This window comes from Virgibacillus natechei, from assembly GCF_026013645.1.
Taxonomy (GTDB): domain Bacteria; phylum Bacillota; class Bacilli; order Bacillales; family Amphibacillaceae; genus Virgibacillus_L; species Virgibacillus_L natechei.
Map to the genome: position 1 here is coordinate 2076172 of NZ_CP110224.1, position 57671 is coordinate 2133842.

Genomic DNA, 57671 nt, shown 5'->3' on the forward strand with positions numbered 1-57671 from the left:
CAAAAGCAATTTTCTATTATAGAATAAATAATAGAGTTACTTAGTTACATAATAAACAAATGTAATTCCTATATCAATGATGACAGTTTAGGAATAATAAGGGAGGATTAAATAAATGCATATTGTATTGGCAATTTTATTCTTAATGGTTGCTTTACTATCTGTTGTATCAATAATTCGTCAACTTAAATACAAAAATATGTTTGCGTTAGGATTTTCAGTAATTACAACCGTGGCATTTGGTTTTTTCTCAATTGCGACGATCATTTCAGAAATTTCAGGTTCATAAAAATCCCATCATTAGGAAAAAGCTAACTTAATTATAAGTTAGCTTTTTAATATTCTTTTAGAAAGAAAGCTGCTTCAACAATAAAGAACCAGCTTTCTTTCTATTTAGCAGGTAAAACTGTCTTACCTTGCAGTTGGGTGAGTTCACCACATTTTAATTAATCTTCATTGAAATCCATAAACCGGAATAGGTCACCATAAATTAAGTCATCTGAATAGCCTAATTCCTTTTCAACTAGTTGACCAATTTCGGTACAAGCATTTGCAGGTTCGGATTCCGCAGTTGAATTCTCTGTTTCTGTTTCTGTCTCTGTTTGTGCTTGTTCATCTTCATCCACTTCAATTGGTTCGCCTGTCTCCCGGTCATAACAAACTCCACTTGTTGAGACATAATCATCACTAATGAAGTCACCGTTTCTTAATGCAATATAACCTTTTCTATCCTCTGCAAAAACATCATTACCAAAGTGAAAATTATTTTCAGATTCAACACCTAATAAATTCAATAAAGTTGGTTTAACATCAATTTGTCCTGTTACCTCAGACCTTACTTCGCCTTCCCCATGACCAGGAATATGAACGAAGAATGGTACTCGTTGTAATTGTACCTGATCAAATGGTGTAATTTCATCTTTATCTAAATACTGGGCCATTGCTCTGTTATGGTTCGCACTAATACCGATATGGTCCCCCATTATAACAATCATAGAATCCTCATATAGATCTGCTTCTTTCAAGTGATCAAAGAATTCTTCAATCGCCTCATCTGTATACCTCGCTGTTGGGAAGTATTGATTCAGCGTGTTTGAATTAGAATCATATGGTTCAATTGTGCTCTCTTCCTCACTCAAATCAAATGGAAAGTGATGCGTTAACGTAATGAAATTTGAATAAAATGGTTCTTCTTGAGATTGTAAATATTTCATCGATTGCTCAAAGAATGGCTTATCAAGCAATCCCCAACCTTCAGCGTTTTCTTCCGTAACTTCATAAGACTCTTCATCATAAAAATGGTCTAACTCTAAACTATTATATAATTCATCCCTGTTCCAGAAACTCTTATTATTCGCATGGAATACAGAGGAATAATACCCTTCTTCTCCTAAAATTTCTGGAAGAGCTTGAAATTCATTTCCACCATGTGTAAAAGCAACAGCTCCTCGTGATAAAGGATAAAGTGAATTTGCTACCAAAAACTCTGAATCAGAGGTGTTCCCCTGACCAGTTTGTTCATAGAAATTTTCAAAATAATAGGTGTCTTCATCTTTGGTTAAACTATTCATAAATGGAGTTGTTTCCTGTCCATTAACTTCCTCGTTAATAAGAAAACTTTGAATAGACTCAGCAGTTATAAAAATAACGTTTTTATCCTCGGCTACACCTTCCAACTCCGACCCTTCGCTAATTTGTACATGTTCGTCAATATAACTCTCTATTTCAGGTAACTCATTTCCGTCAGCGAACACACGTTGCGTTTCTGTTGTTGTCTGCATGACAATATCATAGACGTGGAAGTTAAACAGCCCAATGTTTTTCACTAGATATTCCCGGTCAAAACCACGTGTGAAAAGTTGTGGTCTTTCCATTTCAGCTAAGAAGAAATTACCAGCAAGCAATACAAAGGACATTGCCAAGGCAAATACTTTACTGCTTCTTTTATATGCAACAGCCATTACATCTTGTTTCTTTTTACTTAAATACCAAATCAAGATAACATCAGCGAAAAGTAAAACATCAAATGGTGAGATCAATGTTAAAATGCTTGATCCTAAATCAGCCATGTTACTTCCCTGAAATAGTTGTGGTATTGTAATGAAATCATTAAATGAACGATAGAATACTAGATTGGCAAACACAATAAAAGTTAAGATGAGTGCCATATATCGTATGAATTTCATTTGACGAGACTGCTTTTTAAACCATACACTTATGGCTAATAGTAGAAAAACAGACACAAATGGATTAATAAATAATATTAACTCCTGCATCGGATTTTCTAATTCTATGCTGAAGACAAATCGATACACAATATATATTTTAGCTCCAATTAAAAGTGTTGCAAGTATATACAATGGTAATTGTTTTAAATTCATACTCTTCCCTCCCGAACCCTTTCCTTTTCAACAGCTTATTAGCACAATGACTAATAATTATTGTAATGTTCTTATTCGTTTCTTTACCCAAACTCATACATTTAAAACTGCTTTTAAACGATTTATATTTATAATAACATTTTATATAACAAAAAATCTCACAGTAATTTACTGAATTTACATACTATATCTTAATATATAGTAGCAAAAAAGGAAAGCTTAAAATTTAATTCCTCTTAATTTTTGTCTAACAAGAAATGCGCCACCGATAATTCCTGCATCATTACCTAGTTCCGCCGTTTTAATTTCACATACTTTACTCACTCGGGGTAATGCATACTGATGAAATGCCTTTTTAATTTCATTCAATAATTGATCTCCTGCCTTCGAGACACCACCACCAATTAGTACCTTTGAAGGATTGAGTGTGACACCCATGTTTGCAATCACCATTCCAAGGATATCCCCTGTTTTATTGATGATATGCTTACAATCAGAATCCCCATTACTTGCTAGTTCAAAAATATCCTTTGCTGAAACAGTTCCTTCTTGCTTATAATAGTCTGCCAGTATACTATGCGGTTTCTGTTCTAAACTTGCCATAGCCTGACGTACCAATCCGGTAGCTGAAGCAATTGTTTCTAAACAGCCCTTACTACCACAGTTACACGTATCGCCATTAGGATCCACTGTAATGTGACCTATCTCTCCAGCAACACCGTTTACACCATTTAAGATGGAGCCGTTCGCAATTATGCCACCACCAACTCCCGTTCCAATTGTTAGGGCAATTACGTTTCTCGACTGATTTCCGGCACCTTTCCAGTTTTCGCCTAATACAGCAATGTTCGCATCATTTTCTACAAATACTGGTAACCCGGACTTATCTTTTAATTGTTTGGCCAAATCAAAATCCTTCCAACCAATGTTAACAGCTTCGTATACAAAACCATTATCACTGTCGATAAATCCTGGCGCACCAACCCCTATACCTAATAAATCATTACTATTTATTTTTAGTTCTTTTAAATTATCACTAATTGATGTCCATATATCATCAACAATCGACACGCCTGTATTTGATTTATCAGTTGGTATTTCCCATTTCTTAAAAATCTCCCCAGTATCATAAATCATACCTATTTTAATTGACGTTCCACCAATATCTAAGGCCATTATTATTTCTTTCACGGCATATTCCTCTTTTCCTATCAAAAGTAGCTTGCCAGATTGCAATTCAAAATCACCCAACGTTCATTATATCAAATTACCTTTGAATTAGGAATAATAAAGTATAATAAATCGATTATAACCTTGTTAAAGACTCTATACCATGTAGATTTTTATTAGTGATCTTTTAAAGATATCATGATGTGTTCTAAAAGGAAATGGTAATAAATGGCCATATCATAGGAGTGCATATATTTCGTTTAGGAACATAGGATTTAATAAGTCAAGCTGTTAAAAGGATGACACTTTAATGAATAAATGGCTATTTTTTATATTTACAATAATATTAACTTCAATATTTGGGGTTGTCTATATCATACAAATGAATACTAGTCCGGCAATTACTTACTTCCCTATTGATGAGGAAACTTCCTTTACATATTCCGATTCAACACTAGAACTTATTTCTGAACAAGGATACGATTCATATGAAATAGATTGGGAAAGTAATTCTCAGAGCGATACTCAAATGTATCTACGCCAAGATGCCTCCTTATTATTTGATAATGGCAGGTTGAGAGGAGTGCGCAGTAAGTGGGTGCAGGGCACAGATACCATTCATTTAAAAGAAACGCTTATTAGTGAGGACAGTAGTTTTTTTCAAGTGATCTCATTCCATCATGGGGAAGTCCATTATCCAAATGATGAAATTAAAAGCATCCATCAGATGTCTAATGATCACCTATATGTAATCGATTCTCCAACTACGCCACTTGATGCTTTCAAATCAGCTGAAGATGAATTTCAAATAGAATGGCAAATTCTACTCGATCGAACAAAAAAACAGCAATTATTGTATCACTGGCATGATTTAATTACACATTTTAACATTTCGGCTGATTCCTATATGTCTGTCCCCCTTACAAAATTAGTCCGATATGGTAATGAACCACTACCTTCTATGACTCAAGAACAGACAGATAAAGTCATCGGACGGTTATGGGAAGGATTATACAAAAACTATATAGTTCCGGCTGCGAATACAGAAAGCAATGAGCTTGTCAGCTATGTTCCAATTGTTTTGTTTGATAAGGAAATGGAGCACTTGCTTGTTCTTTTTGAATTAAACGGTAAGAAAGAGCAGTTGATTCAAAATTACTCCTTTTAAACGTGCCCTCGATTTGGGCACGTTTTTATCCTGTATCTTCACCTGTTATCTCTTCATATAAGTTAATAAACGCCTCATCGTCCGGTTTCATCTGATAGGCATTTTCTATAGCTTCTATTGCTTTATCCGTTTCTCCTTTATCATAATATAACATGGCTAAATTATAAAATGCCTCTGGAAAAGCATCATCAAATTCAATGCTTTTTTCTAAATCACGAATAGCTTTGTCAGTCTGGTTCATTTCAATATAAGCATAGGAACGCTGAAATAGTATAGATGAATCAAGGTCCCCATCTACTTCTAATGCATCTGTTGCAATTTCTACCACTTGTTCGTACTGGTCTTGCATGATTAATTCTTCCAATTGCATTAATTGATACGATTGAGTGTTCAAATTATTCTGTATTCCGAAAGTAGTTAACCCATATATCATTGTCAGATAAACGATGAATGCTGAAAATTGTATTCGAAAATTTTTATTTCGCGGCAAATGGAAGATAGCTGAAGCAAGAAATCCTGCTATCAATCCCCCGAGATGAGCTCCCATATCTATTTGAGGAATGGCAAAACCAAATATTATATTTATACCGATTAATAGTAAAACGCCACTCCCCAGCGTTTGAAAGAATATTTTCTTATTCATTAACCCGAAAAATAATATGGCTCCAAATAAGCCAAAGAGTGCGCCAGACGCCCCAGCAGATACACTTGTGGTAAATGCAAAGCTAGCCAGTCCCCCGCCTATTCCTGCTAGGAAATAAATACTCAGAAAACGCCAGGAACCGTAAATTCTTTCAACCAGTGTTCCCAAATAATACACTGCAAGCATATTCATAAATAGATGTAAAAAGCCAATATGTAGAAACATAGAGCTTATAATGCGCCACCATTCTCCATTTTCAATGATAGCAGGATTATACTTTGCACCAAAATCAATAAGGTTTTCAATGGAAGTACTGCTTCCACTTCTTTCAAGCATAAAAAATACAATTAAATTAATAACTAATATGAAGTAAGTGAGAAAAGGTTTGCCGAACGAGAAGATGTCTTCCATTTCTTTCCTTTTATTATATAACTTGTCAGCAAGAAAACGTCTATAATATTGAATTCTTTCTTCTTTATCTGTTTCCGAAAGTTCGGTTCTATGTTCCATTTCATGTGAAGAGAGCCGAATAGCTGTAAAAAATCTTGTTTTTTCTTCTGTAAAGTTATGATCAGCTAGGTAATAAACTTTCATTTTTATTGGATTTCTTTCGGTTAATTGCATGGGCTTTCTTAAAACTTCCCAATCGTCAACAGGGGTGTGGGAGGATATATAAACATTATGCACTTCTACATGTTTTCCTGCCAACAAACGTTTCATAGATTTTGCTTTCTGGAATACTTGTGCTATATCTTTTTTTAAATAATTTTTCCAATCAAATCCCTTATGTATGAAACGAACCACTGTTGACTTGTTCTTTTCATATTTTTCCAACCAAATCTCTTCAATATCATCATTTAGTTGTATAACATCAAAACTTTCATTGGCTACCAAATGGTAAGCGAATTGATACATTCTATATTTTTCATTCAGATACATTTATCTTCCTCCCCTACACATCATATCAAAACAGCCAGGTTTTACCTAAAAAAAAGAAAAAGAAGCTGTCAATTAACAACTTCTTCTTTTATCAGGAAGATGTATGGGACGATTCACCATTGAATAAACTTGGTAAAATTTTTGCCCGTATTGCTGGCATATTCATCGATAGGCTTATTGCTATTCTTCGTAAAAAACTAATCGCCAGTACTGCGTTCATCAATCGATACCGCCATTTATAGAGCATTGAAACAGCAGTAATAGCAGTTGCAAAGATAATGATATATCGCATCTAAACACCCTTTTCTAGATATGGTGTTATTAGTTATTTTCTAATAGATGAAAGTTATGCATCTTAGTTCTATTACAGCCTTTGTTTATAAGTTTGTCGCAGTTTAACGGGCAGTAAAACCCCCACTGAATGAAGTTTTACTTTATACGATTTATTCCTTTATCGGTAATAAGATAATGAACAGGGAGATCAAATTCTTCTCTCGGCAATTCTTCAACTATTTGGTTTTGATGCATCAAAGAAGCGGTTTCATTAGGATAATCCATTAAAAACCGATCATAGTAGCCCCCTCCGAACCCGATACGGAATCCACTTTTATCGAATACTAAACCCGGAACGATTAATAAATCAATAGCTGCTTTACCTATTTCGTTCGCTCGATTTGGTTTTGGTTCCTTTAAATTATAATAGACAATTTCTAATTGATCATAGCTAGTCAATTGATAAAAAGTTAGTTTTTTATCTACCGGATTACATTTTGGTACACAAATTGTTTTGTTTTGCTCCCATGCATGTTCAATAATTAATTTTGTTTCCCATTCATAACCTTGCGCCATTGTAATGCCAATTGTGTTTGCGTTTTTCCAGAGCGTAGATGTAACAAGATGTGTCGTTAATTTTTTTTCAATCGCTTGTTTATCTGATTTTGAATGATTTTTTAATTGAGCTATTGCTGATTTTCGTAACTCTGTCTTTTCCATATTAATCACCTCCATTACATATATAAAATAAACTCTTATCAATTATTTTGATAAGAGTTTATCTCATTGTGGACTCCAATTATTTTGTTTCACGATGCAACGTGTGTTTTTTGACACGTGGGCAATATTTCATAAGCTCTAAACGCTCTGGATTAGTACGCTTGTTTTTTGTTGAAATATAGTTACGCTCTCCTGTTTCGGTACAAGCTAAAGTAATATTTACGCGCATGATTTTCCCTCCAAACTTTTAGAAAAACTAGACTGAACCTTATTTAGGGTAGTCTTACTATTTTCTTATACTTAAGTCATTAGAAACTTCATATTCCTTACGTGTAAGAAACTTGCTTTATAACACCTTTTACTTCATTTCAGACTTAATTATAATAGCAGATATTTAGATAAGTATCAAGATCCTTATAGAAAAAATTAATGTTTTCACAAAGGGTTTTCTATGTTATAACTAATATTGTAACATAAAAGTATACATGAATGAAATGGAGGTAGTTAAATGATTTATGCTGCTATCGCAATAATTGTAGTTGCTATTGTACTATTCGGTTTATCCTTTTTTATGAATGATAAATTTGAAGAGCTGGAAAGTCAGGTAGAGCAACTTTCCATCTCAACAATGCAGGATACATATCAGATGAAGAAAAAAATTAAAATCTTAGAAGAAGAATTACTTCCCGAAGATATCACTCAAGATACACTCTCTCAAAACGATTCGAGTAATTTTTAAGTAGAGAATGTTACTATAGTTATGAAAAGAAGGAGAAAAATATGAAACAGCCAATACGCTCGTTCTCAATAGGCTTATTTACAGCTGGAGTCATTATGCTAGTCGGCGTTTATTTTTTTGAAACGCCGAATGATACAGAACAATTACCAGTTGTTGATGAAATGATTCCTGCTGTCGAAGAAGAAGGCTATCGAGTTCTAACAGAATCAGATTATATTTCGCTATCTGTTAATGAGGATAATAATGAAGACGATCAAGAAGATACAGAAGAAACCGAAGAAGATGAATCCGAAGAGGAGAACGAACACTCCTACACATTAACCATTGAACCTGGGATGCCTTCCTCTGATATTGGCCCATTATTAGTTGAAAACCAAATAGTGGATGATGCAGATGATTTTAATCAATACTTGGACGAAGAAGACTATAGCCTATATATTCAATTAGGTGAATACGACCTATCAAGTGATATGAGCTTTTATGAAATAGCTGAAGTCATTGCAAATTAAACGATATTGCAGCATGTTTAAATAAATGCTGCAATATCGTTTTTTGGATCAACACCAAAATCTAGGGTTGACAAACAGGTGTAATCATGAATCATAGTAACCGCTGCGGGAAAACACTACGCTTTCCATGGGCTTGTCCTCAGCCTCCTCGAAAAAGAAGAACACTTTTTCTGCGGGGTCTTCACACTGCGCTTTCCCATAGGAGTCTCCGTGTTTTTCCTCCGCTAGGAGCATTGGACAAAAGTAAAAAGATTAATGCTATAGAAGAATGATGCAGTGACTTAGCGGAGGAAATATACGCAGACTCCAGTGGGAGGAAAGGCATAGGTGAGACTCCGCAGTGCGGTAGCACAAGGAGGCTCACCAGCTGTGTTTTGCAACCTAAAAGGTTACAAGATTGCAATGAAAAGGTTAGAACTTTGCCAGCCCATATTTTATTATGATTGATGATTCGAAAGCGCATGTGTGACGCGATAACTATCTCCAGTAAAGCTCAAAATGTGTGCGTGGTGAATAACTCGATCCACTAATGCAGCTGTTAAACGTGCGTCTACAAATATTCTATTCCATTGACTAAATTCCAAATTGGAGGTAATCACAAGGCTAGACCTCTCATACCAATCAGATATCAATTGGAATAATAATTCAGCGCCTTCCTTACTAAATGGAACATATCCCATCTCGTCTAAAATAACCATATCTACTTTATTAAACCTGTTGCGTAAGGCTTGAAAGCGCCCTTCTCTCCAAGATTTTTCAAGTAGTTCTACCAAATCAGCCACTCGATAGAAACGGACTTCATATCCAGATCTACATGCCTTCCGCCCAAGCGCTGTAACCAGATGAGACTTTCCAGTCCCAGGTGCACCTGTTAAAATTAGATTCTCTTTTTTATCGATAAAATATAGTGATTCGAGACTTTCTCTATCCAATTGTGGAGGGAAACGAATATGTTCACTCCACCGGTAATCCTCTAATTCTTTTTCATTCATGAATTTCGCCTTTTTGATCAAACGCTCTCCTTTAGCTACCTCTCTATGTTCTAATTCCTGTTGTAATAAAGCCGAGATATACTGCTCAGGATTCTCGAAGGGAATCTGCTCATATATGTCTGCAACATATGCTAAACGTAACGATTTGCATTTCTCTCTAATCAAATTAGACATTCTCTACTTCCTCTCCTTTCAACGAATGGTTTAAAGGTTGAAGGGAGTCGTAGATACTCCAATTTACATCATACGGATGTGCAATCGAATCATGTAATGATTCATTTCCATTTTCTTTATCATCTACTGCTAACAATTCATAGAAACGCTCATCTATTTCTTGCATACTGTATTTTATTATTAAACTCTGTAACCAGTCGGCACGTTCTTTTCTGAGTTTCATTGATTCACTATTCAAATGATGCGCGATTCTTCCTGGAAGATATGGGAAGTATCTAGAATAGGTAATTGATCTTGGTTTCCTCATCCAATTTTTCAAAATGGATTGCCATGGAATTTCTCTAGAACGATTCATATATGGTCTAGGTCCCTTATAAAGCATTTCTCCTTGCGGAGAAACCACTTTAAAGTCATCCCAGTACTTAATTACGTACAATTGTGTATAGTGATAACTATTCGGTATGTGGATTTCCTTTCCATCAATTCTTACCTCACCATATTTATTAGCCGAAACCAGCGTTTTATTAAATACTGGATACTCTTTCTCAGGTAATGCGAGACCATATTTCTTTTCTTCCTTTATGAGATCAGCGATACAAATTCCCTTTTTATAATGCATTCTTAAATGATCATCCTGACAATGTTTGAACAATAACTCACGCAAGTGCGTCAAATCCTGAACAACCGGTGACGGCGTAAAGAAATTATATCGAACGTAACCAACCTTATTTTCTACATGCCCTTTTTCGTTTCCCTTTCTTGGATTACAGGCTATTGGCTCAAATCCATAGTGACTGGCAAATCGTTGAAAACCATCAGTGAAAATGGTTTCCTGACCATGACCTCTAGCCTTTACAACGGCTGCTGATAGATTATCTAACCGTAATTCCCTCGGAACAAAGCCGACTTGTGCAAAAAGTAGTTTAATACCTTCCAAAAAGCACTCTTGATTTTCTGCTGGCAATGGTGTTACAAAGCCTCCATTACTAAAGGGGAAACTCAAAATCAGACAATGGATATCTTTTACTTTCCCTTCATGTACAACTTCTGTAACTCCAAAGTCTATCTGTGCTTCCGCTGGGGGATGTGTTAACCTGTCATATTCCTCTTTTACTGTGTCAGTTTCATCTAACATTTTGTCTTTTCATTCAGCGATAAAGTTACAAACGGTTCGGTAAGAACCTGGGAACTTTAATTGCTGTAATTGTTTAAATATATTCTTATTATTCCTTCGCAATTTCTTTTTAAGTGCTTGGTCCTCCATTAGCCAGTCAGATACAATTTCTCCCCATTTTTCTTCATGCATCATACCCTTTTTAAATGGTGTTTTTTCCTCGGGTAATTGATCTTCATCCGCGTATTTCTTAACGGTTTTCCAAGCAAAACCGGTTCGTTTTACTATTTCATTAATTGATAGTGATTTATTATTACGTAAATTTTTGATATGATTAACTTCAGGCATTGCTAGCATCCTTTCACTTACCTCCACCATTAATTTGTTTAGTCGCTATTAACGGTAGGGTATTTTGTTAGGGCTGGCAAGCCTTTTTTATTTGTACAACCTTCTAACATTTTGGTTGCAATACTCTGTACTTTTATTATGCATTAAACACCAGCCGCCCACGGAAAGCGAAGTATATTTCCAGAGCGGATTTTCATCCTCATAAAGCTCAGTTTTCTCGTTGATGATAAGACTTCTGTCCAAGACTCCTAACTTGTGTCATTACCATAATTATTCACTTATATCAACCATAGATTTTGGTGAAGAGCCCGTTTTTTAGATAAAAAAAATACGCGAGCCATTTAATTAGGCTTCACGTATTTTTAAAATTATTTATTCTTCATCTTCTTCATTTTCCTCGTGCTCTTCATCTCTGTCTTCTTTTAGATCAAAATATGCATCCATAATTCCTTCTCCGATATAATGGTTGATTCCGCTAGCTTCCCCAGTATGTGGAACAACGACCGCAAAAGCTACTTCCGGCTCATCAAAAGGTGCGTACCCGACTAAACTGAGATTCTCTGTAGATTGATCAAAATCTCCCTCATCATCATATGCTTCGTTTTCTGCTGTTCCTGTTTTACCGGCAGGGTTGTAATCCTTATCTCCAAAATAGCTGTAACCCGTACCATTGGATGTTTGGAACACTTGACGGAATCCTTCCTGGACGCGCTCTATATGGCTTTGATCCATTTGAATTCGATTAAGTACGTCTGTGTTATGACGTTTGTAGACTGCCCCCAAGTTATCATCTGAAGCGACCGGATTTCGAATTTCTTTCAAGAAATGTGGGCGAACACGGTACCCATCATTAGCAATCGTTGATACATATTGTGCCATCTGCAAGGTCGTATATGTATCATATTGCCCGATGGCAAGATCCATAAAATTACCTGGATTATTGTTGGACAGCCCTTCATAGCCGGTAGACTCAAATGGATAATCAACACCTGTTTCAGCGCCAAGCCCGAATTGTCGGTAATAATTCCGCATCTCTTGCCAAGCAGCTCGATCAAATGGAATTGCTGAACCATCATTTTTAAAGTTATACTCTCCGCCCATACGCATCGCAGTATAAAACATGTATACGTTAGATGATTGCTGTAAGGCGTCCAGATCATTTACTAAGCCTAAATTTCTCCATGAACCCTTTGATGGTCCAGTGGGCATTTCTAAAGGTTCATCATAAAACGTTTGGCCTGGTGTAATAACTTCAGACTCATATCCGGCTAATACTGTTGCACCTTTTACTGTAGAGCCTGGTATGTGTGCATCATATAACGCTTTATATGCAGTATTACTAAACTCATTGTCTTCGCTGTCATAACTTTGTCCAGACACGGCTAATAATTCACCGGTTTGTGGATCCATAACAACAGCAAGCGCATCCTCCAAATTACGATTTTCATATGGGTTTTCACTTATCGCTTTATCTAGTTCATCGCGGACAATTTCATCCACACGCTCTTGAAATTCCATATCAATCGTTAGAACCAAGTCATTTCCACGTTGACCTTCAACAACTCTTTTGGTATCAACTACTGCACCACTATTATTAGTTGAATATTCAATTTGTTCCTTTCTGCCTCGTAACTCTTCTTCGTACTGTTCTTCTAATCCACTTCTGCCAACACGATCATTTCTGCTGTAACCTCTTGTTAAATAATAATCTTCTTCGTCAGCTAATATCCCTTGTTCTTGTGAGGTAATGGAGCCAAGAAGACTGTTAAACGTATCGTCATATGGATATTCACGATCCCAGTCAGTTGTAGCATTAATTCCCGGTAGATCGTCAAGGTTTTCAGCTACACGTGCGTACTCTTCTGGTGTTACATCTTCATTTTTCACAATTTGAGGTGTTAAGGAATAGGCTTTGTCAAGTTCACTCTTAATCGCTATTACTTCTTCTTCTTCTCGTGAAAAGCCATCGAGTTCATCGTCCGTAATTCGTTTTAGTACTGTATCATAATATTCAGCATTATCCATTTCCTCTGCCTCTTCAGTGGACACACGGCCTTCTGCAATTTCTGTATTTTTCAGATACCAGTATTCCTGTTTATTTCTTATTGTAATACTATCGATAGATTCCTCATCCATGGATATCAATTCAGCTAAGTCTTCGGCTACATCCATTCGATCATCTGGTTGTACGTCTTTAGCTGGTGTATATGTTATCGAATATAACGGTTTATTGTCCACGACAACATTGTGGTTATTATCATATATCTTTCCCCGTGGAACTGGAATTTTCGTCGTATCTTCGGTGGTTCGATCTATTTCATTCTGAAAAGCTTCCCCATTTAAAATCTGCACAATCCCCAACTGAAGAATTAGTACAGAAAAAGCTAAAAACACAACAAAGAATAGTATATTTAACCGGAAGGGAAGCTGTGCTTTTTTCTTTTTCTTTCTTTCCAATATTTTCTCCCCCATACAAGTTACTTCATACCCATTATATCATTTATTTCATTAAAAACGAACAAAATTAACGATTTTCTTCGTCTGTAATCTGATCTTTTATCAGTACTTCTTTTTTATTAGTACCTGTCAGGTATATATCCTTCATAAAGAAATATATGATCAAAGGCCCAGCACCGAAAATAACCAATAATAACGGAATAACCCGTTCAGCAGAGAAAATAGAAACTGCTATAAGAAAAATAACAAGGGTAACTACTCTGCCTACGTTAACGAATAATTCACGAACCACTATATACTCTACTCGTAGGTCTTTAGCTTTCCAGGCTTTGCCTATTACATCATAAGTCATTGATACATATGGCACGTTGATAATTGGATATGCAATACCTATACTTATTGCATAAATGATTAAATGCATAAAACTAATTTCGAATAGGATTATAAAAATGGAAAAATAAAGAATGAAAGATCCAATCAAAATAGCCTTTTTTCTCCTTGAGGGTTTTATAAATTTTGTAGCCACAAAATAAAACACTAACGAAAGTCCAGATAAGAACAAATTAAACATACCTAAAGCGAACTCACTATTTGTTACTAAATAAACCCAAATCGTAATAACAAATACAAATATACCTTCCCTTAAACCTTGTGCAAAGTGAGCATTTAAAACTCGATTCCAATTTTTATTATGATGTCTCTCTTCCAATATTCGCCTAAAGTGAAAGCTTCCCTCCGCCTGACGACGATTCAAAAAGAAGCTGCATACCACAGCACAAATAAACAAGATGAACGAAAGCGTAAAAATTGTGGTATAACCAGCATTTTCGGTCATTTTTGCGATAATTGTACCTGCTAACAACGGTCCAATCATTCCACCAAACGATTGCAAAACCCCTAAAATCCCATTAAAAAAATCCCTTGTATCAGGCTCTGTGATTTCAAAGGTTAATACATTAAATGCCAACCAGTAAAAGCCATATCCTATTCCCAACAGACTCCCTAATAAAAAATTATAGGTTGATGCGTTTTCTCCAATAATTAATACACTCAAGAAAAATATAGATAAAAATATTACACCTAATCTTAAGACAATAACACGATCAACCTTTTTGGCAAGTTTCCCCGCTAACACAAATGTAACTGGTTGAAATAAATATATGCCTAAATTATATACAGCAATGGTAATGTAATCACCTGATTGTTTCCATAAGTATATATTTACAAAGGTATTAGACAGGAATATCCCTAAAAAATAGAGACCTCCAACGGATAACAAGAGTAATAAATCACGATTTATATCTATTTTATTTTGAAATAGCTGCAGACCTTTTCGCATACCTCAATACTCCTTTTTTAATTAGTAATAGTGTGAGCAAATGAATATTAGATATGCAAAAGTCCATAATCCAAAAATAAACAACTAAATCAACCAAAAGAACAAAAGCGCAAGCGCCCGTTTAGCAACGTACAAACTGCGCCCGCGCATCGCGGGTGGTTCAACGTTGCCACGCAAAGTGGCGGTTTTAGTTGAACTTCCACTCCGCAATGAGATAAAGGAAACACGACGAACGAAGTGAGTAGATGTTGACTTTCACCACAAGGGTATAAGTGCGACTTTACTTCTGCCTGCGCCTGCCGGCTTGGCAATCAGTAAGTCTTCTTTTCACCCACAGGGCATAAGTGCGACTAAGCCTCTGGCGGAGCCAATCGGCAAGTCTTCTTTATCGTAGTGGAGGAGTGTGAAGTTTGATAGTTGCTGGGCGCTGGAGCTGGACGTGGCTATTCCAGTGTATAAGTTATCCACAGCTTTTAAATTCTATAGTTTCCTATGCAATAAAAAACACGAGAACTATATCTCGTGTTTTTTATTTATATTTATTTTGCTTCATTATAATTTTTTGTTACTTCATCCCAATTCACTACATTCCAGAATGCAGCAATATAATCAGGGCGTTTGTTTTGATACTTAAGGTAATATGCATGCTCCCAAACATCTAAGCCTAGCACTGGCGTTTTACCTTCCATCACTGGTGTATCTTGATTAGGTGTGCTTGTAACTTCTAGCTCTCCATTGTTAACAACAAGCCATGCCCAGCCTGAACCAAATCGACCAGTTGCAGCATTTCCAAATTCTTCTTTAAATTTATCAAAGCTGCCAAATTTTGCATTAATTTTGTCTGCTAATTCTCCAGATGGTTCTCCGCCACCATTAGGGGAAAGAATTTTCCAGAATAAACTATGATTAGCATGTCCACCACCATTGTTTCTAACTGCCGTACGAGCACTTTCTGGTACAGCATCCAAATTACTCAAGAGATCCTCAAGTGATTTTTCTTGGATGTCTGAATGCCCTTCAAGAGCACCATTCAGCTTCGTAACATACGTATTATGGTGCTTCGTATGGTGAATGTTCATCGTTTCTTTGTCAATTGTTGGTTCTAACGCATCATATGCGTAAGGTAGTTCTGGTAATTCAAATTTTGCCATTCCAAATTCCTCCTCTAATAAGTACTGTTTTTCTAAAGGATTGAAAATTCACCCTTTAAAGTAAAGGTTATCAGAGCTTTATTTTAGATGCAAATTTTATGCATAATTTCTAATGATTAACCTTCTATATATTAACTATATCCTTTTTACCATTCGACAAAACATAGTAATTATAATTAGAACAATAAAAAAACAAGCAAATTAGCAGCTTGTTAATAAGTGATGGCTCGGGACGGAATCGAACCGCCGACACACGGATTTTCAGTCCGTTGCTCTACCGACTGAGCTACCGAGCCATGTGTAGATTTTATTGTTCAGTTATTTTTTGGAAATTTTTAACTTTAAGCGTTTGTATAAATAATTATAAATAAGCTTATTAACTTACTTAGATTATGTATGGAGGAGGAAGAGGGATTCGAACCCCCGCGGGCTTTGACACCCCTGTCGGTTTTCAAGACCGATCCCTTCAGCCAGACTTGGGTATTCCTCCTAGTATTATTATATGGTGGACCCTGCAGGATTCGAACCTGCGACCGATCGGTTATGAGCCGATAGCTCTGACCAACTGAGCTAAGGGTCCGGCAAAAGAACAATTCATTTATTACTTAATTTATATGGGGCGACCGATGGGGATCGAACCCACGAATGCCGGAGCCACAATCCGGTGCGTTAACCGCTTCGCCACGATCGCCATGTAATTTTAAAATGGTAGCGGCGGAGGGGATCGAACCCCCGACCTTACGGGTATGAACCGTACGCTCTCGCCAGCTGAGCTACACCGCCATTCTGGCTCCACAGGTAGGATTCGAACCTACGACCGATCGGTTAACAGCCGATAGCTCTACCACTGAGCTACTGTGGAATAATCAAAAAAATTTGCAGAACTTATCTTAATAATTCATCGAATATCCTTCAAATTACTGTATAATAACGAAACATTTAAATTAACAGCGACGAAATATAATTTATCATGTATGACAAGATCTGTCAATATCTTTTTTAAAACTTTTAAATTAACATTTCGTTAATATTTCGTTCATCACGTTTGAAACGACATTATATACTATAGCATTTTCATTTATGGATTTCAACACTAATTAAAATTAATTGTTTAAAAATGTAAAATTGTAGTAGGGAGTAAGAGCGAAGCCCCTACTCCTTACTGAACTATTCTTCCAATACTTCTTCAGCAATATTTACAGCGTGATCACCAATACGCTCTAAATTACTTATAATATCAACGAATACAATACCTGCTGATCCACTGCACAGTCCCTCATTCATACGTATGATGTGTTTCTTACGGTAATTTCGTTCCATCTTATCTATTTGATCTTCCTTCTGTATAACTGCAAGTGCATCCTCTCTATCCGAACTATTAAGTGTTTCCACTGCTTGTTTTACAGTCAAAATGGTTAAATCAAACATATTATTAAGGTCTTCTTGTGCTTGTTCGGTTAAATATACTTTATTTGTTATCTTATAATCAATTAACTCAAGAATGTTTTCAAAATGATCTCCAATACGCTCAAAATCCCGGACCATATCCATTAGTGCTGTATGGTTGGAACTATCCAATTCTGACAGCGATTCTGCAGAAATAGCAATTAGATACTCGGTTATTTTGCGATCCAAATTGTTTAGAGCCCCTTCGATTTGGGTTGCTGTTTCAGAATGCTTTTGCTGTTGTGTTGTTAAGTAAAGGTTTGTTTCTTCCAGCCCTTTATACGCATACTCGCCCATTCGTATTACTTCTGATTTAGCCTGATCGAGTGCCAGTGTGGAAGACTGCTGTATGAAAATAGGGTCTAAATGCTTTGGTTTATATTCTACAATTGCATCTTCACCAGGAACCATTTTTGTTACAATCCACGCTAATGCCCCAATAAATGGAAATTGTATTATAGCATTGGCTATATTAAAACTGCCATGAGAAAATGCTATCGTCATTTCAGGATTTAAATTGAATTGACCCTGTAAATAGGCCACATACTGTGTGAATATTCCTAATAATATAAGTCCGACTAAAGCTCCTACCAAATTAAAAATAACATGTGTATATGCTGCTCTTTTAGCTGCTACAGATGCTCCTAAAGACGCTATTACAGCAGTAATTGTTGTCCCAATATTATCACCAAACAATACAGGAAGTGCAGCATCTAGGCCCATAGCCCCTTGTCCGTACAGTCCTTGAAGTACCCCTATCGTTGCAGTTGAACTTTGTACAATCATTGTAAATACCGTCCCGATCACCACACCTAAAATTGGTGATTGACTCATGCTTACCGTTAACTCTTGAAATGCTTCTAGGCTGCGCAATGGTGACATCCCACTACTCATCAAATCCATTCCAAAGAATATTGCACCAAATCCAAACACAGTTTGTCCAATATTATTGACTTTTATATTTTTAAAGAAATACAACATAAAACAACCAACAGCAATAATAGGAAGGGAATAGGCACTTATATCTATACCAATAATAAATGCTGTAACAGTGGTACCTACATTAGCCCCCATTATGACGCCAATGGCTTGTCTAAATTTCATAAATCCTGCGTTAACTAAACCAATTGTTAACACTGTTGTTCCAGTACTCGTTTGCAAAAGTATGGTAACAACAATACCAGCTAAAACACCCATAAAAGGATTTCGTGTAAACTTGTCTAGAATGTCTCTAAGGCTATCTCCAGCTATTTTCTGTAGGCCGTCCCCCATATATTTAATACCTAAAAGAAAAACACCTAATCCGCCAATAAATTGAAATATCAGTGTTTGAATATCGATCTCCATTAATTCTGTACCGCCCTTCATTCATGTTGAAAATTGTCGCATTCCTATACCATTATTAAATGAAGATGACTCTTTTGTAAAGTCTATTTCCGAATAATTAACATTAAATTAACATTAAATTAACATTAAATTAACATTAAGTTATATAAGTGCATTTCAACAAGGAGTATATCTTCCTTCTTATTAACTTCCCTAATATATATCTACCCATTCTCATTATAATTAAAAAATCAAAAAAACTCCATAAGCTATATAAGCCCATGGAAGTCTTCTTCTAAATTATTCGTTTTTTAACTTTTCAACAAGTATCTTTGTTCCATCTACTTGGACAATCCGAACGTGACTATCCTTGGGAATCCATTGCCCATTCGAAATAGCACTATAATATTCATTCTCAACTTTAATCGTTCCAATTGGTCTTAGATCATTCATGGTAATAGCCTCTTCATTAACCATCTCTTCATAACTACTATTCATTGAATTATAGCCAGCTTCTTTTGTTAGCTGATCTTTTAAGGTTAGCTTTGTCCACATTTCTCTTCGCTTGAAGACTTTCATGAAAAAGAAAGAGGCACCTCCGCCTAGAATAACACCTATCACAGCATACAACCCTGACGTTAAATCCGGTGCAGCTAAGGCTACTGCAGAAACCATTGCTGCCAAGCCAAGCGTAGCTAATGTTCCATCATTCAGCAATTTTCCATCAATAATAATAAGTAATATTCCTACAAAGTAAATAATAAGCATGATGATAAAGGAGCCTGTTTCTACGTATGCTCCAAAGTATACAGTAATAAAACCAATTCCCAATAATGCAAATAATCCGCGCGCATTAACTAAAACTTCACCAATCAAGAATAATGTACCTAATCCTGTAATAACAAATCCAATCCAAGTTAAAGAAAATATATCCAACATGTCTCCTCCTTCCTTACTTGTTGTACGTATTACCATTATAAAATGTTTCACTTTAAACTTGGCTAATCACCAAACTTTAATGCAACCCACGTTTACAACGCACGAGCGAACGTTGTTACAATGTTTTCAGTGGGACGAGTGATTTCCTATCTGCAAAAAAAGGGGAATGAATATGGAATTCTTCAAAAGATTTTTTTTATATGCCTTCATTATATTATTATGTATTAGTATACTCCATGATCTTACATTGGGAACTCCAACGACGCCAGAAATTAACTCAAATCCTATTCAATCGGATCATAACATAAAGTTTGATGCGCAATATGTGAAGGCGGATCCAGGTGAAACTGTTTTAACAATCGTAGAAGGAATAAACAATAATAATATTAAAAAAATGGCTCCCAAACAAATTATAACAGATTTTAAACTAATAAATCCATCTATAGATCCGCATAATCTTAGACCTAACCATTATTATTATTTTCCTTTATATACAAATGGATAAAGAAGGACTGAGATATGTGTCTCAGCCCTTCTTTCTTTAAAAAAATGGAATAACAAAAAGTGTAACTAAGATTGAAATTGCCCCTGCAACAATTGCAATATTTCCTAAAGTATCAGCTCCACGAGCTCTGGAAATAAATCCTAGAATGATGCCTGATCCACCTAAGATAATTGGCATCATAAAAAAAGATATGATGGATAAAGCCGCTCCTATCCACCCATAGACGCTATTCACGTCATCACTTCTTTCATTCTTTCTCTCCATTTCATGGCGATCATCTGCTGTCATTTCAGCAGCATATTCTTCGTCTCTGGAAATGTCCGATTCCATTCCAATAAATTCCTCATCCCTGGAACGATCTAGATTTATTCCCTCAAAGTTTTCATTCTTCATTTCACCATGGTTTGGTGGTTCCTGATGGTTTCTTCGGTTATTAAATTCATCCATTTTATAGACCTCCTTTGCTTCTGATTGAGGTGCATCTATAGTTTATGGACTTTTCATCATTATAGTGGTGTTACATTTTGGAAGAGCGTCTTATATTTTGGATGTTCAACTTTTTTAAGATTGTGCATATAGTAAATCAGATCTGTTAAGGAGTGTATAATATGTCCAATTTCATTAAAGAATTAGTAAGCAAAAAGTTAAAGCAACTGTCCCCTGAAGAATTACTTAATTATGCAAAGCAACATGGATTTTCATTAAACCGTGCTGAAGCCAACAGCATAATCAACTATTTAAGAACAAATTCAATTGATCCATTCAATCTACATGATCACAAAAAAATGTTTGAAGAACTTACTCAAATAACGAATAGAGAAACGGCTAATAAAGCACAGAAATTATTTAATGACTTAATACAGTCCTATGGATTAGGCCATTTATTTCATGAATAGGGGCTAGAAACCATTCATCAAGCCTTTAACGTAAATTGCCAAAGCCCGCACTTATTCAGTAACCAGCTAAAAAGGAATAACACCATACCAGAACAGCGTTATTCCTTCCTATTATGAATTAGCGATTTTTTCTTTCAGGTCCTTATCAAAAGTTCCTTCCTTAATCATATCTATTTCTAAATAATATGGTGCTTTTTTATTCTTTTTATCTTCCCCAACAAATGGCGTTTCCAAAATTTTAGGTAAATGCTGTAATTGAGGATGATGAACGACATCATGCAATGCATTAAACCCTATATGACCAAAACCAATGTTTTCATGCCGGTCTTTATGAGCCCCTCGTTCATTTTTGCTATCATTCACATGAATTACTTTCAACCTGTCCATACCAATAATTTTATCAAATTGATTTAATACTCCATCAAAATCTTGGACGATATCATAGCCGGCATCGTGTATGTGGCACGTATCCAAACAGATGGATAATTTATCGTTTTGCGTTACTCCATCAATAATTCTTGCCAGTTCATCAAATGTCCTACCTATCTCTGATCCTTTACCAGCCATTGTTTCAAGTGCTATTTGAACATCCTTGTCTTTTTCCAGAACTTCATTTAAACCCTCGATGATTTTGTTTATACCAGCGTCTACACCTTCGCCAACATGTGCCCCAGGATGAAGCACAATTTGTTTTGCACCAATAGCTGCAGTTCGGTCAATTTCACTACGTAGGAAATTAACACCCAAATTAAATGTTTCTGGTTTAACGCTATTACCGATATTAATAATATAAGGAGCATGTACTACGATGTCAGAGATCTTGTGCTCATCCATGTGTTCCTTCCCAGCAGTAATATTTAATTCTTCAATCGGCTTTCTTCTTGTATTTTGTGGAGCACCAGTATAAATCATAAACGTATTCGCTCCATAAGAAGCTGCTTGCTCACTAGATCCAAGAAGCATTTTCTTTCCATTCATTGATACATGTGATCCTATTTTTAACAAGTTTATTCCCCCTGCATAATTATTTATTTTCTATATTTTTCTTTTTTTGACATAGACCTTTTTATAGATTCCTGTTGTTTTTTCATCTTTTTCTTATAACCTGGTTTAACTTTTTTGGTTTTTTGTACATGCTTCCACGCCTCTTTATCTAGATTTGTGGTCGGTTTATTTCTTAAATTACGTTCATTCCAAGACTTTGATTCTTGCCATTCGCCGTTTTTTACATCCGCATAATTAAACGTTAATCCTTTCTGTTCTAGTTGCTCAATTAATCTAATATCATTTTCATGATAAATACTGATGGCTGTTCCTTCCAATCCAGCTCTTGCTGTTCTTCCCACACGATGAATATAAAAATCTTCCTCTTTCGGAAGCTGTGCGTTGATTATATGACTGACACCCTTTATATCGATACCTCTTGAAGCCAAATCAGTCGCAACAACATATTGATAACGTAGATTCTGAATTTCCTTTAAAACCCTTTTTCGTTCACGCGGAGCCAGTCCACCATGAATAATACCAACTTCCAGTCCTTTTTCCTGTAGGGAAGCAGCCAATTTATCTGCGATTGTTTTACCATTTGTAAAGATAATCGCTAAGTAGGGCTGAATTGTCTTGGAAACCTCCATAATTATGTCAGCTTCATCCCGATGCTTTCGTTCGATTAAGTGGTGCTCCATTGTTTCTGGTGAAAAATGATCATCCACTTTTACATGTAATGGATTTTCTAAATATTTGTCAAAAAAATGTTGTAAGCGTTGTGGTATTGTAGCTGAAAAGACCATTAACTGTATATCCTTTCTAGAACGGACCAATAATTGATCCACTTCGTTAATAAAGCCTAAATCCAGCATTAAATCAGCTTCATCTATAACAAAAGAGCTAGCGGAATAAATAGAAATAGCTTCTTCTTTAACTAAGTCCAAGATCCTTCCAGGAGTTCCAACAATAATGTGTGGAGGCTCTTTCAGCTTTTCCACCATCTTTTGTTTATCTGTCCCGCCTACTAGAAGCTTCGAGATCCATTGTTGGTCTTTATCAGCATAATGAATAATTTTTTTGACTTCATCGTGGATTTGCGTTGCTAACTCTCTCGTTGGTGCAGTTATAACAAATTGCACCTGTCGTTTGCTTACATCAATTTCGTTAAATAACGGCAGCAGGTAAGCATGTGTTTTTCCTGAACCAGTACGAGATTGTCCAATTACACTGGTCCCCTTTAAAACAGATGGAATAACTTGTTGCTGTATATCAGTAGGTTCACGAAAACCCAGTCGATCTACAACACCTTCCATTACTGGCTGAAAAGAAAACGTATTAAAATTATTTTTCTCCATATATAGTGCTCCTTCTAATGATAGTTTACCTATCATCCTTTAAATAAATTGAAATGGCTCTGTATTTGACTCAGATATCATTACTTCTACCGTATTACTTTGAAGTCTGTCATCCAAATATTGCTTCGTTGCTTTTTTCATTACTTTCTCTATATAGTGCCCTGGATCAATTAACGATAATCCCATTTGCCACGCAGTTTGCGCAGTATGAAAAGTCATATCACCAGTTATATAAACATCAGCCCCCTTTTGCTTCGCTGCATTTATATATTTTTCACCACTTCCACCTAAAATAGCAACCTTGTTTATTTTTTTTGTTAAATCTCCTGTTATGCGCATATGTGAAATATCAAAAGCATACTTAACTTGTTTACAAAACGTTTCGAGATCAGTTTGTTTATCCAATGTTCCCATTCTTCCAAGTCCAAGGACTTCTCCTTGATTATGCAAGGGGAAAATATCATAGGCGGCCTCTTCATACGGATGTGCCTCAATCATGGCATGAACAACGTTTGCAAGAATTCCTTCTTGTACGATGGTTTCAACTTTAATTTCATCAACGATTTCCAATTCATTCTGCGTTCCAATATGGGGGGCTGTCCCTTCAAGTGGTTTAAATGTTCCTTGCCCTTCTATTTGAAAGGTACAATTACTATAATCACCAATATGGCCAGCCCCACTGTTGTTAAAAGCCTCAAGAACATCATTTTTATGTGACTTCGGAACGGAAACAGAAATTTTAAACAGTTTTTCTGTCTTGGTTTCCACGAGAACATCCTGAGATTGAAGATTTAACAAATCAGCTAACATATCGTTTACTCCACCATTTGCAATATCTAGATTAGTGTGTGATGCATATACAGAGATATTATGTTGAATTAACTTGTGGATAATACGACCGTGAGGAGTATCGATATTTACTTCTTTTATCGGCTTAAATAACAGTGGATGGTGCGCAATAATAAGGTCAATATCATTATCAATTGCTTCATCTACCACAGATTCTAATACATCTAATGTAACCATTATTTTTTTTACTGAATTCGTATAGGATCCAATTTGTAAACCAACGTTATCCCATTCATATGCTAGATTAAGCGGTGCCCATTCTTCCATCAAACGAAAGATGTCTAAGTTTGTTTTAGTCATCAGATAAAACCTCCTTCATCCATTTTAATTCCTTTTCAAACTGATTTATCTTTTGTATATCTTTTACTTTAGCTTTATCCATTTGATTTATCACTGTTTGTAATTTTTCATGTTCATGTTTCCATTTTTGATAGAATGTAGCTGTTCTATTTTTCATTAATAGAGGGCCAAACAATAATTGCTGATCCACTAAACTCGCATCATATGGACTTCTATTTTCTCCTCTGTCAGCTACAATAATTTCATAAATATGGCCGTTTTCCTCTAGTATTGCTTCATTTGTAACTGTAAAACCATGTATTAAAAACCATTTGCGAATAGTTCTTGCATCAATATTAGGCTGAACTACGATACGATTGACCGCATTTAATTTAGAAATGCCATCTTCGAGAATGGATCTAATCAATGCACCACCCATACCAGCAATTACAAGCTGATTAACCTCTTCATTTTCTACTACCTCTAACCCATTACCCAAACGTACTTCAATTGAATCAGACAACCCGTATAAATGAACTGTTTCTACAGCACTATTAAACGGGCCTTCATTTACTTCACCTGCAATCGCCCTTGCTTTTTCATCATGCAAGCAAATGTAACAAGGTAAATAAGCATGATCCGTACCTATATCAGCAAACAAAGCACCCTCAGGCACATAAGTTGCTACTTTTTTTAACCGCTTTGATAACTTAACTGTCTCTATCATTGAAATCTCCACTTTCATATTCTTTTAAATGTAATAGAAAACTCCACGTTCGTTAAAGGGATTCTTAAGAAATCCTTTGTTTTTCGGGCAGATAGGAAAAAACGTAAACTGTCTTATCTGCTAATAAGAATAAGAAGAGCTTTCTGTACATAGCAGAAAGCTCCTCATTTATATCATTCATTAATAATAATTACTGTTCTGCTAACCATGTTGCAATAGCAGCCGCTTGCTCATCATCCACTAGACCACCTGGCATACCAGCGTCTGTACCTTCAATAATGATCTCTTCAATCTCGTCTTCTGATAATCTGTCACCTACTTCAGCTAACTCAGGGCCAGACCCACCAGATAAGTCCTCCCCATGACAATTCATACAATTATTTGTGTAAACTTCTGACGGATCCTCTTCCGTTGCACCCTCTTCGGCCTCATCTCCTGTTTCTTCTTGTGCCTCTTCCTGTTCTTCTCCATTACCATCTTCAGCAATATCTTCTCGCTGACCTACACCAATAATAGAAACCACCAAAACAGTAAGTATCCCTAAAACAGCAATTATAGCATATGGGATGACTGGATTTCCTCTCATTGCATATTCCTCCTTATGTATAATCCCTTATTGAAAAAGACTATATTTATTTTACTCCAAATTTACTTTTGTTTAAAGCAATATGATATAAAACTTATAAAAAACTTAATCAACGAAAATTTATCGCAGTCCCACGACGTTTGGTATTTAGTCGACACTGCGATAAATTTGCAAAATAATTTAAAATGACGTACTATAATTACAAGAAATGAAAACGATCACAAAAGAAATAGAAAGGATACTCGTATTAATAATCCTTTCTTCTGCCTTTTAAATTGTTTTGGTTTAAGCACGAATGCTAGCGCATCGTTTTAAGTATTTGATACTATGAAAAATTACATAATAGGAAAAGTCACTGTTCACGAAAAGTGCACAATGACCTAATCATATTTAATCTAAAAAGTCTTTAAGTCGTTTGCTACGGCTTGGATGCCTAAGTTTACGCAGTGCTTTTGCCTCTATTTGACGTATTCTTTCTCTCGTGACGCCGAATACCTTTCCAACTTCTTCTAATGTCCTAGTTCGACCATCATCCAGACCAAAACGTAATCGCAAAACATTTTCTTCGCGATCTGTAAGTGTATCCAATACATCTTCTAGTTGTTCTTTTAAAAGTTCATATGCAGCATGATCTGATGGTGAAACAGCTTCCTGATCTTCAATAAAATCACCTAGGTGTGAGTCATCTTCCTCACCTATTGGCGTTTCGAGTGACACAGGCTCTTGAGCGATTTTTAGAATATCCCGAACCTTATCTGGAGATAATTCCATTTCTTCGCCAATTTCTTCCGGTGTTGGTTCCCGTCCAATATCTTGCAATAATTGGCGTTGTACCCGAATAAGTTTGTTAATTGTTTCGACCATATGAACCGGGATCCTGATTGTCCTTGCCTGATCGGCAATAGCACGTGTTATTGCTTGGCGAATCCACCATGTTGCGTACGTACTGAATTTAAACCCTTTTCGATAATCAAACTTTTCCACGGCTTTAATTAAGCCCATGTTACCTTCCTGAATAAGATCAAGAAATAACATTCCACGACCGACATAGCGTTTAGCAATACTGACAACTAGGCGTAAGTTTGCTTCTGAAAGGCGGCGTTTGGCTTCTTCATCGCCTTTTTCAATTCGTGTAGCAAGTTCAATTTCCTCAGCAGCTGATAATAAATCAACTCGCCCTATTTCTTTTAAATACATCCGGACTGGATCATTGATTTTAATGCCCAGCGGAACACTTAAGTCATTTAAATTAAACTCTTCTTCTTTTGCAATCTGCTGCATATTAGGGTCATCTTCAGATTCTCCTATTACTTCTACACCCTGCTCTCCTAGGTGCTCATAAAACTCGTCCATTTGATCTGATTCAATAGCAAAATTAGATAAGCGATCTGCCACTTCTTCATAAGCTAAAACACCACGCTTTTTACCCATTTCTACTAATTGTTCCTTTGCTTGTTCCAGGGTTAGCTCGGTTTCATTTTGCTTTGTTTGTGAAGGCTTATTTTCGGCCATATGAGTCCCCCTCCTTCCAGACTATACATTATCATTCAATTTGTATTCTTCAGCTGCTTCTGTATGTCAATTATTTGCATTGCAATTTCTGCAGCTCTTAGTGGATCATTTTGCTGCTCAGCTAATTTTTGACTTTCTTTCAACGATTTAATGTTACCTACACCATTCGCTTCAGCACGTATGAATTTTATATAATCATTAATTTCTTTATCGCTGATATCTTCGAGCACAGGTGTCATAGCTATTTTTATAGCTAATTGCTTTACGTTTTCGTCTGTTAATTTATCAATAAATACACTAACATCAGCTTGGCGCCCCTCTTCATAAAAAGCATATAAATGAGTGGCGATAATTTTATGTTCATCTATATTAAAAGCGACTCCTAATTCCCGTTGTACTGTATCAGCAATATGAGCATCTTGTAGCATATATGAAATAAGTTGTCTTTCAGCATTGTGAAATGCTGGAAGTAATTTTTTTTCAGTATAATTGTTCGCTGTCTTATTAGTATATCGGTTCTTTTCTCTCTTATCCTTCCGAATGCCCATTTTTTCACGATGGGTACTGATTTCATCCGTTAATGTTTCTAATGATATATCATATTCATTACTCAATTCTTTTAAGTAATATTCCCGTTCGATTGGACTTTCAATCATCGCAAGTTGTTTGAGAATATTTTCGATATAATTTATTCGATCTCCTTCAAGACTTAAATTATAATCTTTTTTCAAATAACGCATATAAAAACTCATAAAAGTATTGCTTGCTTTTATTACTTCATTGTTAAAAGCTTCAGCACCATGTTCTTTAATGAATGTATCGGGATCCATGTCGTCTCTCAAATTTGCAACTTTAACATGGCATCCAACTTTACGCAATATCATGGAAGCTTTGTATGTTGCCTCAACGCCAGCATTATCGGCGTCATAACACAGAACCACTGTATCAACATATCGCTTTAAAAGTTTCGCTTGATTCTCTGTTAGAGAAGTGCCGAGTGTCGCTATAACATTCTTCACATCAGCCTGGTATGCAGCAATAACATCCATATACCCTTCAAATAAGATTACTTCACTTTTTTTGCGAATATGCTTTTTTGCCAAATCAAAGTTGTATAGAATTTTTCCTTTTTGAAACAATTCACTCTCAGAACTGTTTAGATACTTAGGATCCTGATCTATGATAGCACGACCACCAAAACCTATTGTTTTCCCTAAGTGATTGCGGATTGGAAAGATTACTCTACCTTTAAATCGATCCGTTACACTATTATCATCTTGTTGAGAAAGTAAACCTGCTTTAACTAGCAACTGTTGATGGAAACCTTTTTTATCAAGGAAATCTCTAGTGAAATCTTTCGCATTTGGTGCAAACCCTAATTGAAACACTTCGATCGTTTCATCATCAAGACCCCTGTTTTTAAAATAGTTATAACCTTCTCTACCATCTTTTGTATATCTTAGTAAATGGTGATAGAGTTTCGTGAGCCATTCATAGGCAGACAAAATACTTTGATTTTCCTTAGACAATGATGTTTCTTTCTTGATTCCAGTTTCTGGAAGTTCAACACCACTTCTATCTGAAAGGAATTCTAATGTTTCATAAAAAGAATAATTCTCCATTTCCATTAAAAAAGTCATTACATTTCCACCTTTTTTACAACCAAAGCAATGAAAAATTTGTTTTTCCTGCGTGACTGAAAAAGATGGGGTTTTTTCGCCATGAAAAGGACATAACCCAAAATAATTTCTACCTTGTTTCTTCAATTGTACATATTGACCTATAACATCAACAATGTCATTGGCTTTTCGAATGGTTTCAATTACTTCATCAGATACTTGATTAGCCATATAAACCACCATACTATAATATTATTCGAGATGTGTTAAAGAAAAACCTTCATAGTTCGACATTTTCTTTGTATATGAAAAATATTCTTTTCGAATTCTATAGCCATATATTTACTTATTTATATCAAGCCTTAATTACTAATTCTACACGCAACCGTAAGAATCCTTCCTTATGATGAATGTTTTACTTTTCAGAATACCCTTTCAAGGCTAAAAGAACTATTACTACTTATATCTTTACACAAAAAATAATTATAATACAAATTCGACAAAATTGCCAGTCAAAAAGTTTCTAATTTGCTCTTTTTGATTAGAAAGACCAAGAAAAACATCCTAAACGGCTTGTTTAGAATGTTTTTCTCTTTTATGAAATGCATATTATTTTTGTATAATTTGTCGAATAACATTTGCTGTTTCTTCAACAGCTTTATTTGAAACATCTATCACTTCGCATCCAATTTTATCAACGATTTTATCAAAATATTCAATTTCTTCATGAATACGCTGTATATTGGCGTAACTTGCCTGATCTCCCAAACCTAGAGCCTTAAGACGTTCTTTCCTTATTTCGTTTAATTTTTCTGGACTAATACGAAGTCCAATACATTTAGAAGAATCGACACCAAATAGTTCTTCCGGTGGATCTACTTCAGGGACAATTGGCACATTCGCAACTTTTAGTCGTTTATGTGCTAAGTATTGCGACAAGGGAGTTTTTGATGTGCGCGATACACCGATTAAAACAATATCTGCTCGGGCAATCCCTCGTGAATCTCGTCCATCATCATATTTCACAGCAAATTCAATTGCCTCTACGCGTTTAAAATAATCTTCATCAAGCTTATGCACCAACCCTGCTTCAAGTCTGGGTGCAGCTTCAAATACGCGCTCCATAGCTGATAACATTGGACCCATGATGTCAATTGCTTCTATATTCATTATATTTGCTTGCTCGTTTAAATAGTTTCTAAGTATCGGGTCTACTAAGGTAAAACCTATGATACCGTTTTTTTCTTTTGCTAATTGGATGGATTCATTGATCGTTCCTTTATCTTCAATATAAGGTATGCGATGTACCTTGAATTCTCCATTATTAAACTGACTCAATCCTGCCTTGATAACTAATTCAGCAGTTTCCCCAACAGAATCAGATAAAACATAAACAATTGGTTTGGCACCCATATTAAGCTCCTCTCCTATCTTATATATGGTCGTCCATGATTAATTCAACAAACACTTTGGTTATCGTTGTTTTCGTTATACGACCTACAACTTCCAATCCACTTTCAACATCTTTTACTACTGGTATTCCATCAATTTGATTATTAATTAATTTCTGGGCTACATCAATTAATAAGTCCTCTTTTCTGCACACGGTTATGTTTGGCATTCGTGTCATAATAATATGAACAGGAATGGCGCTTAAATCCTGCTGCCCGATACTTGCTCTTAACAAATCCTTCCTTGACAGCACACCAGTTATACAAGCATTCTCATCTACTACAAATAATGTACCGACATCCTCTAGAAACATGGTGGAAATTGCATCATATACAGATACATTTTCTTTGACTACTATTGGTATATGTTGGAATTCATAAACTTTATATGCTTTGATTTTTTCGGTAAGTAGTTCAGAACCTGTTTTTCCAGTGTAAAAATAACCTACACGTGGTCTGGCGTCCAGGAATCCGGCCATCGTTAAAATGGCTAAATCAGGACGTAACGTGGCTCTTGTAAGATGGAGACGATCTGCTATTTTTTCACCTGTTATCGGCCCACCTTCTTTAACAATTTCAAGAATTTGTTCTTGCCTCTTTGATAATTCCACCTTTTCACCACCTAATAACACTATGACATACTACTTTCAATTCGTATATTCCAATTGAAGTGATTGTTGAAAATGTCTCTACTTAGGCCACAGCTAACTTAACTTAGAATTGTTGTTTCCACTCCACCGCTGTTAGGTCTGCATAATCCAGTATTAAATAAGCAATCTTATTTACAAGTGCGAGTCGATTGGTTTTAATTTGGTCATCTTCCGCCATAACCATATTATGGTCAAAGAAATTATGAATAGGTTCCGCTAGCTCTCCTAATAGTTCTAACGTGCTTTTAGCGTCTTTTTGTTCCTTAACTTTCGCGTAGTCGTTAACTAGTGCTTCATATTTTTCGTATAATGCCTGTTCTGAATCCGTTTCAAAATGTTTTTGATTCACTTCTGTTTGGTTTGTTTTACTAGCTAGGTTCAGTACACGAACTAACGCTTCTTGAATATATTTAAATTGATCATCGTTACGCTTATTTGTAAGAATAGTTGCTTTAGCAAAGGTATAATCAACAGCACCTATTTCCCTGTGGAGTACTGCCTGTACAACATCTTGTTCAACTCCCATCTCTTTGAGCAAGTAAGCTGCACGAAGGTGGAAAAAGTCAGCAAGGTCATTCGTAACTTTCTCGGCATTTCTCTGATCAATATCCAATGTTTGATATACGCTTTTCGTCGATTCCAGAAGGCTTTCAAGTGTGATATTCCACTTATTGGCCTGCATTATTCTAAGAATTCCTGTTGCTTGTCGGCGCAAGCCATATTGATCAGTTGAACCTGTTGGTATTAATCCGATCGATATACAACCAACGATAGTATCTAATTTATCAGCTATACTTACGACAGACCCTGCGATCGACTCCGGAAGATACCCATTTGCTTGTTTGGGTAAGTAATGTTCTTTAATAGCTTTAGATACTTCACTATTTTCCCCAAAATTCAGTGCATATTTTTCTCCTATTATTCCCTGTAGCTCCGTAAATTCATTTACCATATGCGACATTAGATCAAATTTACTTATTTCTGCTGTCCTTATCGCATTATTAGCTGTTTTTTCATCAAGATTCAACAGCTGTGCTAGTTCCCTTGTAAGATAAACAACACGCCGCACTTTATCACTAATTGTCCCTAGTTTTTCCTGAAAAACAACACGTTCTAATTTGTCCATATAGTAATCAATGGAATGATTTTGATCTTCCTCATAAAAAAATTGAGCGTCTGCCAATCGTGCGCGTAGTACTTTTTCATTTCCTTTTATAACTGTATCAAGTGCATAATCATCCCCGTTTCTAACACCCACGAAATATGGCAACAATGTACCATCATGTGATTTCACAGGAAAATACCGTTGATGTTCCTTCATCGAGATTATTAATACTTCTGACGGTAGCTGTAAAAAGCTTTTCTCATAGGAACCTACAAATGCAGTTGGATATTCAACTAAATTCCTTACCTCGTCTAATAATTCCTTATCAACTGGAATCTGAAAGTTCTCTTTCTGCTCCACTTGTTTTATACCATCCAAAATCAGACGTTCACGTTCACCAGCATCAACAACAACATAGTTTTTAAATAAAGCCGTTTGATATTCTGAAGGATTATTTAATGATAGTTCTGTTCCCAAATATCGATGACCAAATGTTACATTACTTGTTCGGACATTTGCTACTTCAAACGGGATAACAGAGTCACCAAATAAAGCAACGAGCCATCTGATTGGGCGTGCATATTTTAGGGTTTGTTCAGCCCAGCGCATGTTTTTTCCAAATTGAATGGATTCAATAATAGACCTAAGTTCAGGTAATAGGTCTGTAGTTTGCTTTCCTTCAATATGTTTTTTTACATATATATATGTTGTTCCATTTAAATCTTTCGTATATATATCTTCTACTGTTTTACCTTGCCCTTTCGTAAATCCTATTGCGGCTTTCGTCCAATCCCCATTTGCATCTTTTGCAATATCTTTAGCAGGACCCTTTGCTTCTTCTACAATTGTCGTTTGTTCTTCTGCTACATTCTTAACGAGTACAGTAAGGCGTCTTGGTGTTGAGAAAGAAATGATGGAGTCATGTGTAATGCGCAATTCAACCAACCAATTTTTTGTTTTATCTGCTAGCTGTCTCTCAGCATCGTCTATATACCGGGCAGGTAATTCTTCTAATCCAATTTCAACTAACACATCTTTACCCATTTATTTCTCCTCCTTTTTCAACATGGGAAATCCAAGCCGTTCTCTTTCAGCAACATAGGATTTCGCAATATTTCTAGCAAGCTTTCTGATTCTTGAAATATAGCCTGTGCGTTCTGTTACAGAGATAACTCCTTTTGCATCCAACAGATTAAATGTGTGCGAGCATTTTAATACATAATCATAGGATGGGAAAACCAAACCTTTTTCCATCGTATCTTTCGCTTCGTTTTCATACATCGTAAATAGCTGAAACAGCATATCGGTATTCGATTCTTCAAATGTATACTTAGAATGTTCATATTCAGGCTGGAAGAATATATCCTTAACGGTAACGCCATTCGTCCATTCCAAATCAAAAACATTCTCTTTATCTTGAATATACGATGCCAGTCGCTCAATCCCATACGTTAATTCAACTGTTACTGGATTTGCTTCCAGTCCGCCTATTTGCTGAAAATAAGTAAATTGCGTGATTTCCATTCCATCCAGCCAGACCTCCCATCCCAATCCAGCTGCTCCAAGTGTTGGATTTTCCCAATTGTCTTCAACAAAACGAATATCATGCTTCAGTGGGTCAATTCCAAGCTTTTCTAAGGATTCTAAATACAAATCCTGAATATTGTCAGGTGATGGCTTCATAATCACCTGAAATTGGTGATGCTGGTAAAGTCTGTTTGGATTATCTCCATATCGCCCATCAGCAGGCCTTCTTGACGGCTCCACATAAGCAACATTCCAAGGCTCTGGCCCCAGACTTCTTAGTAATGTCATCGGTGACATTGTACCTGCACCTTTTTCTACATCGTATGCCTGCATAATAATACAATTTTGTTCAGACCAGTGTTTTTGAAGTGTTAAAATCATTTCCTGGATATTCATTACATTCATCCTTCCATGTCAAAATTAACAGTAGACGTTAATAAAACCCGCCCCTATGCCTATATATACAGACATAGGGACGGGTTTTAAGCCGTGGTTCCACCCTATTTGCTCGATTAAACAGAGCCACTTTATACGATTTGCTCCAGAGCGCCATTCCTTACCCTTCTATTGTCCAGCTTTCACTAGTCTAGACTCGCTATAAATAGAATATGAATAAGTACTATTCTCTTTCTTAGCAATGCATTTAATTTGATTTCATTGAAATGTAAATAGTAATGGATATATACGGATATGTCAATAAAAAAGCTTCCTTACCTTAAGGAGTCCAATTGATTTAAGAACTTACGTGATTTCAAAAAATATCCTCCATACTGATCGTAATAGGCATCCAATATATGGCGTAATAATTGTTTGTTTTCTGGTTTTATTGAGATAGAGCCTACCCTTTCAAGCTGTGCATTTGCAAGTACATAGAAAAGTTTAGCAACCGATGCAGGTAATGATATTGCCTGCTGATCAAAATTTCTACAACGACTACACAATAATCCGCCTTCCGCAATAGAAAACGCTGTAAGTCCCTCGTTATTTCCACAATTAACACATCTATCTACAGTAGGAGCAAATCCACCCTTTTCAAATAATTTTAATTCATACATCATTATTGGTATGTCCGCATCCTCCTGTTCGGAAATCCAATCCATCGATTGAATAAGCTCGCCATAAATATAAATATCCGGGTTCTGAAATTCCATTAATTTATCTGTCAATTCAGTTATGTAGGCTGTATAAGCTGTCTTTATAATATCTTCACGAATTGCTCTAAATGAGTGTAGTACTTCACCTTGCTGCATGGTACTTAATCCACTATTCACATAGACAAAAAACTCACCATAGATGAATGGCTGCGTTACAGCAGCCATTCTACTTTTAGGTTTTTTTGCTCCTCTAGCAATAGCAGAGAATTTTCCAAGCTTTTTACTAAATATCGTAACTATTTTATTTGTTTCACCATAATCCTGCGTTTTAATTATAATCCCATCAATTTTTTCGAGCACAAAGCTTCACCTTTCCTATCTTGTCCCCGTGATTAAAGCAAGAGTGCTTTTTACTATTATACCCTCGTGTCCAGTGATTCGTTTACTTCATTTTCAGTCTGTGTGACCTCATTTGGTCTATGTTCATTTTCTAACTCTTTCATTAATAAATAGGTTTCAATGTTCCCCGTTTCACTGAATATTTTCCACGTAATATCGACCACAAGAAACCCCACCTTTCTGTCATGATTGAAAATGTAACTCACTACTTAGAATTACCACACCTGAGGAAACAATTAGTATAAAATATTACCATGTTTAATAATCATCACTTCGGAATCCATATTCATTAAGCTGACTCTGTTTATTTCTCCAGTCTTTATTTACCTTTACCCAAAGCTCTAAATACACTTTCGACCCAAGTAGTACTTCGATATCTTGACGCGCACTTTTTCCAATATTTTTCAGCATGGTTCCTTGCTTACCGATTAATATACCTTTTTGAGTTTTTCTCTCCGTTATTACGGTTGCTTGAATAAATATAGTGTTCGTATCCCTTGTTTCAAAATTTTCAAGGACAACGGTTACCGAATGTGGTATTTCTTCTTTTGTTAATTGTAAAACCTTTTCTCTGATTAATTCCGTAATAATAAAGCGTTCAGGGTGATCCGTCACTTGATCTTCCGGATAATATTGAGGACCTTCAGGTAAATGTGTTTTTAGCACATCTAGTAAATGTGTAACATTATTTCCTTTTAAAGCTGATATAGGTACAATTTCTTCAAAAGTATACTTTTGTCGGTATTGATCAATTAACGGAAGCAAATCATTAGGATGTACCAAATCTACCTTATTTATGATCAGATATACGGGGCGATTAACCTGTTGCAGGCGATCCAAAATATATTGATCACCTTTTCCATATCCTTCCTTTGCATCAATCATAAATAAAATAGCATCCACTTCATTTAATGTATTTTCTGCGATCCTTACCATGAAATCGCCCAATCGATGCTTTGGTTTATGAATACCAGGTGTGTCAATAAAGACTATTTGTGCATCATCATCTGTTAACACGCCTTGAATTTTATTTCTTGTTGTTTGTGGTTTATCACTCATAATCGCTATTTTCTGTCCAATCACTTTATTCATAAACGTTGATTTTCCGACATTTGGTCTACCAATAATTGCAATAAATCCTGATTTAAAATTATCCATGTTGTATCCTCCACGATGTTTTCTTATTATTTTATGATACTACAAATGTAGCCAGGTTTCACGTAATCGACAAAACCTTTGAAAAGTTTCTCTTCTTCTATAAAATAGTACATAATGCTTCATAGTATTCCACGAAACCACAAACGGGTATTATTTCTTATAAGATAATTACTTATGGACTTCGCAGTTGATATAAAAGACGACACAGTGAAAATTCCCTTTCATGAGAAGTCTCTCGTTCTAATGATGGTTGGGTGCTTGGATTCGCTCCAGAAACACATTTCGCTTTCCGCGGGCGGCTGGTGAGCCTCCTCGTGCTACGCACTGCGGGGTCTCACCGATGCCTTTCCTCCCGCAGGAGTCTTCATGTGTTTCCTCCGCTGATAAGATGCTTTTCAACTTCATAAAAATTACTGCTTAATTATATAACAAATATAGCCATGCACTCTTATGAAGGTTGATTGGAGCGGAGTACAGTCGACTCCTGCGGGAACAGCACGAGTCTGAAGACCCCGCAGCAGCGGTTCCCTGCGAGGAGGCTGAAGCCGTGCCCGCGGAAAGCGACTGTACGCAGCGGAAATCAACCTGGTAGTTATGTCGTCTTTTATAGATATTGTGTCAAAAACAACAATTCTTTTCGGTAGGACGAGTAACCGCAGTACCAATCTTTTAGATAACAGCCTTATGTAAAAGAAAAAGCCCCGTCCACAGGGCTCTATAGTAAAACGTATAACTTTGGAATAAATATAATCAAACCTACCACAAGAGCAGTAATTGCCGATACTAAGACCGCTCCAGCAGCAATATCTTTAATAACTCCTGCTGATGGGTCCAGTTCCGGTTTAAGGTGATCCATAATTTTCTCAATAGCACTGTTTGTGATTTCCGCTACTAATACCAAGCCTATAACTAAAAAAAGGATGGCCCACTCTAAACGTGTTAATTGAAAGATAAAACCTGCAATGATGATAAGAAGCGTTGCTGCCAGATGAATTTGAAAATTTCGTTCAGTTCTAGCAACTTCACGTATTCCATTCCATGCGAAAGAAAATCCGATTGGATCCTTTTTTTTATCGCTCAATGCCAAATTCCTCTAATATTTCTTCCTGCTTTTGAAACATTGACATTTCTTCTTCTTCATCCTGGTGATCATATCCTAGCAAATGAAGAAAACCATGAACGGTTAAAAAACCTAACTCTCTCTCCATGGAATGATTATACTCCATTGCCTGTTCATTCGCTTTATCTACAGAGATTACAACATCTCCCAAAACCAACGGAATATTTTCACCGATAATTTCCAATTCCCCTTCAACCGTTTCTTGTAATGCAAAGGATATAACGTCAGTAGGTGTATCCTGTTGTCGATAGTTTCGATTTAACTCTTGAATCTCATTATTGTCCACAAAATTAATCGAAATTTCGGCTTCAGCAGAAATACCTTCTTTGTTAGCTGAAAATAGGAGTAGTCGTTGTAATAAATCGATATAATCAGTAGGAACAGAATTTGTTGAATCATGAAAATCAATATACATTATTTTGCCTCCTTGATAGGATACTGGATTCTGGAATGGAAAATACCTTTGAGTGCTTCACATATTGTAAGGCGAATTATTTTCAAGTCTCTTAGGGTAATAGGCGTATCATCAAATTGACCATCCATCATTCGATCATTCACAATGGACGCTACTATTTCTTCAATTTTTTCTTCTGTCGGTTCATTAAGCGAACGAACTGCTGCTTCAACAGAATCACATATACATATGATTGCTGCTTCTTTTGATTGAGGTTTTGGTCCAGGATAACGATACTGTTTTTCCTTTACAAGTTTATTTCCCTCTTTTTCTTTATAGTAAAAATACTTCAATAAAGTTGTGCCATGATGCTGCTGTGCTATATCAATAATATCTTTAGGTAATTTATACTTCTTTAACATATCTGCCCCATCATATGGATGGTTTATGATGATTTCTGCACTTTGTCTTGGCGCAATAACATCATGTGGATTATTTATTGATAATTGATTTTCAATAAAATAATGAGGTCGTACCGTCTTTCCGATATCATGATAATAAGAGCCTACCCTTGCAAGCAATCCATTTGCACCAATTGCTTCGCAAGCTGTTTCACTTAAGTTTGCTACCATCACAGAGTGGTGGTATGTACCTGGTGCTTCTGTTAGTATCTTTTTAAGTAGGGGTTGGTTTGGATTCGATAGTTGCAGTAATTTCGAATCTGTTAAAACTCCTAACACTGTTTCAAAAAATGGCAATAAACCGATTGTCAGAACAGCTGAAAAAAATGCAGCAGCTATTCCAAAACCCGCTTGAGTGAATACGTCTTCTAAAGCATAATTTTCAAATGATAGAAATATAAATAATAGTACGGTTATAACATTTACAACCGCCATTCCAATACCAGCTTTAAGTATAGCTAACCGATCTTTTACATCCGTCAAGAAAAGAATTCCGGCTAGTTGAGCAAAGAAGAAGTATATACCTACTTCAAAATTTAAAGATCCTGGTATTTCACCGTTAAAAATGATGCTACCTAAAATAGCATATAAGGTACAGAGAATTACCGCGAAGCGTTCATTAATTAACTGCTTGACTAACAACACGCCTGTAGCAACCGGTACAAGATAAAACATTTGGCTTCCTTGTACTGTATATAAGCTGATTGCTTTCATTAGTGAGATTACCATAATGCTAATAAAAACGATCGAGATCATTTTCCTTTGATCCAGTTTATTTTGCTTCGCAAGCTTTACCATTTCATATGCAATTACACTAATTATAAGCGTAATTAATAATGCTAAACCGATTATAGGATAAACATTTCGCTCATTACTCAACAATCCTGCAAAATCAAGTTCTTCATAAACCTCATTCGTTATGGTTTGTCCTTCCCTGACAATTATATCACCTGCTCTAATTACAACAGGTTCTATACTATTCGCGGCTTCCCTTCGCTCATCCATGGTTTGTTCAACGTCAAAAAAGGAGTTTTCAACAATTGCAAATTCACTAAGATCGTATAAAGGTTCTTTTACATCTTGATCTAAATCTGAATCTTCAATACTTTGTTTGAGCGTTGAGGCCTCCGTTGCAATATTTTCAGATCGAACGCCTTTTTCCAAGGATTCCTTTAATGAATCCACGAATACCATTTTTCCTTCTTCTCGATCATGACTTGATAATTCGAGAAGTTGTAGCCAAATTTCGTCACGAACAGCGTCGGAAATTTCAGGTGACAATAGCTGTTTTAATTGTTGTACTTTTTCATCATTTGTCATTGGAACTGGCGTGTTTTCATCCTCAACATCGGAAAGCTTATAAATTTCTTCTTCTGATTTCTCTAATGCATCAAAAATTTCTTCGACATATTCAACACGTTCCTCTGTCATTTCGTCCGATATTTCAAATTTATCTTCAACCGATTGAATAGCTTCTCTGGTTTCACGTTCTGTTTCCTGTTCTTTCTCAAAGGTTAAGGGTGACCTTATCGTTTCGTCAGCGATACCAAAACGTTCAATATCATATGCTTGGGTGTGAACATTATTTAATGAAATAAAAAAGAAAAATAAACCTAACAACAATACAGATATTAGTATAAAAATTGATTGATTTCTTATGATCAATAATGATTTTAGGCTATTGAATATCTTTTTCATTGTTTCACCCCATTTACGAATTAAGATTTAGAAATAGGTTCTGCAAGAGGAGAACCTATTCAAAAAAACTAATTGTTTTTTTCATAAGCATCAATAATCCGTTGTACTAATGGATGTCTAACTACATCTGACTGATCCAGATGTATAAATCCTACCCCCTTAATGGATGATAGGAGGTTTTTTGCTACTTTCAGACCTGATGTTGCCCCTTTTGGTAAATCAACCTGTGTAATATCACCATTTACGATCATCTTTGATCCAAAACCTAAACGTGTTAAGAACATTTTAATCTGTTCTGGTGTTGTATTCTGAGCTTCATCCAAAATGACAAACGCATCATCTAGTGTTCGGCCACGCATATAGGCAAGAGGTGCAATTTCGATTGTCTCCCGTTCTATTAAACGCAAAGTATGCTCTACACCTAGAACATCATGTAATGCGTCATACAATGGACGAAGATATGGATCGACCTTTTCCTTTAGATCACCTGGTAAAAAACCTAAGCTTTCTCCCGCCTCAACAGCAGGTCGCGTTACTATAATGCGCTTCACATTTCCATTTTTTAAGGCATGAACAGCCATTACAACAGCTAAATAAGTTTTACCAGTACCTGCAGGGCCAATTCCAAAAACAAGGTCATTGGATCTAATTGCATCAATATAATCTTTTTGTCCTAACGTTTTTACTCGAATTGATTTCCCTTTTGCGTTTTTCGTTATTTCATCTTCAAATAGTGTTTCAAATTGATTGATTTTTCCATTTTTAGCTAAATCAACAGCATAGACAACATCTCGTTCAGAGATCGATAACCCTTTTCTAATTACCGATAATAATGTCAAAAGTATGTCCTGAACAAGTGAGATATCTTCATCTGTGCCCGACACTCTAACCTGCTCTCCTCTTGTTACAATCGATACATTTAATTGTTCTTCAATTTGTTTTAAATATTTATCATTTGTTCCAAATAAAGCTAAGGCTTCACTTGTATTTGCTAATTGTAAATCTATTTCCTTGAGGTTCTCTGACATAATCAATCTCCTTGATTTATAGGTTGAATTGGTTCGTTTCTGACAATATCTTCTTCTACACTAATATATAAGTTTAATTTAACTTTACCACTCTCGGTTGTTTCATGCAAAACATTCTCGGAGATGATTTTTGAATCTTGTCCTAATTGTAACTTCAATTCATTTTTAGCTTGTTGAATTCCTGTATTTATAGCCTCTTCTTTTGTTCTTTCTACATTATTATTGACCTTTTCACTTAGGGTATTTGTAACAAATTTAATAGGTAATTCCCATTTAAAAAAGTTTATCGACTTTTCATTTGATTCCCTGTGAATTTCATCGTAATCAGGCTTCCCAAAACCCCATATCGGTAATTGTAGGCGACCTAGCTGTAAATAATACTTATCCTTCTGATTCCCTGTTACATGTTCATAATTACCCTCTAATGGCACATTAACGGTCACCTCATACCATGTAGTAGCGGTTATCTCTCCATCAGCAGTTACTAGCTCCAAGTTTGTCTCCGTTTCTTCGGAATTCTCGTCTTCTTCTTTTTCTGCTTCAATTTCATCTTCATTTAGTATACCAGAAACCAATACATCTCCTGGTTCGACGTAATCATTTACAGCTACCCTTGGGAGCCCTTCTGAAACATACATATTTTTAATTATGCCTTTTTTATTTGCTATCAAATGTCGTGGTCCTCTGCTTTCTTCTTCTTTAACGATTGACTTTTCTACACCTTCTAGGTAAAAGGTTGTCCCTTTTTGATGCACACCAACCCATAATAGTTCAGGTACATCTTGTACTAATTGTTGTTGAATACTATTAGGTGATTCCAATGTAAAAATCCAGGCACCCGAATGAATGCCATAATTATTTAGCTGTTTACTAATTTTTTCTTCAATATCTGAAGGAACACCTGTGATTCTAACTTCCCAGATTATATTTGATAGAAATATTATAAGCATGAAACTCATAATCAACCCAACCATAAGTTGTTTTTTTCTCGTAAATCGTTTGATAAAAAATGGATATCCTTTTTTACTTATGAATTGTATTTTATAATCCATTTTTCGTTTTATAGACCTTATTTTTTTTATATCACTTAGTTTAACATTTCCAACACATAAATCATCACCTGTTTTTTTAATATCCCATACTAATATACCTGCTTGCATGCATTTTTGAAAAAATAGCTCAGGTCTGTTCCCTTTAATTTGAACCGTCACATATCCTCTAATAAATGAACCTTGTTTATGCTTCATTTCTTCCTCCTTGACAACGAAATTTATTCAGAAATAAATTTTACTTCTGTTATTGTACCTTCCAATAAAATTTCTTCAGGTAGCATCATCTTTAATACAAAGGAAGATCCCAAAATTTGTATAAAACCTTTATTTGTCTTTAATCTTAGTTCCGTATCGGAATAGGTTTCTAGTCCTTGATGATTTTCAATATAAACATGTAATTGTCCAATTATTGTTATTCGTGGTAATTCAAGAATTACATCGGAAGGAAGGGCAAAATATTTTACTAACCAAGGACGAATACGTTGTTGTAGTTTTTTCATTAATGCATTCTCCTCTCTCCATCATATTTATGACTGAAATGAAAAGTTAAGAACTATATTGAAAAACTGTAGAAAAATAAACTAAAATCATACTTTTAGTGAAGGCTCAAGGTTTCTATTATATATAACATGGCGGTTTGTTTAATTACAGAACAAAAGCGCAAGCGCCCGTTTAGAAACGTACAAACTGCGCTCAGCGCTGCGGGTGGTTCAACGTTGCCACGCAAAGTGGCGGTTTTAGTTGAACTTCCACTCCGCAATGAGATTAGATGAACTTGACTTATCGCCAGTAGTGGCGAAAGTCAAAGTGAATCTAAAAGGAAACATGCCCCCTCATAGGGGGATGCCGACGCCTGAGCGCAAGCACCGTTTTAGTCTGCCTTCCTTAAGCCAAGTGAGTAGATGTTGACTTTCACCACAAGGGTATAAGTGCGACTTTACTTCTGCCTGCGCCTGCCGGCTTGGCAATCAGTAAGTCTTCTTTATCGTAGTGGAGGAGTGTGAAGTTTGATAGTTGCTGGGCGCTGGAACTGGACGTGGCTATTTCAGTGTATAAGTGATCCACAGCTTTTAAATTCTATAGTTTCCTGCAATAAAAAAGCCATCAACAAGTTAAGCTGTTCTAAGCTAAATTGTTGATGGCTTTTAATTAGTTATTGATTACTTTTTCGGTCTGTAATAATACTTCGATAAGGTTTTTTCGCTCTCGGGCTTCCTAACACTTCAGACATTATAACTGCGTTTAGTACACCCTTTCTTTGCAAATTATCTTGCATTTGTCTTCTAAAATCATTTTGTTTCTTAGAAAGATCCTGGGCGGTATCCTGTAAGGAATTACCAATCTCGCCGTTATGGTGAGATTGTTTTTCCATCACATCTTTTGTCTCTGTTTTTAATTGATTTGCTAATCGTTCCATTTGGTCATTTTGCTGTTGCTCAACAGAAGACTGAGAACTTGTCTGTGTAGATTGACGTCCGCCATAACTCCCTTGCTGTGGTGAATGATGACCACTAGAAGGTCGAGGATTAGGATTCGGTCTAGGATTATTATTCGGGCTTCTCTCCTGCTGTTGTTCTGGAGAACTATTTCTGAGTAAACCTATAATCCCTGCAATAATGATAATAACTATAAAAAGGTTATTCATAATCAATTCTATAAAAGATTCCACCATAACCCTCCTTTACTTGCATGGATGATCTTATTTTGGATCATTTTCGTCATTATTATTTTCGTCAGTCAATTTTCCAATTGTATCGCGCATATCTGTATCTGCATCGATATTTTTATAATTCATATAATCCATTACTCCCAAGTTACCTGAGCGTAATGCTTCTGCAAGCGCAAGAGGAACATCTGCTTCTGCCTCAACAACTTTGGCGCGCATTTCTTGAACACGTGCAACCATTTCTTGTTCTTGAGCAACAGCCATAGCGCGACGTTCTTCCGCTTTAGCTTGTGCAATATTTTTATCGGCCTCAGCTTGATCTGTCTGCAGAATAGCTCCAATGTTTTTACCGATGTCAACATCAGCAATATCGATCGAGAGAATTTCAAATGCAGTACCAGCATCTAATCCTTTACCTAATACTGTCTGAGAAATAGAATCTGGATTTTCTAACACTTTCGAGTGTCCCTCTGCACTTCCAATGGTACTTACAACACCTTCACCGACACGTGCAATGATTGTTTCTTCCCCTGCACCACCGACTAGACGGTCAATGTTAGCACGAACCGTAATTCTTGCTTTTGCTTTAACTTCAATTCCATCCATCGCTATACCAGCAATAAATGGTGTTTCAATTACTTCAGGATTTACACTCATTTGTACTGCTTCAAGTACATCACGGCCTGCTAGGTCAATAGCTGCACCGCGTTCGAAAGGTAATTCAATATTAGCTCTATGTGCTGCAATAAGCGCATTTACAACTCTGTCCACATTACCACCAGCTAAGTAGTGACTCTCCAACTGGTTGGTTTGCACGCTTAATCCAGCTTTGTGTGCTTTAATTAAAGGATTAATCACTCTATTTGGTACTACACGACGTAATCGCATACCGACTAACGTGAATATACTAACTTTAACCCCAGCTGCTAATGCACTGATCCACAGCGCTACTGGTATAAACGTAAATAAGATTGCTAGTGCAATCAATATAACCCCGATTATAATAAGGGGCATAAGTTCTGATATTTCCATTCTAACTCCTCCTAATTAAATATAAAGTTTTTTGCTACTTTGTTATATTTCTCTAACGACTATACGAACTCCTTCTACTTTCACGATTTTAATTCGCATATTCTCGTCGATAAAGCCACCTTCTGAAATAACATCCAGCCGTTCTTCCTCAAATACACCCGATCCTGATGGCCGTAAAGGTGTAACAGCTATACCTTCTAACCCAATTAACTCTAAACGGTTCTCTGAAGATACATAGCCCTGGTCTGTTGTTACTTGGTCTTTTAAAATTACCTTTCGAAATACCCCCTTATCCATACCAATTCTTCTGATCAGTATGACTGCGAGTATCACTGCTACTAAAAAAGCAATTCCAATACTTATAGACATATGTCCTAAATCATAACCAGACATAAATAACGAACCAATCACTGCTCCAATACCGAGTGCACCAACAATTCCACCAGATACATAAAATTCAGCTATTATTAATACCATTCCAATCACAAGCAATACAATTGCTTCCATACCAGCTAATCCAGCTATAATGTGGCCATAGAAGAATAACAGTAATGACACAATACCCATTATGCCTGGAATACCAAACCCTGGTGAGAATAATTCTAAGATTAGCCCTATACTTGCTACGGATAGCAAGATTGGAATAACAACTGGATTTGTTAGAAACCGAGCAACCTCTTCCGCTAATGTTGTTTCAGTTTCCACAACAGTTGCATCTGATAAACCTAATTCATGTAACAATTCAACCCGATTCTCCACAATACCTTGAGCATACTCAACCTCGATCGCGGAATTAGCATCCAATGTTAAATATTGCCCTTCAGATGCACCGTATTCTGGGAGGTCGATACTCGGATCTGCCATTGCTGCGGCATATAAGGGGTCTCTGTCTTTTGATTCAGCTGCACTTCTCATGGAAGCTAACCAAGCTGATTGTGCCTTTTGGTCTGCGGCATTTCCATCTTGTGTAATAATACCGCTTGACCCCATTGTCGCCGTTGGTACCATATAAATATTATCCGTATTTAAAGCGATATATGACCCAGCTGATAACGCTTGGTTAACGATAAATGAGGTCGTTTCAACTTCCAAATTCTGCAGGATTCCTGCAATTTCTTCAGCAGAATCTACTCGTCCACCTGGTGTGTTAATTTCAAATACGATATGGTCTGCACCCTCATCGGTAGCTTCTTCTGTCGCACGAGATAAAAAAGCTTCCAAGCCGCGTTCTACCTCTTTTTCAATCGGTATAACATACACTAAACTTCCAGCTCCAGTTTCATTTGCATCAACAGATTCACCTAGATCTACTAAAGTTCCAATCAAAACTGAAAATAATATCAATATGTATAGTAAAGGTTTTTTGCCCAGCAAAATGATTCACCCCCTCTTTAGGTGTCTACCTTGTATACGATAATAGAGATATTGGTTTCATATTTCTATAATAAACCAATCTAATTTTATCATAAACAACCAGTTAGATGATACATTTTACGTTTGCAGCTTTTAAAAAGGATCCCTGTCACTATATTTATATATATGACAGGGATCCTCATTTGACCAATCAGTTTAACTGTTTAAGTACAAGTTTATTAATTTGAGAGCCATCTGCCTTTCCTTTAACCTTAGGCATTATTGCGCTCATCACTTTACCAATATCTTTCTTGGATGTCGCATTAACTTCTTGAATAGTTGATTGAACAATTGCCTCTAACTCTTCATTTGTAAGCTGTTTTGGCAAATATTCTTGTAAAATATTGATTTCAATGTCGAGTGATTCGACAAGATCATTGCGTCCAGCTGATTTAAATTCTTGGAGGGAATCTTTTCTTTGCTTTAACTCTCTTGAGAGTATTGTTAATTCTTCTTCTTCTGAGAGTGTATCTTTACCAAGGTTAATCGTTTCATTTTGCAACGACGCTTTTACCATGCGAATAACATTCAATTTTTCTTTATCTTTTTGCTTCATTGCTTGCTTCATATCTTGGTTCATCTGTTCAAGTAATGTCATGCACTTGCACCCTCTTTAAAATTTACGCTTTCTAGCAGCTTCAGACTTCTTTTTACGACGAACACTTGGCTTTTCATAGTGTTCACGCTTACGATATTCTTGTAGTGTACCACTTTTTGACACGCTACGCTTAAAGCGACGAAGAGCATCCTCAAGATTCTCGTTTTTCTTAACGCGAGTTGTATTTGACATGCTAATTTCCCTCCCTCCGAAGCAAAAAACAGGATTATAAAAACATGTATAAATTCTACATGTCTAAACCAAAGTATAATATATTACACCTTATAGGTCAACTAATTATTAAATTTATAAAGGAATTAATGACATCTTTGTCTATAATGCTTAATAATCAGAAGTACCTATATCACCTTTTACAATAGCAATACCAGCACTTGCCCCTATGCGCGTTGCACCTGCATCAACCATTGCCACTGTGGACGCATTATCACGAACGCCTCCAGAAGCTTTAACTCCCATTTCACTGCCTACTGTTTGACGCATTAAACGAATATCCTCGACCGTGGCACCTCCACCAGAAAAACCAGTTGATGTTTTAACAAAATCTGCACCCGCTTCTTTTGCTAATTTACATGCTCGAATTTTTTCGTCTTCCGTCAATAATGAAGTTTCAATAATTACTTTTGTAAGTGCACTTTCTTTAGAAGTGTTAACAACTGCTTCAATATCTGCTTTAACGATCTGATCATTGTTTGATTTTAACTCTCCAACATTGATAACCATGTCCACTTCTGTTGCACCATCTTTAATCGCCTGGTTTGTTTCAAAAACTTTTGTTTCTGTAGATGTTGCTCCTAATGGGAATCCGATAACAGTACAAACTTTAACTGAAGTATCTTTTAAATTCTCATAGCAAAACGGTACCCAATATGGATTGACACACACAGAAGCAAATTCGTACTCTCTCGCTTCATCAACAACTTGTTTCATTTTATCTTTTGTTGTATCTGGTTTCAATTGAGTGTGATCAATATACTTAGCTAATTCATAACTCATGCATAAACACCCTTTCTTCATCTAATTATCATATGATCTGCTTTTAGAAAACTTGGCATTCAACAAGCTTTCGGTGAATGTCTTAGCCTGCATTTATGCAGTAAGAAAGTTTTTATACTTTCTTATCTGCGAACAAAATTTTATAATTCTTCAAATTGATAAGAAATACTTGCTAACACATATAAAGCTGCGGTTTCCGTTCTCAAAATTCGAGGGCCAAGGCGAACAGGGTGAAAACCATTATCTTTTAATTGCTTTGCTTCATTAGTAGTGAACCCACCTTCAGGGCCAATGCATACAAATAACCGCTGACCTCTTTCGACCTTACTTAGAATCCCACCAAATGATTGATGATTTTCAATTTTCGCTTCCTCTTCGTAGGCAAACAGCTTCACATCATAATGGTCGCTTTCCCATATCAAATCAGCTAGTTTCATCGGGGATGAAATTATAGGAATTTTATTTCGATGACTTTGCTCACTAGCTTCTTTAACTATTTTACGAAAACGATCCATCTTTTTGGCTATCTTCTTATCATCCCAAACAACAACTGAACGTTCGGCCTGGTATGGAATAAAAGAACTTACACCAAGTTCCGTTGCCTTTTGTAAAATTAGGTCCAGTTTATCTCCTTTAGGCAATCCTTGAGCAATAGTTACATCTAAAGGCAATTCTACCGATTCATGAAGCCATTCAAGAACTTCGGCTCGAATAACGTTTTTTTCAACTGCTATAATCTTACAAATCGCAGCCTGACTATCTTCATTGTTACAAATGATTTTGTCCCCTTCTTTGTAACGCATTACTCGAGTTAAATGGTGTACGTCATCACTTTTTATGATAACTTCAGTCTCATACCAATCTGAATCCGGAATAAAGTATCGTTGCAAATTAGGCACCCACTTTTAAACGTACTAGTAAACTTTCTTAGCTGTAATAGAGATCCAATCATCTATCTCATTGACTTCTACTATGTTGAATCCTTGTAGCTTAAGCTCGTCTTGGACTAGCATTTCTTTACTTTTAATGATACCAGAAACGATAAAAATCCCACCCGGCACTAAAGTATTCCATGCATCGTTCACAAATCGAACAATAATTTCGGCTAAAATATTCGAAACAATAACATTTGCACTAACATTAACACCATCAAGTAAATCATTCTCTTTCGCTTCTATATTCTTATCCTGATTATTTAGTTTTGCGTTAATAATAGTGCTATTAACAGCAACGCCATCTAAGTCATAAGCATGTACACTTTTTGCACCAAGCAGAGATGAAGCGATACTTAATACTCCAGAGCCGCAACCAACATCAATAACGACATCCTCTTCTTTTACGTACTTCTCTAACGCCTGAATACTGAGTTTGGTTGTAGGGTGGGTCCCAGTTCCGAATGCCATTCCTGGGTCTAGTTCAATTATAATCTCCTCACTAGACTTTGGTTCATATTCTTCCCAGGTAGGTATTATCGTTATTTTTTCAGATATTTGCATAGGCTTATAATATTTTTTCCAAGCATTTGCCCAGTCTTCTTCGTTAATTTCGCTTCGTGTAACATGGTTTTCCCCAATCGTAATACCGTGGGTCTGTAAATGCGTTATAGACTTCTTTATATCTTGAACTAACGCATCTACATTATTATTCTCTGGAAGATATGTTTTGATGTATACCCCTTCTTCTGGATATTCATTCGGGTTCAATTCATAAACTTCTCCAAAAAATGTATCCCGCTCTTTCACTAAATCCAATGGATCTTCAATTACAAGTCCACTTGCACCAATTTCATTTAATATATTCGAAATTGGTTCAATTGCTTCGTTCGTCGTATGAATACGAATTTCTGACCATTTCATTAAATCCACTCATTTCATATTGAAAACCTGTGTATGTAAACGATGTTGCATAGCAACATCGTTATTCACTTTTAAATGCATTTTTAAAACGTTGAAAAATAGAGTTATCCTGCTCATTTGTAGATTCGTTTCCACCTATTTCATTAAACTCTCTTAACAATTCTTTTTGACGATCCGTCAGTTTTGTAGGTGTCACTATTTTCACAATAATATGTTGATCCCCATGACCATACCCTCGAACGTTTGGAGCGCCTTTTCCTCTCATGCGGAAATTCTTACCAGATTGTGTTCCAGCAGGTACTTTTAACATAACCTTACCATGTACGGTAGGTACTTCTACTTCGTCTCCTAAAGCTGCTTGTGCATAATTTAGTGGCAACTCACAATATATATGGTCTCCTTCGCGCTCAAAGAAATCGTGTGGCGTTACTTGAATCAGTACAAATAAATCACCTGGGGGTCCACCGTTCACACCAGCGTCTCCCTTTCCAGCTACACGGATTTGTTGACCTTCATCTATACCTGCTGGGATTGTGATGTGAATTTTGTTATGCTTTTTGACCTTTCCAGCTCCACCACAAGTGTTACATTTTTCCTGAATGGTTTTCCCGGACCCACTACAATGATGACATACCCTTCGGTTAACAACTCTACCAAATGGTGTGTTTTGCTCTTGGTTTAATTGGCCAGCCCCATTACAATGTGAACATGTGTTTACTTTTGTACCTGGTTTCGCACCAGATCCATTACAGGTATCACAGTTCTCTTCTTTTGGTATATTAATATCTGTTTCTTTTCCCGAAATTGCTTCTTCAAAAGTCAAAGTCATTGTGTATTGAAGGTCTGCCCCTTGCTGTGGAGCGTTTGGGTCCCTGCTTCGGCCACCACCAAAGAACATATCAAAGATATCGCCAAAACCACCAGAAAAGTCCTGTGCTCCGCCACCGAATCCTTGATTCTGAGTACCTGCATGGCCAAATTGGTCGTACTGTGCACGCTTTTGTTCATCGCTTAAGACCTCATAAGCCTCTTTAGCTTCTTTAAATTTATCTGCTGCGTCTTCTTCCTTGTTAACGTCCGGGTGGTATTTTCTCGCTAATTTCCGATATGCTTTTTTTATTTCATCTTTAGAGGATCCCTCGCTAATTCCAAGTACCTCATAATAATCACGTTTACTCACTTCACAATCACTCTCCCGACACTAGTTACATGAAATTCATCTTATCATTCATTGAACCTTGATAGCAAATGATCCTTTGTTCGTATTTATTAGAAAAATTGGCACCCGTTAAAGGGATTCTTAGAAAACGTTCTTTGCCAAGTAAAAAGTCAAAGTCAAGAGAAACTTTGACTTTGACTTTTTCATTCGTTCTATTTATTTTTTATCTTCGTCTTCTTCGTCAACTTCTTTATAATCTGCATCTGCTACATCTTCTTCACTGTCTTGCCCTTGTTCTGCCTCAGCGTCTTGCTGTGCTTGTTCATAAAGTTTAACAGTAAGCTGTTGTACCTCTTCTTGTAGCGCATCTTTCTTTTCTTTAATTTGATCAAGGTCATCAGCCTCAATAGCTGATTTCAATTCTTCTTTTGCATCTTCAGCTTTTTGTTTCTCTTCTTCTGAGACCTTTTCACCTAGATCTTTAATTGTTTTATCTGTTGTGAAAATAAGCTGATCTGCTTCATTACGTAATTCTACTTCTTCACGGCGTTTTTTATCTTCTTCTGCATTTTCTTCTGCATCATTTACCATTTGTTCAACTTCTTCGTCAGAAAGACCTGATGAAGATTTAATTGTAATAGACTGCTCTTTATTTGTACCTTTATCTTTCGCGCTAACATTGACAATACCGTTTGAATCAATGTCAAATGAAACTTCGATTTGTGGTACCCCTCTTGGTGCTGGTGGAATATCCGTTAATTGAAAACGACCCAATGTCTTATTATCTGCTGCCATTTCACGTTCACCTTGAAGCACATGAATATCTACAGCAGTTTGGTTATCTGCAGCGGTTGAGAACACTTGTGACTCACTAGTAGGAATTGTTGTATTACGTTCAATTAATTTTGTGGATACGGATCCCATCGTCTCAATACCAAGAGAAAGTGGTGTAACATCCAATAGAACAACATCTTTTACATCACCTTGCAGTACTCCACCTTGAATTGCCGCACCAAGTGCAACAACTTCATCAGGGTTAACTCCTTTTGATGGTTCTTTTCCAATTTCACGCTTAATTGCTTCCTGAACCGCTGGAATACGAGTTGAACCACCAACTAATACTACTTTATTAATTTCATTAGCCTCGAAGTTAGCATCCGATAATGCTTTGCGTGTCGGAATCATTGTGCGCTCGACCAATTCAGAAGTTAGTTCTTCAAATTTAGCACGAGTCAGACTCATTTCCATATGCACGGGACCTGCTTCTCCAGCAGTAATAAATGGAAGTGAAATTTGTGTTTGAGACACTCCAGAAAGATCCTTCTTCGCTTTTTCAGCAGCATCTTTCAGTCGTTGTGCAGCCATTTTATCTTTTGATAAATCAATTCCATTTTCTTTTTTGAATTCCTGTACCATATGATCAATGACAACCTCATCGAAATCGTCACCGCCTAAGCGATTATCTCCCGCTGTTGATACAACTTCAAAAGTACCATCACCTATGTCCAGGATGGATACGTCAAATGTTCCTCCACCAAGGTCGAATACAAGAATTGTTTGATCTTCTTCTTTATCAATACCATAAGCTAATGCACCTGCTGTAGGCTCATTAATAATACGCTCTACTTCAAGTCCAGCAATTGTTCCTGCATCCTTAGTAGCTTGACGCTCTGAGTCATTGAAGTAAGCTGGTACCGTAATAACAGCTTTCTCTACTTTGTCTCCTAAGTAATCTTCGGCATATGATTTTATATGCTGTAAAATGATTGCCGACACTTCTTGTGGCGTGTACTCTTTATCATCGATCGTAACTTTAAAATCTGTTCCCATATGACGTTTAACAGATGATACAGTATCAGGGTTCGTTATTGCTTGACGCTTTGCAACCTCCCCAACCTGTCTTTCACCATTTTTAAATGCCACAACAGATGGGGTTGTGCGGTTTCCTTCAGGTGTTGGAATAACTACTGCTTCCCCACCTTCCATCACAGACACACATGAATTAGTTGTACCTAAGTCAATTCCGATTATTTTACTCATTCCTGATTCCTCCTTAACTACTTATACAATTTTATTTATTTACTTTTACCATTGCTGCTCTAATGACTCGGTCTTTTAATAAGTAACCTTTTTGTAATTCTTCAACAACAGTATTTGTTTCAAATTCCTCATCCTCTACTTGCATAACTGCATGATGCAGATTAGGATCAAATGGCTTGCCTTTTGTTTCAATTTCCTCAATACCTTGGGACGTCAGTGCATCTTTCAGTTGCTGATACACCATTGTAATACCTTCAATTAGACTAGAATTAGATTCTGATACTTCAACTTGTAACGCTCTCTCAAAGTTATCTAGCGCTGGTAATAATTCACTTACCAAGTCCTGAGATTTATACTTATTAGTTGCTTCTTTTTCCTTTTGCGAACGTTTTTTGAAATTATCAAATTCCGCCTGCAAACGAAGCAGTCGCTGTTGAGTCTCATCTTTTTCCTGTTTTAATTCAGCAATTACCGTTTCTTGTGAATCTAGATTTTCCTCTTCAGAACCCACCGTTTTTTCTTCTGAATCAATCACTTCTATATGTTCTGATTCATCATTTTTATTTACATCTTCCTCTGTAACAGTATCTCTATCATGCTCTTCCATTAGTGCCACCTCCTATTTAAAATAGCCACGTAAGACTATATCATGAATACCATATGAAATAAACCAATCAATATCTTGCAAGGAGAAACTCAAAGTCCTCACCACATATTTCGATGAAGAGACTTTTAGATTATCCATTGTTTTTATACCACATATATAATGCGTCTGTCATTTCATTTGATAAGCTATTTAACAACGAAATAACCCTTCTATATTCCATTCTTGTTGGTCCAAGTAATGCAATGGTGCCCATTTGGCCATCACCCGACTGATAAGCGGTAGTAATCAAACTAAAATCCTTAATTGCATCTAATTGATTCTCGTTGCCAATCGTCACATTAATCCCATTATTTGTATGCTTTAGTAGGCTTGCTACCTCATCTTCTTTTTCAATCATAGAGTAGAAGGAACGTATCTTATCTAAATCATTAAATTCAGGTTGCAACAAAATATTGGATTTCCCACCAATATAAAGCTTAACCGGGTATTCACTAAAGAACGCCGCTTTTAAATAATCATGTGATTTTTCAAAGTCCGTTACATACTGCTTCATAAGGGAAACGACCTCTGTATTAAACATCTCTGGCAACTGTACTAACGGTGTCCCGTGTAAACGATCATTCAAAATGTTCACCATCTTTTCCAAGTCTGATGAATTGATATGAGTCGGTATTGAAAAGGAACGGTGTTCAACATGACCAGTATTCGTAATTAAGATGGCAACAGCTGTGTGCGCAGAAAGTGTAACGATTTGAAGTTGCTTGAGCTTTGTTTCAAATAATTCAGGTCCTAAGATAATAGAAGTGTAATTCGTTAGTTCAGACAAAACTTCTGCAGACATTTGAACCATTTGTTCAAACTCAAAAAAGCCATCATCAATAAAATGCTTGATTACATTTGTGTTATCTTGATTTGTAATGGGTGATATTAGATGATCCACATAATATCGATAGCCTTTTTCTGATGGTATCCTTCCTGAAGAGGAATGTGTTTTTTCTAAAAAGCCCCTATCCTCTAGATCAGCCATTTCATTTCTTATGGTTGCAGCGCTATAAGGTATCTTATCTTTTTTAGAAATAGCACGTGAGCCAACTGGATGTGCCGACTCTATAAAATCATCAATAATAACTTGTAAAATTAATAACTGCCTTTCTGCTAACATGATAATCACCTCTGTTAGCACTCTAATCATCTGAGTGCTAATGCTAATAACAAATTATCAAATCCTTATTTCTTTGTCAATAAACATGTTCTGAGAAACAACTAACTTCCGATAATTTTATGCAAATGAAAAGGGAAAACTTTTTAGCGTATGCTTTTAAGTTCTCCCTTTCTTAAATAATTAATCATTATCCATTTTTAATACTGCCATAAAAGCTTCTTGTGGAACTTCCACAGAACCAACCATTTTCATTCGTTTTTTACCTTCTTTTTGTTTTTCCAGTAACTTCCGCTTACGCGTAACATCTCCACCGTACAATTTTGCTGTTACATCTTTACGAAATGCTTTAATCGTGGAACGTGCTTCAATCTTATTCCCTATTGCTGCTTGAACTGGTACCTCAAATTGTTGTTTTGGAATAAGCTTCTTCAGTCTTTCGACAATCTGCTTTCCACGTTCATGTGCAAAATCACGATGTACTACAAATGATAAAGCGTCAATCGTTTCCGCATTAAGTAAGATATCCATCTTAACAAGATCAGAAGTTCTATAACCGATGAGTTCATAATCAAAAGAAGCGTATCCTTTTGTATGGGACTTTAATTGATCAAAAAAGTCAAACACAATTTCTGATAATGGAATATCATAGATAATATTTACCCGAATATCATCCAGGTACTGCATGTCGATAAAGTTACCTCGTTTCTTCTGAGAAATTTCCATTACAGCTCCTACATAATCATTTGGCACTGTAATTGTTGCTTTAACAAAAGGTTCACTTATTTCTTCTATTTTTTGTGGATCCGGCATTAACGATGGATTATCTATCTCAACCATTTCTTCGTTTGTTAGTTCTACTTCATAAATTACACTTGGAGCAGTTGTTATTAAACTAATATTAAATTCACGCTCAATTCGTTCCTGGATTATCTCCATATGCAGTAAACCCAAAAAGCCACAACGATAACCGAATCCTAGTGCTTGCGAAGACTCTGGTTCATATTGAAGGGATGAATCATTTAACTCAAGACGTTCTAATGCTTCTCTTAAAGCATTATAGTTATTAGCGTCAATTGGAAACATACCACAATAAACCATAGGATTTAGCTTGCGGTAACCTGGAAGAGCTGTTTCAGCCTCTCTGTTTACATGCGTAATTGTATCACCCACACGCGAATCACCAACATTTTTAATTGATCCTGTTAGATACCCCACATCACCTACGTTTAGTTCATTCATTTTAACTGGCTGTGGGGTAAACACACCTATTTCGTTTACCTCAAACTCTTTTCCAGTTTGCATCATTTTTATTTTATCGCCGAGTTTTAAAGAGCCTTCCTTTACACATATATATGCGATAACCCCGCGATATGAATCGTATACTGAATCAAATATCAGTGCCTTTAATGGTTCGTCCGTATCCCCTGCAGGTGCAGGTATCGTTTCTGTAATCCGTTCAAGAATATCTTCGATTCCAATATTGGATTTTGCTGAAGCTAATATAACATCATCACCGTCAATACCAATTATGTCTTCCAACTCTTTTTTTACACGTTCTGGTTCAGCGCTCGGTAGATCTATTTTATTAATTACCGGAATTATTTCCAATTCATTATCAAGCGCAAGGTACACGTTAGCTAACGTCTGTGCTTCAATACCTTGTGCTGCGTCCACAACTAATATGGCACCCTCACAAGCTGCAAGACTTCTGGAAACCTCATATGTGAAGTCGACATGTCCAGGTGTATCAATTAAATGGAATGTATAATCCTCACCACTCTTACTGGCGTATTCCAATTGTACTGCATTTAATTTGATTGTAATTCCTCTTTCACGTTCCAAATCCATTCCATCAAGGAATTGTTCTTTCATTTCACGCTGCGTTAGTGCTTTTGTATTTTCCAAAATTCGATCAGCTAGTGTTGACTTTCCATGATCAATATGAGCTATAATCGAAAAATTACGTACGTTTCTTTTTTGTTTCACCATTTGTGACCTTCACCCCTACATGTCTTCTACCAATTTATTGATAAAAGATTCATTTTTATCAACGGCAATACTAGTAATGATTATAGCAATGGAGCTATTGATATTCAATAAAAAACGAATAGGCCCTTATCAAAAAAAGTTACTTTTGATAAAAGGCCTTGATTTAAATAGCTAGAAAAACAATTGTGAGACTTGATAGAGAACTTGAACAACTACTTCATAGAAGCCTTTCACACCCGCCTCCAAAAAAGAAGCAGCTCTTTGTGTGAAATGATTTGGTTCTTCGATATTTATTCCTTCTGTAGAAGGTTCTAACTCCTTTTCTTCGATTGGTTCCATTTCAACTATTTCACCTTGATTTCGTTCAGGTTCATTAGATTCCGTTTGATCAACTAATCCATCAGTCGAGGCTATATTTCCACGATCCATTCCATACATCATACCCGTTAAAAAGAAAACAGCTAGTAATAAAATAACAATGAAAGAGCGTCCCATTTAAATACCTCCTATGAATTAGCATCTACTTCTTCCGCGTCCCAATAATATTCACTAAACACCTCTGCTAACGCATCTGCAGAGCGGTATAATTCGTTCAACTCATTGTCAACCCCACCAAACTCCAATAACAATGAATTCTCGGAAAGATCCTGATTAAACACACCGTTTGTATGTGCTCCTTCTAGAGGCAGGACACCTCTGCTTAATCCAGGGTACTTTTCCTCCATTAAATAATGAAGATCAGCTGCTAATTCAAGGTTTTCTTCATGTGTTTCATGTTCTGCACCTACAACTATCATAATTCTAGCGTAAGAATCTCCATCAATCTCCATCGTTGTAAGGTCTTTCGAAACAGAA

General features: G+C 36.2%; 56 protein-coding genes and 6 tRNA genes (1 of these 62 running past the window's edge). 6 read left to right on the plus strand and 56 right to left on the minus strand.

Annotated features, from left to right (window positions below; translation table 11 throughout):
- The first annotated feature begins 115 nt into the window (after positions 1–115).
- Positions 116–289 carry a DUF2759 family protein gene (locus OLD84_RS10870; protein ID WP_209464767.1) on the plus strand — a complete coding sequence of 58 codons (174 nt, stop codon included), beginning with the start codon at positions 116–118 and terminating at the stop codon, positions 287–289.
- A gap of 157 nt (positions 290–446) precedes the next feature.
- Here the strand turns inward: OLD84_RS10870 and OLD84_RS10875 are convergent, their stop codons facing one another.
- Both OLD84_RS10875 and OLD84_RS10880 read right to left on the minus strand, forming a co-directional pair.
- Positions 447–2381 carry an LTA synthase family protein gene (locus OLD84_RS10875; protein WP_209464768.1) on the minus strand — a complete coding sequence of 645 codons (1935 nt, stop codon included), beginning with the start codon at positions 2379–2381 and terminating at the stop codon, positions 447–449.
- Between the two features lie 219 nt (positions 2382–2600).
- A complete protein-coding gene (locus tag OLD84_RS10880) occupies positions 2601–3572 on the minus strand; it encodes an ROK family glucokinase (protein WP_319961052.1) in 972 nt (323 codons plus the stop codon).
- 289 nt (positions 3573–3861) lie between these two features.
- On the opposite strand from OLD84_RS10880, the gene OLD84_RS10885 reads away from it, so the two are divergent.
- Positions 3862–4719 (plus strand): hypothetical protein, encoded by an 858-nt coding sequence (locus OLD84_RS10885; protein WP_209464769.1) that lies wholly within the window; start codon positions 3862–3864, stop codon positions 4717–4719.
- Positions 4720–4744: 25 nt separating this feature from the next.
- On the opposite strand, the gene OLD84_RS10890 is transcribed toward OLD84_RS10885, so the two are convergent.
- The 4 genes from OLD84_RS10890 to rpmG form a co-directional block, all read right to left on the minus strand.
- A complete protein-coding gene (locus tag OLD84_RS10890) occupies positions 4745–6301 on the minus strand; it encodes a rhomboid family protein (RefSeq protein WP_209464770.1) in 1557 nt (518 codons plus the stop codon).
- A 91-nt stretch (positions 6302–6392) separates the two neighbouring features.
- Positions 6393–6593, minus strand: coding sequence for a hypothetical protein (locus OLD84_RS10895; protein WP_209464771.1), 201 nt, complete (start codon positions 6591–6593; stop codon positions 6393–6395).
- A 137-nt stretch (positions 6594–6730) separates the two neighbouring features.
- Entirely contained in the window at positions 6731–7294 is a 564-nt protein-coding gene (locus OLD84_RS10900; protein WP_209464772.1) for a 5-formyltetrahydrofolate cyclo-ligase, read from the minus strand.
- Positions 7295–7373: 79 nt separating this feature from the next.
- Positions 7374–7523 (minus strand): 50S ribosomal protein L33, encoded by a 150-nt coding sequence (rpmG, locus tag OLD84_RS10905; RefSeq protein ID WP_209464773.1) that lies wholly within the window; start codon positions 7521–7523, stop codon positions 7374–7376.
- Positions 7524–7802: 279 nt separating this feature from the next.
- Here rpmG and OLD84_RS10910 point away from each other — a divergent pair, with 279 nt between their 5' ends.
- Complete coding sequence (locus OLD84_RS10910) at positions 7803–8033, plus strand: hypothetical protein (protein WP_209464774.1); 231 nt, start codon at positions 7803–7805, stop codon at positions 8031–8033.
- 41 nt (positions 8034–8074) lie between these two features.
- Positions 8075–8542 carry a hypothetical protein gene (locus tag OLD84_RS10915; protein ID WP_209464776.1) on the plus strand — a complete coding sequence of 156 codons (468 nt, stop codon included), beginning with the start codon at positions 8075–8077 and terminating at the stop codon, positions 8540–8542.
- 437 nt (positions 8543–8979) lie between these two features.
- On the opposite strand, the gene istB is transcribed toward OLD84_RS10915, so the two are convergent.
- The 14 genes from istB to OLD84_RS10985 form a co-directional block, all read right to left on the minus strand.
- On the minus strand, positions 8980–9708 hold the full coding sequence (istB, locus tag OLD84_RS10920) for an IS21-like element helper ATPase IstB (RefSeq protein ID WP_264917125.1): 729 nt from the start codon (positions 9706–9708) through the stop codon (positions 8980–8982).
- Positions 9701–10843, minus strand: coding sequence for an IS21 family transposase (locus OLD84_RS10925; RefSeq protein WP_264917126.1), 1143 nt, complete (start codon positions 10841–10843; stop codon positions 9701–9703). The genes istB and OLD84_RS10925 overlap by 8 nt, the downstream gene beginning before the upstream one ends.
- A 9-nt stretch (positions 10844–10852) precedes the next feature.
- Positions 10853–11179 carry a hypothetical protein gene (locus tag OLD84_RS10930; RefSeq protein ID WP_264917127.1) on the minus strand — a complete coding sequence of 109 codons (327 nt, stop codon included), beginning with the start codon at positions 11177–11179 and terminating at the stop codon, positions 10853–10855.
- 363 nt (positions 11180–11542) lie between these two features.
- Entirely contained in the window at positions 11543–13627 is a 2085-nt protein-coding gene (locus tag OLD84_RS10935) for a peptidoglycan D,D-transpeptidase FtsI family protein (RefSeq protein ID WP_319961059.1), read from the minus strand.
- Positions 13628–13694: 67 nt separating this feature from the next.
- Positions 13695–14966: an MFS transporter gene (locus OLD84_RS10940; protein ID WP_209461905.1), complete on the minus strand. Its 1272-nt coding sequence runs from the start codon at positions 14964–14966 to the stop codon at positions 13695–13697.
- A gap of 539 nt (positions 14967–15505) precedes the next feature.
- Complete coding sequence (locus OLD84_RS10945) at positions 15506–16117, minus strand: superoxide dismutase (protein ID WP_209461906.1); 612 nt, start codon at positions 16115–16117, stop codon at positions 15506–15508.
- A 223-nt stretch (positions 16118–16340) separates the two neighbouring features.
- Positions 16341–16413: transfer RNA gene (locus tag OLD84_RS10950), tRNA-Phe, on the minus strand.
- Between the two features lie 101 nt (positions 16414–16514).
- Positions 16515–16607, minus strand: a tRNA-Ser gene (locus OLD84_RS10955).
- Positions 16608–16620: 13 nt separating this feature from the next.
- Positions 16621–16697: transfer RNA gene (locus OLD84_RS10960), tRNA-Ile, on the minus strand.
- A 35-nt stretch (positions 16698–16732) separates the two neighbouring features.
- A tRNA-His gene (locus tag OLD84_RS10965) sits at positions 16733–16808 on the minus strand.
- Positions 16809–16823: 15 nt separating this feature from the next.
- Positions 16824–16900 (minus strand) — tRNA-Met (locus OLD84_RS10970).
- Between the two features lie 4 nt (positions 16901–16904).
- A tRNA-Asn gene (locus tag OLD84_RS10975) sits at positions 16905–16979 on the minus strand.
- 305 nt (positions 16980–17284) lie between these two features.
- A complete protein-coding gene (locus OLD84_RS10980) occupies positions 17285–18910 on the minus strand; it encodes a Na/Pi cotransporter family protein (protein WP_209461907.1) in 1626 nt (541 codons plus the stop codon).
- A 279-nt stretch (positions 18911–19189) separates the two neighbouring features.
- A complete protein-coding gene (locus OLD84_RS10985; protein WP_209462155.1) occupies positions 19190–19825 on the minus strand; it encodes an NfeD family protein in 636 nt (211 codons plus the stop codon).
- Positions 19826–20000: 175 nt separating this feature from the next.
- Between OLD84_RS10985 and OLD84_RS10990 the strand changes: the two genes are divergently transcribed.
- Positions 20001–20333, plus strand: coding sequence for a hypothetical protein (locus OLD84_RS10990; protein ID WP_209461908.1), 333 nt, complete (start codon positions 20001–20003; stop codon positions 20331–20333).
- Positions 20334–20369: 36 nt separating this feature from the next.
- Here the strand turns inward: OLD84_RS10990 and OLD84_RS10995 are convergent, their stop codons facing one another.
- Complete coding sequence (locus tag OLD84_RS10995; protein WP_209461909.1) at positions 20370–20780, minus strand: MATE family efflux transporter; 411 nt, start codon at positions 20778–20780, stop codon at positions 20370–20372.
- 161 nt (positions 20781–20941) lie between these two features.
- On the opposite strand from OLD84_RS10995, the gene OLD84_RS11000 reads away from it, so the two are divergent.
- Positions 20942–21229, plus strand: coding sequence for a DUF2624 domain-containing protein (locus tag OLD84_RS11000; RefSeq protein ID WP_209461910.1), 288 nt, complete (start codon positions 20942–20944; stop codon positions 21227–21229).
- Positions 21230–21340: 111 nt separating this feature from the next.
- Here OLD84_RS11000 and OLD84_RS11005 read toward each other — a convergent pair whose 3' ends face one another.
- From OLD84_RS11005 to spoIIP, 35 genes are all read right to left on the minus strand, one after another.
- Positions 21341–22234: a deoxyribonuclease IV gene (locus tag OLD84_RS11005; protein WP_209461911.1), complete on the minus strand. Its 894-nt coding sequence runs from the start codon at positions 22232–22234 to the stop codon at positions 21341–21343.
- A gap of 23 nt (positions 22235–22257) precedes the next feature.
- Complete coding sequence (locus tag OLD84_RS11010; RefSeq protein ID WP_209461912.1) at positions 22258–23571, minus strand: DEAD/DEAH box helicase; 1314 nt, start codon at positions 23569–23571, stop codon at positions 22258–22260.
- Positions 23572–23610: 39 nt separating this feature from the next.
- The gene (locus tag OLD84_RS11015) at positions 23611–24720 is read right to left on the minus strand and encodes a Nif3-like dinuclear metal center hexameric protein (protein ID WP_209461913.1); all 1110 of its coding nucleotides are present in this window, start codon (positions 24718–24720) and stop codon (positions 23611–23613) included.
- Positions 24713–25426 carry a tRNA (adenine(22)-N(1))-methyltransferase gene (locus OLD84_RS11020; RefSeq protein ID WP_209461914.1) on the minus strand — a complete coding sequence of 238 codons (714 nt, stop codon included), beginning with the start codon at positions 25424–25426 and terminating at the stop codon, positions 24713–24715. The genes OLD84_RS11015 and OLD84_RS11020 overlap by 8 nt, the downstream gene beginning before the upstream one ends.
- A gap of 190 nt (positions 25427–25616) precedes the next feature.
- Positions 25617–26012, minus strand: a complete 396-nt coding sequence (cccA, locus tag OLD84_RS11025; RefSeq protein WP_209461915.1) for a cytochrome c550 — start codon at positions 26010–26012, stop codon at positions 25617–25619.
- 390 nt (positions 26013–26402) lie between these two features.
- Positions 26403–27524 carry an RNA polymerase sigma factor RpoD gene (gene rpoD, locus OLD84_RS11030; RefSeq protein ID WP_209461916.1) on the minus strand — a complete coding sequence of 374 codons (1122 nt, stop codon included), beginning with the start codon at positions 27522–27524 and terminating at the stop codon, positions 26403–26405.
- Between the two features lie 35 nt (positions 27525–27559).
- Complete coding sequence (dnaG, locus tag OLD84_RS11035; RefSeq protein WP_209461917.1) at positions 27560–29374, minus strand: DNA primase; 1815 nt, start codon at positions 29372–29374, stop codon at positions 27560–27562.
- Positions 29375–29752: 378 nt separating this feature from the next.
- Positions 29753–30556, minus strand: coding sequence for a pyruvate, water dikinase regulatory protein (locus OLD84_RS11040; RefSeq protein ID WP_209461918.1), 804 nt, complete (start codon positions 30554–30556; stop codon positions 29753–29755).
- Positions 30557–30575: 19 nt separating this feature from the next.
- A complete protein-coding gene (locus OLD84_RS11045) occupies positions 30576–31205 on the minus strand; it encodes a transcriptional regulator CcpN (RefSeq protein WP_209461919.1) in 630 nt (209 codons plus the stop codon).
- A 103-nt stretch (positions 31206–31308) separates the two neighbouring features.
- Positions 31309–33393 carry a glycine--tRNA ligase subunit beta gene (gene glyS, locus OLD84_RS11050; RefSeq protein ID WP_209461920.1) on the minus strand — a complete coding sequence of 695 codons (2085 nt, stop codon included), beginning with the start codon at positions 33391–33393 and terminating at the stop codon, positions 31309–31311.
- Positions 33394–34272 carry a glycine--tRNA ligase subunit alpha gene (gene glyQ, locus OLD84_RS11055; protein ID WP_209461921.1) on the minus strand — a complete coding sequence of 293 codons (879 nt, stop codon included), beginning with the start codon at positions 34270–34272 and terminating at the stop codon, positions 33394–33396.
- 314 nt (positions 34273–34586) lie between these two features.
- Positions 34587–35330: a DNA repair protein RecO gene (gene recO / locus OLD84_RS11060; protein WP_209461922.1), complete on the minus strand. Its 744-nt coding sequence runs from the start codon at positions 35328–35330 to the stop codon at positions 34587–34589.
- A 56-nt stretch (positions 35331–35386) separates the two neighbouring features.
- Positions 35387–35533 (minus strand): YqzL family protein, encoded by a 147-nt coding sequence (locus OLD84_RS11065; RefSeq protein ID WP_209461923.1) that lies wholly within the window; start codon positions 35531–35533, stop codon positions 35387–35389.
- Between the two features lie 94 nt (positions 35534–35627).
- Positions 35628–36527, minus strand: a complete 900-nt coding sequence (era, locus tag OLD84_RS11070) for a GTPase Era (protein ID WP_209461924.1) — start codon at positions 36525–36527, stop codon at positions 35628–35630.
- A gap of 715 nt (positions 36528–37242) precedes the next feature.
- Positions 37243–37608 (minus strand): diacylglycerol kinase family protein, encoded by a 366-nt coding sequence (locus OLD84_RS11075; RefSeq protein ID WP_245301470.1) that lies wholly within the window; start codon positions 37606–37608, stop codon positions 37243–37245.
- Positions 37598–38062 carry an rRNA maturation RNase YbeY gene (ybeY, locus tag OLD84_RS11080; protein WP_209461926.1) on the minus strand — a complete coding sequence of 155 codons (465 nt, stop codon included), beginning with the start codon at positions 38060–38062 and terminating at the stop codon, positions 37598–37600. The genes OLD84_RS11075 and ybeY overlap by 11 nt, the downstream gene beginning before the upstream one ends.
- Positions 38062–40200, minus strand: coding sequence for an HD family phosphohydrolase (locus OLD84_RS11085; protein ID WP_209461927.1), 2139 nt, complete (start codon positions 40198–40200; stop codon positions 38062–38064). Before OLD84_RS11085 ends, ybeY begins: the two co-directional genes overlap by 1 nt.
- A gap of 68 nt (positions 40201–40268) precedes the next feature.
- Positions 40269–41228, minus strand: coding sequence for a PhoH family protein (locus OLD84_RS11090; RefSeq protein WP_209461928.1), 960 nt, complete (start codon positions 41226–41228; stop codon positions 40269–40271).
- A gap of 2 nt (positions 41229–41230) precedes the next feature.
- Positions 41231–42475 (minus strand): sporulation protein YqfD, encoded by a 1245-nt coding sequence (yqfD, locus tag OLD84_RS11095; RefSeq protein ID WP_209461929.1) that lies wholly within the window; start codon positions 42473–42475, stop codon positions 41231–41233.
- 23 nt (positions 42476–42498) lie between these two features.
- The gene (gene yqfC, locus OLD84_RS11100; protein WP_209461930.1) at positions 42499–42780 is read right to left on the minus strand and encodes a sporulation protein YqfC; all 282 of its coding nucleotides are present in this window, start codon (positions 42778–42780) and stop codon (positions 42499–42501) included.
- 653 nt (positions 42781–43433) lie between these two features.
- A complete protein-coding gene (locus tag OLD84_RS11105) occupies positions 43434–43952 on the minus strand; it encodes a hypothetical protein (protein WP_209461931.1) in 519 nt (172 codons plus the stop codon).
- A gap of 27 nt (positions 43953–43979) precedes the next feature.
- Positions 43980–44978 carry a flotillin-like protein FloA gene (floA, locus tag OLD84_RS11110; protein ID WP_209461932.1) on the minus strand — a complete coding sequence of 333 codons (999 nt, stop codon included), beginning with the start codon at positions 44976–44978 and terminating at the stop codon, positions 43980–43982.
- Positions 44979–45020: 42 nt separating this feature from the next.
- Entirely contained in the window at positions 45021–46355 is a 1335-nt protein-coding gene (locus OLD84_RS11115) for an NfeD family protein (protein ID WP_390336690.1), read from the minus strand.
- 187 nt (positions 46356–46542) lie between these two features.
- Complete coding sequence (locus OLD84_RS11120) at positions 46543–46989, minus strand: GatB/YqeY domain-containing protein (protein ID WP_209461934.1); 447 nt, start codon at positions 46987–46989, stop codon at positions 46543–46545.
- A 15-nt stretch (positions 46990–47004) separates the two neighbouring features.
- Positions 47005–47181, minus strand: a complete 177-nt coding sequence (gene rpsU / locus OLD84_RS11125; protein WP_209461935.1) for a 30S ribosomal protein S21 — start codon at positions 47179–47181, stop codon at positions 47005–47007.
- 150 nt (positions 47182–47331) lie between these two features.
- On the minus strand, positions 47332–48003 hold the full coding sequence (gene deoC, locus OLD84_RS11130; RefSeq protein WP_209461936.1) for a deoxyribose-phosphate aldolase: 672 nt from the start codon (positions 48001–48003) through the stop codon (positions 47332–47334).
- A gap of 140 nt (positions 48004–48143) precedes the next feature.
- Positions 48144–48893, minus strand: coding sequence for a 16S rRNA (uracil(1498)-N(3))-methyltransferase (locus OLD84_RS11135; protein ID WP_209461937.1), 750 nt, complete (start codon positions 48891–48893; stop codon positions 48144–48146).
- A gap of 24 nt (positions 48894–48917) precedes the next feature.
- Positions 48918–49859 carry a 50S ribosomal protein L11 methyltransferase gene (gene prmA / locus OLD84_RS11140; RefSeq protein ID WP_209461938.1) on the minus strand — a complete coding sequence of 314 codons (942 nt, stop codon included), beginning with the start codon at positions 49857–49859 and terminating at the stop codon, positions 48918–48920.
- 61 nt (positions 49860–49920) lie between these two features.
- Positions 49921–51039 (minus strand): molecular chaperone DnaJ, encoded by a 1119-nt coding sequence (dnaJ, locus tag OLD84_RS11145; protein WP_209461939.1) that lies wholly within the window; start codon positions 51037–51039, stop codon positions 49921–49923.
- 195 nt (positions 51040–51234) lie between these two features.
- A complete protein-coding gene (dnaK, locus tag OLD84_RS11150; protein ID WP_209461940.1) occupies positions 51235–53058 on the minus strand; it encodes a molecular chaperone DnaK in 1824 nt (607 codons plus the stop codon).
- Between the two features lie 31 nt (positions 53059–53089).
- On the minus strand, positions 53090–53665 hold the full coding sequence (gene grpE, locus OLD84_RS11155) for a nucleotide exchange factor GrpE (protein ID WP_209461941.1): 576 nt from the start codon (positions 53663–53665) through the stop codon (positions 53090–53092).
- A 130-nt stretch (positions 53666–53795) separates the two neighbouring features.
- Positions 53796–54827 carry a heat-inducible transcriptional repressor HrcA gene (gene hrcA / locus OLD84_RS11160; protein WP_209461942.1) on the minus strand — a complete coding sequence of 344 codons (1032 nt, stop codon included), beginning with the start codon at positions 54825–54827 and terminating at the stop codon, positions 53796–53798.
- 180 nt (positions 54828–55007) lie between these two features.
- A complete protein-coding gene (lepA, locus tag OLD84_RS11165; protein ID WP_209461943.1) occupies positions 55008–56816 on the minus strand; it encodes a translation elongation factor 4 in 1809 nt (602 codons plus the stop codon).
- Positions 56817–56987: 171 nt separating this feature from the next.
- A complete protein-coding gene (locus OLD84_RS11170; protein ID WP_209461944.1) occupies positions 56988–57311 on the minus strand; it encodes a hypothetical protein in 324 nt (107 codons plus the stop codon).
- 11 nt (positions 57312–57322) lie between these two features.
- Positions 57323–57671 carry the final stretch of a stage II sporulation protein P gene (spoIIP, locus tag OLD84_RS11175; RefSeq protein WP_209461945.1) on the minus strand. Its footprint extends 827 nt past the window's final position, so 349 of the gene's 1176 nt are visible here — the last part of the coding sequence; its start codon lies beyond the right edge, outside the window; it ends in the stop codon at positions 57323–57325.

Excerpts from the sequence above, each read along its gene's own strand:
- OLD84_RS10870 (WP_209464767.1), top strand. The coding sequence starts at position 116 with ATGCATATTGTATTGGCAATTTTATTCTTAATGGTTGCTTTACTATCT.
- OLD84_RS10875 (WP_209464768.1), bottom strand. The coding sequence starts at position 2,381 with ATGAATTTAAAACAATTACCATTGTATATACTTGCAACACTTTTAATT.
- OLD84_RS10885 (WP_209464769.1), top strand. The coding sequence starts at position 3,862 with ATGAATAAATGGCTATTTTTTATATTTACAATAATATTAACTTCAATA.
- OLD84_RS10890 (WP_209464770.1), bottom strand. The coding sequence starts at position 6,301 with ATGTATCTGAATGAAAAATATAGAATGTATCAATTCGCTTACCATTTG.
- OLD84_RS10895 (WP_209464771.1), bottom strand. The coding sequence starts at position 6,593 with ATGCGATATATCATTATCTTTGCAACTGCTATTACTGCTGTTTCAATG.
- OLD84_RS10900 (WP_209464772.1), bottom strand. The coding sequence starts at position 7,294 with ATGGAAAAGACAGAGTTACGAAAATCAGCAATAGCTCAATTAAAAAAT.
- rpmG (WP_209464773.1), bottom strand. The coding sequence starts at position 7,523 with ATGCGCGTAAATATTACTTTAGCTTGTACCGAAACAGGAGAGCGTAAC.
- OLD84_RS10910 (WP_209464774.1), top strand. The coding sequence starts at position 7,803 with ATGATTTATGCTGCTATCGCAATAATTGTAGTTGCTATTGTACTATTC.
- OLD84_RS10915 (WP_209464776.1), top strand. The coding sequence starts at position 8,075 with ATGAAACAGCCAATACGCTCGTTCTCAATAGGCTTATTTACAGCTGGA.
- istB (WP_264917125.1), bottom strand. The coding sequence starts at position 9,708 with ATGTCTAATTTGATTAGAGAGAAATGCAAATCGTTACGTTTAGCATAT.
- OLD84_RS10925 (WP_264917126.1), bottom strand. The coding sequence starts at position 10,843 with ATGTTAGATGAAACTGACACAGTAAAAGAGGAATATGACAGGTTAACA.
- OLD84_RS10930 (WP_264917127.1), bottom strand. The coding sequence starts at position 11,179 with ATGCTAGCAATGCCTGAAGTTAATCATATCAAAAATTTACGTAATAAT.
- OLD84_RS10940 (WP_209461905.1), bottom strand. The coding sequence starts at position 14,966 with ATGCGAAAAGGTCTGCAGCTATTTCAAAATAAAATAGATATAAATCGT.
- OLD84_RS10945 (WP_209461906.1), bottom strand. The coding sequence starts at position 16,117 with ATGGCAAAATTTGAATTACCAGAACTACCTTACGCATATGATGCGTTA.
- OLD84_RS10980 (WP_209461907.1), bottom strand. The coding sequence starts at position 18,910 with ATGGAGATCGATATTCAAACACTGATATTTCAATTTATTGGCGGATTA.
- OLD84_RS10990 (WP_209461908.1), top strand. The coding sequence starts at position 20,001 with ATGGAATTCTTCAAAAGATTTTTTTTATATGCCTTCATTATATTATTA.
- OLD84_RS10995 (WP_209461909.1), bottom strand. The coding sequence starts at position 20,780 with ATGGATGAATTTAATAACCGAAGAAACCATCAGGAACCACCAAACCAT.
- OLD84_RS11000 (WP_209461910.1), top strand. The coding sequence starts at position 20,942 with ATGTCCAATTTCATTAAAGAATTAGTAAGCAAAAAGTTAAAGCAACTG.
- OLD84_RS11010 (WP_209461912.1), bottom strand. The coding sequence starts at position 23,571 with ATGGAGAAAAATAATTTTAATACGTTTTCTTTTCAGCCAGTAATGGAA.
- OLD84_RS11015 (WP_209461913.1), bottom strand. The coding sequence starts at position 24,720 with ATGACTAAAACAAACTTAGACATCTTTCGTTTGATGGAAGAATGGGCA.
- OLD84_RS11020 (WP_209461914.1), bottom strand. The coding sequence starts at position 25,426 with ATGATAGAGACAGTTAAGTTATCAAAGCGGTTAAAAAAAGTAGCAACT.
- cccA (WP_209461915.1), bottom strand. The coding sequence starts at position 26,012 with ATGAGAGGAAATCCAGTCATCCCATATGCTATAATTGCTGTTTTAGGG.
- rpoD (WP_209461916.1), bottom strand. The coding sequence starts at position 27,524 with ATGGCCGAAAATAAGCCTTCACAAACAAAGCAAAATGAAACCGAGCTA.
- dnaG (WP_209461917.1), bottom strand. The coding sequence starts at position 29,374 with ATGGCTAATCAAGTATCTGATGAAGTAATTGAAACCATTCGAAAAGCC.
- OLD84_RS11040 (WP_209461918.1), bottom strand. The coding sequence starts at position 30,556 with ATGGGTGCCAAACCAATTGTTTATGTTTTATCTGATTCTGTTGGGGAA.
- glyS (WP_209461920.1), bottom strand. The coding sequence starts at position 33,393 with ATGGGTAAAGATGTGTTAGTTGAAATTGGATTAGAAGAATTACCTGCC.
- glyQ (WP_209461921.1), bottom strand. The coding sequence starts at position 34,272 with ATGAATATCCAGGAAATGATTTTAACACTTCAAAAACACTGGTCTGAA.
- era (WP_209461924.1), bottom strand. The coding sequence starts at position 36,527 with ATGGATAATTTTAAATCAGGATTTATTGCAATTATTGGTAGACCAAAT.
- ybeY (WP_209461926.1), bottom strand. The coding sequence starts at position 38,062 with ATGTATATTGATTTTCATGATTCAACAAATTCTGTTCCTACTGATTAT.
- OLD84_RS11085 (WP_209461927.1), bottom strand. The coding sequence starts at position 40,200 with ATGAAAAAGATATTCAATAGCCTAAAATCATTATTGATCATAAGAAAT.
- OLD84_RS11090 (WP_209461928.1), bottom strand. The coding sequence starts at position 41,228 with ATGTCAGAGAACCTCAAGGAAATAGATTTACAATTAGCAAATACAAGT.
- yqfD (WP_209461929.1), bottom strand. The coding sequence starts at position 42,475 with ATGAAGCATAAACAAGGTTCATTTATTAGAGGATATGTGACGGTTCAA.
- yqfC (WP_209461930.1), bottom strand. The coding sequence starts at position 42,780 with ATGAAAAAACTACAACAACGTATTCGTCCTTGGTTAGTAAAATATTTT.
- OLD84_RS11105 (WP_209461931.1), bottom strand. The coding sequence starts at position 43,952 with ATGGTGGAATCTTTTATAGAATTGATTATGAATAACCTTTTTATAGTT.
- floA (WP_209461932.1), bottom strand. The coding sequence starts at position 44,978 with ATGGAAATATCAGAACTTATGCCCCTTATTATAATCGGGGTTATATTG.
- OLD84_RS11120 (WP_209461934.1), bottom strand. The coding sequence starts at position 46,989 with ATGACATTACTTGAACAGATGAACCAAGATATGAAGCAAGCAATGAAG.
- rpsU (WP_209461935.1), bottom strand. The coding sequence starts at position 47,181 with ATGTCAAATACAACTCGCGTTAAGAAAAACGAGAATCTTGAGGATGCT.
- deoC (WP_209461936.1), bottom strand. The coding sequence starts at position 48,003 with ATGAGTTATGAATTAGCTAAGTATATTGATCACACTCAATTGAAACCA.
- prmA (WP_209461938.1), bottom strand. The coding sequence starts at position 49,859 with ATGAAATGGTCAGAAATTCGTATTCATACGACGAACGAAGCAATTGAA.
- dnaK (WP_209461940.1), bottom strand. The coding sequence starts at position 53,058 with ATGAGTAAAATAATCGGAATTGACTTAGGTACAACTAATTCATGTGTG.
- grpE (WP_209461941.1), bottom strand. The coding sequence starts at position 53,665 with ATGGAAGAGCATGATAGAGATACTGTTACAGAGGAAGATGTAAATAAA.
- hrcA (WP_209461942.1), bottom strand. The coding sequence starts at position 54,827 with ATGTTAGCAGAAAGGCAGTTATTAATTTTACAAGTTATTATTGATGAT.
- lepA (WP_209461943.1), bottom strand. The coding sequence starts at position 56,816 with ATGGTGAAACAAAAAAGAAACGTACGTAATTTTTCGATTATAGCTCAT.
- OLD84_RS11170 (WP_209461944.1), bottom strand. The coding sequence starts at position 57,311 with ATGGGACGCTCTTTCATTGTTATTTTATTACTAGCTGTTTTCTTTTTA.